This window comes from Bacillus sp. FH (genome assembly GCF_052216825.1).
Taxonomy (GTDB): Bacteria; Bacillota; Bacilli; order Bacillales; family Bacillaceae_G; genus Bacillus_A; species Bacillus_A paranthracis.
Map to the genome: position 1 here is coordinate 633,689 of NZ_JBQOUU010000001.1, position 57,671 is coordinate 691,359.

The window sequence follows — 57,671 nt, forward strand, 5'->3', positions numbered from 1 at the left end:
TGAACAACATTTTCTGTCGTAAATCCAAATAGATTCATGACTTCCGCACCAGTTCCTGAAGCTCCAAATGTTTCAATTGATAGTACTTTTCCTTCTTGTCCTACATAACGCTCCCACCCGAGAGATACACCCATCTCAAGAGATACTCGTTTCGTTACAGAAGACGGAAGAACGGATTCTTTATATTCATTCGATTGACGATCGAATAACTCCCAGCTTGGCATTGCAATGATGCGAACAGAGACATTGTCTTCTTCTAATTTCGCTTTCGCACTAGCAGCTAAGGATACTTCAGAACCTGTCGCAATTAAAATTACATCCGGATTTTCATTCGTTTGTGTTAATACGTAAGCCCCTTTAGAAAGATTCTCTATGTTTGCTTTCGTTTCATGAAACACCGGTAAATTTTGACGGCTCAGTACTAAAACGACTGGACCATCCGTTTGCTGTAAAGCATACGCCCACGCACTTGCTGTTTCATTTGCATCTGACGGACGGATAACTGTTAAACCAGGAATTGCCCGAAGAGCTGCTAAATGTTCAATAGGTTCATGCGTTGGACCATCTTCTCCTACAGCAATCGAATCATGTGTAAATACGTACGTAACAGGTAACTTTTGCAATGCAGCCAGTCGAATAGATGGACGAAGATAGTCATTAAATACAAAGAATGTACTCACGAACGGTTTTACTCCTCCATGAAGAGCCAGTCCATTCGCTGCTGCGCCCATTGCATGTTCACGTACACCGAAGTATATATTTCGACCAGCATACGATTCTACTGCATACACTGCTTCACCTTTTATATCTGTCATCGTAGAATGAGAAAGATCCGCACTTCCACCGAAAATAGAAGGAATCGATTTCACATAATGATTAATAGCTTCCCCACTTGCAACACGAGTTGAAATCGTTTTTTCAGTATCGAAGGATAAAATGTCTTTCGCTTCGATTAAAACTTCACCTGTAATCGCTTTTTCTAATTCATCTGCTAGTGCAGGGTTTGACTCTCTGTATAAGTTGAACTGCTCATTCCAGCCATTTTCTTTTTCAATACCTTTTTGTTTCAGTTCATTAAAATGAGCTGTTACTTCTTCAGGTACAAAGAAGTCTTCTTCATAATGCCAACCATACACTTGTTTTGTCGCTGTCGCTTCTTCTACTCCAAGCGGGTTACCATGTGCTTTGTTCGTTCCAGCAACTTTTGGACTTCCGTAACCTATAATGGTTCTAATTTCTATAAGAGTAGGTTGGTCCGTATTATCTTTCGCTAATTGAATCGCTTTTGTAATCGCATCAACATCGTTTCCATCTTCAACTCTTACATATTGCCAATGTGCAGATTCTACTCTTTTCTGCATATCTTCAGAGAAAGCAATGTTTAATTCACCATCAAGTGAAATTTCATTTGAATCATACAGCACAATTAACTTGCCAAGTTTCATATGTCCTGCCATTGACATCGCTTCATAAGCGACACCTTCCATTAAATCACCGTCTCCAACTAAAGCGTACGTATTGTGATCAATAATAGAGTGACCATCCTTATTGAACTTCGCCGCTAAATGCGCTTCTGCCATTGCCATTCCGACAGCATTCGCAATCCCTTGTCCTAACGGTCCTGTCGTCGCTTCAACTCCAGAAGTGTGACCAAACTCAGGATGACCTGGTGTTTTACTATTTAACTTTCTGAAGTTTTTCAAGTCATCAATTGAAACGTCATATCCAGCTAAATGAAGTAGGCTATATAATAAGCTAGATCCATGTCCCGCCGATAAAACGAAGCGATCACGGTTAAACCATTTTGGATGATTAGGATTATGATTTAAATGATTCGCCCATAATGCATAAGCCATTGGCGCTGCTCCCATCGGAAGACCTGGATGACCTGAATTTGCCGCATTAATAGCATCAATTGATAACGTACGAATTGTATTCACTGCTAATTGATTTATGTTTTGTGTCATAGTAATCGTCCCCCTACATGCTTTCATGAAAGAAAGTACTTATTTTTTCGTTTCTTGATCTAACCACCATTTAAATCCACTTTCTTGCAATAATTCATTAGATGCCTCTGGACCATATGAACCAGACTCATATTCATGAAGTGGTAATAAGTTTTCCTCGAATGCTTCAAGAATTGGTTGTACCCATTCCCATGACAATTCAACTTCTCTCCAATGTGCAAAGAATGTAGCGTCTCCACTCACAGCATCGTGAATGAGTCTTTCATACGCTTCAGGTACTCCCACATCCGCTTGCTCACAAGTAAAGTTAATACGGATCGGTTCAATTTCTCCATTTTTCAATGGATTTTTACTATTTAACTGTAATGAAACGTTCTCACCTGGGCTAATTTCAATTATTAACAAGTTAGGTGCTGCATTTGGATTACTATCTTGATATTGCTGTTTTAACGTATTTTTAAATTCGATTACAATACGAGTAGACTTTTCTTTCATTCGTTTGCCTGTTCGTATATAAAAGGGAACGCCAGTCCAAAATGGATTATCGATCCACAAGCGAGCAGCAACAAATGTGTCTATATTAGAAGAAGGATTTACTCCTGGCTCCTCTTTATATGCTACAACTTGCCCGCCATTTATCTCACCTGCACCATATTGTCCGCGAATGATATGGTTTTGAACGTCTTCTTTTTTCACTTTACGAAGCGCCTCCATTACCTTTCGCTTTTCCTCTCGAATTTCACATGCATTAACCTTTTCCGGCAAATTCATAGCAGTCATCATTAATATTTGTAACATATGATTTTGAACCATATCTCGAATGGCTCCTGCCTGATCATAATATCCTGCCCTTTCTTCAACCCCAACTGTTTCACTCGCTGTGATTTGTACATTCGCTATATGTTCTTTATTCCAAATCGATTGTAAAACAGGATTTGCAAACTCTAGTGCTTCAAGGTTTTGAATCATCGGCTTACCTAAATAATGATCAATACGATATATCTCGTCTTCTTCAAACGTGCGACTAAGCTTATCATTCAGCTCACGAGCAGATGTAAGGTCGTGCCCGAACGGTTTCTCAATCATTAGGCGTTTCCATCCATCCGTTTTATCAAGTCCGCTTTCCTTAATATTTAAAGCGATTGTCTCAAAAAATTCAGGAGCAACGGAAAGATAGAACATTCTATTCCCTTTTATATGTAGTTCTTCTTCCCTTTCACGAACGACTTGTAATAATCTCTCATAGTCTTCCGGCTTACTCACATCTAATGGACAATAGCGAAAATTATCTAAAAAACCTTCGAGTTCTGGAGTACCTTCTTCTCTATGACGAGAAAACGTCTCTATTGATTCTTTTATTCTTTTTTGAAAATCTACATGAGATACTTCACGTCTCCCAAGCCCGATAACGGATATTTGCTTTGGAAGCTTTTGATCTCTATATAAGTTATATAGTGCGGGGTAAATTTTGCGTTTCGCTAGGTCCCCTGTCGCTCCAAATAAAACAAAGGTCATTGATTCCAATTTCAGTCCCCCTCTTGTTGTATAATCCTGGTCAATATATTAAAAATGAATTGTACAGAAGCTCATGTTTTTATAAAAAACAAAGAGTTATCAAATTCCAATTCTTTTTATACCTTTCGCTTTCTAATTGTCCCCAATATTAATAGTGGCAATTCAAAGCGTTTCTACCACGACTTACTTATTTATAATACTTTACGAAATAACATATATTTAATTACTTTTAGTAATTAAATAATCTTATGTCTAGTATATTAACCACATATATTATTATCGTCAATAAAAATGTCTTAAATTACATACTACTTATTTCGTATTACTTTTCTAAGTTTATCCTTAGTTACCACTCATTTTCAAAGATAATGATCGATATAAAAAATATCAGTTTCATCAAAATCTTCAATTAATTTTTCGTTAAACTCGTGAGCAGACGTTACATGATGACCAAAAGGCTTCTCTATAATAAGACGGTTCAATCCTTTTGTAGCCCACAATCCAATTTCCTTAATATTTAAAGCAATGACATCAAATACTTCTGGTATAACAGATAGGTAAAACATGCGGTTTTCAGGAATGTTTAATTCTGTTTCACGTCTCTTTACAAGACTCAACAAATCTTTATAGTCCTCTATATTCGCTGTATTTAATTGACAATAACGAAATGTGCTAATAAATTCTTCTACTCCTAATTCGTCATCAGCAGATCTTCTAGAAAATGTAGCAAGGGATTGTTCTACCTTTGTTTGAAATTCCACATCTGACATTACCCTTCTACCAATACCGATAATAGAAATAGATTGCGGTATATTCCCATTACTAAATAATTTGTATAAAGCAGGGTAAATTTTGCGTTTCGCTAAATCCCCTGTCGCTCCAAATAAAAGAAATGTCATTGAATCCATTTGTTCTCTCCCTTTTAAAACAATTGCTAGAATAGAATATATAAACTCATTTGCTACTTAGCACAATACTGTCTCTAAAACCTCATACTTTACCAATGTTTCTTCAATACTATTTTGCCACGAGCACGCTCTGACTCACTTATGTGGTGTGCTTTTTTTACACCTTCTACATGTAAAGGCAACACATGCGTGACAACGGGTTTAATCTTCCCGCCCTCAATTAATTCTGTAATAAGAGAAAGTTCATATCCGTTAGGTTCAGTAAATATATGGTCACTCTCAATATTTTTCTCTCTTGATATCTCGGTTTGCGGAATTTCCATACCTTTCGGACCATAAATAGACGCTAACTTTCCATTTGGTGCAAGCACTTTATAACTATCCTTTAGTACATCTCCGCCTAACACATCAAAAACAATATTGTAATTATGCAAAAGCGAAGAAAAGTCTTCTGTTTTGTAATCGACGACAGTATCAGCGCCTAGATCCTTTACAAACTGCATGTTTTTCGTACTAGTCGTAGTTGCAACATGTGCACCGAAACTTTTCGCTAGCTGAATAGCAAACGTACCAATCCCGCCAGATCCAGCATGAATTAAAACCTTATTGCCTTTTTGAATATTTGCGAATTTTACTAAGCTTTGCCAACTTGTCAAACCTACAAGAGGGATTGATGCCGCCTCTTCAAAAGATAAATTCCTCGGTTTTTTCGCCACATATTTCTCATCTACAGCCACGTACTCTGCATAAGCACCGTTTCGTTCAATATCCGGACGACTATATACTTCATCCCCCACTTTACATGCTGTTACGTTTGGCCCTATAGCAGCAACTACACCTGCAACATCCCATCCTAAAACAAGCGGGAAGTCATAAGAAATTACGTCTTGCAGTAAACCTTCACGTATTTTCCAATCCACGGGATTTATACCAGCTGCATATACTTCAATTAGTACATCGGTGTCTCCTAATAGCGGTGTCTGCATTTCAATCTCTTGTAGTACGCTTTTATCTCCATATTGCATAAGTCCTATCGCTTTCATTCTTTTCACTCCTTTACAATGCTGGGAAATGAGGTAGTACTTCTTCTCCTAGCTCATCCAATACTTCGTCAGCTGGACGTTGACCATCAAATAGAGCAAGGAATAAATGATTCACACCAATACTTTTATATATATCAAGTAATTCAATTAGTGCCTTACGCCCTGTACGGTAACCTAAACGTATCGGTGTAGGACGTTCATTTGGATCTTCAGATAAGTCTAAATGCATCGGTTGGATAAATGGTTTAAATACATCTGGATGATAATCCTCTACTAGTTCTCTCCATTGTCCAATTGCTGCTGCCTGATGCACTGGACTACGTGGGTAGTACATCCATCCATCACCATGTTCAGCGAACCAATCCATATTTTGCTGACTAAAACCTGTAATAAAGGTTGGAACACGTTTAGACGGTTTTGGAACTAAATTTGCTCCATGCACTTCTCCTAGTGTCGACTGGATAGACGGGAAGTTTTTATACAAAATCTCTTCCAAGTAAGCAAACGCTTCTCTAAACTTTTCACCTCGTGTTTCATGACTAACACCTAGCGCTTTGAAATCGGCACGTCTGTCACCGGATGAAACGCCAAGCATAATTCTTTCTGGAAATAGTTGATCTAATGTAGCAATTTCTTTTGCTACACGCAATGGATGACGAAGTGACAATACGGTTGCCGACGTTCCAAATGCGATTTTCTCTGTTTTACTTGCTAAATACGTTAAATAAATCATCATATCGTAAATTTGACCTGTTGCAGGATCACCAAAGTCAGGGTCTTGCAGTAAAACATCGCGAAGCCATACACCTGTAAAACCATATTGTTCTGCTTTTTGTACTAACTCTACTTGTTTTTCCATCGTTGGAGCATGAAACTGATAATTTTCAATCGGAATGTGAACTCCTAATGTAAGCTGATCTTTCGCAAACATACGATTATATCCAAAATGATTCGCAAACTTTTCCATTTGTTTCACTCACTTTCCTTTATTCATATAAATCTATACTTTTCATATTTCTTCTCAAAATTCATAAGCAATACTGCAACACCACATTGTTGCCGATTGTCATCGTTATAACTTTCTTTGTGCTACGAGTGTTATTATAAATCGGCCATAACATGAATAACAGTACGTACTTTAAAGTGATGTAGGCACTTTAAAGTACCTATACTAAGTGAGTAGTAATAAACATAATGAATAAATCGTGCTGCAAAAATAACATCTATCCTTTCTTCAAAAAACTTTACAGTTGCTTTTGCAAGTACGTTACATGATCCCACGTACTTGCCTCTTCTTTATATAAAATGCTCACTAACCAAATTCAAAATATTATACTTATTTTTCGTACTTTGCTATGCTATAACCATAAACAGGAGGTATAAACTATGAAAGCACAAATTATCCATTCTTTTGGGGATTCATCTGTATTTCAATTAGAAGAAGTTTCAAAACCAAAACTTTTACCAGGTCATGTTCTAATCGATGTAAAAGCAACAAGTGTAAATCCAATCGATACGAAAATGCGTAGTGGTGCCGTTTCAGCAGTCGCTCCTGAGTTTCCAGCTATATTACATGGCGATGTAGCTGGTATTGTTATTGAAGTAGGAGAAGGTGTTTCGAAATTCAAAGCTGGCGATGAAGTATACGGATGTGCCGGAGGTTTTAAAGAAACTGGTGGTGCACTTGCAGAGTTTATGCTTGCTGATACGCGATTAATTGCTCACAAACCTAACAATATAACAATGGAAGAAGCAGCTGCTCTACCATTAGTGGCAATTACAGCTTGGGAATCTTTATTTGATCGTGCAAATATTAAACCTGGTCAAAATGTTCTCATTCATGGAGCTACTGGTGGCGTAGGACACGTAGCCATTCAACTAGCTAAATGGGCTGGTGCTAAAGTTTTTACAACCGCTTCTCAGCAAAGCAAAATAGAAATAGCCCATCGTCTCGGAGCTGACGTAGCTATTAACTATAAAGAAGAATCTGTTCAAGAATATGTGCAAAAACATACGAATGGCAACGGATTTGAAGTTATATTTGATACAGTAGGTGGCAAAAATCTCGATAACTCTTTCGAAGCTGCTGCAATCAACGGAACTGTCGTAACAATTGCAGCTCGTTCAACCCATGACCTCTCTCCTTTACACGCAAAAGGACTCTCTCTGCACGTTACTTTTATGGCGTTAAAAATATTACATACAGATAAACGTGACGCTTGTGGGGAAATTTTAAATAAACTAACGCAAATAGTAGAAGAAGGAAAACTTCGCCCATTGCTAGATTCGAAAACTTTTACGTTTGATGAAATTGCACAAGCACATGAATATTTGGAATCAAATAAAGCAATAGGGAAAATAGTGTTGAAAAACGTTTGGTAACTTTCACTAAATAATACAAATAACAGCAGGATCACTTCGCCTTATCTTTGTCTTAAGAGGCGTGCCACAACCTTAAAAGCTTCCCATCCTTTACAACAAATAAAAAAATAACAGCCGAATTTTTCTTATAGTAGAAAATCCGGCTGTTTTCATATCACAATTTGCTTTATATATATTTCTGTTAATAAGTAAAATACAACTCATTTGCCTTACCATCTTTACCTTCAACAGCATATTATATTGTTTTAAATTTATTAAAATACACTACGTACTAATCCCCCGTCTATTCGCAACGCGGAACCATTAATCGCTGAAGATAGTGGGCTGCTTAAGAAAGTGACAAGATTGGCAATTTCTTCTGGTCGAATAAGTCTTTGAATAATAGAGGTTGGTCGATTTTCTTTCATAAATCGCTTCTCAGCTTCTTCTATTGTCAATTGCTCATTAGGATAAAGACTATTTAACATAGTCTCCACTCCTTCCGTTAAAGTCGAACCAGGCATGATAGTATTAACAGTCACATTCGTTCCTGTCGTCAGCTCAGCTAAACTACGAGAAAGTGAGAGTTGCATCGTTTTAGTCGCACTATAATGAGCCATTTCTTGAGATGGCATAATAGCTGCTTCGCTAGCAATAAATATAACTCTTCCTTCTTTTCTTTCAATCATTTTTTTCAAGTACGAGCGAGTAAGTCGAACACCACTCATAATATTGACTTCAAACAATTTAAACCAATCTTCATCACGGATATCAAAATATTCTACAGGTTCAAAAATTCCTAAGTTGTTAATAAGAATGTCTACTTCAGGGTACTTTTCAATCACATTTTGGCACCCTTGTTCTGTTCCTAAATCAGCTACTACAGGTTGAAGAATGGCATCAGGATACTGCGCTCGAATTTCGTTTATCGTTTGATTAACATTTTCTTCACGGCGTCCATTAATAAGTACAGTAGCTCCTTCCGCTACTAATGAAGTGGCAATTGCTTTTCCAATGCCTGCCGTAGATCCAGTAACCAGTGCTGTTTTCCCTTTTAATTGCATATGCATATAGATCCCTCCAAATTCATGTGCTACATGATTGACTTACGTTGGAATAAATAATTACGTTTATATTGTGGTTCATTTCTCTTATCTTTAACAGAAAATAAGCTGATCCACCCTTTTTTCAAAAGAGTATAAACGAAAATTATGTAGCTATTGCACTCTGTACGGAATTAAAAAATCACATCAAAAGCAGAGTAAAGCTAAAACCAACTAGTAAATACCATTATGATATATATTAACGATAAAGAAAATTACGCACTTTAAAGTTCCATAGGAACAAAAAAGTGCCCTATAAACTATAATTTCTAACTCTTTATATTTACTAACGTAGTATCCTTTTCTATCATAGAAAAGAGTGTAAAATTATATATTCTTACATACAGTTATAGGATTATTTTTATCCTAATTAACTACAAATTATATAACACATCTATAAGATAACGTTCAAAAAACCTCGCAGAAAAATTCGAGGCCACTGAAAAATCTCCATCTCTAACAACTTTTCTTAATAATTGTAAATTTTGTATATTAATTAGATATAATACGGAAAAAACTTCACATTATAAAAAAATATTATTAAAATAGAAACACGCAGATTGCTTTCCCCCGCTAATTATTTATAATTCCCTACATAAATAACGGAATTATCCTATTTGTTTGATATAATTTATATGGTTACAATACATATATAGAAACACACAATTACAATTTATTGGCACGGAGGTGTGAGAAATGAATAATCAACGAGACATAGAACCTAAAATAGAAAGAAGCTTTGAATTAATAGGAAAAAGATGGACGGGATTAATTATTTATGTACTAATGAGTGGTCCTAAACGTTTTAGCGAGATTCATACAATAATTCCAGATTTAAGTAAACGTATGCTCACAGAAAGAATGAAAGAACTTGAGGATAACGATATAGTGGTAAGACATGTACTCGCAGAACGCCCTGTAAGAATAGAATATTCACTTACCAAAAAAGGCGCAGCATTAGGGGAAATTCTGGGACCAATTAGTCAATGGGCAGAAAGCTGGATGAAAGAATAAATGTAGATCTCCTTTCATATTCACAAGCGAAATAACTCTCAAACAAAGACAAATTATAATTCACTAAAAATTATACTTAATAAGTTCAATAAATGGACAATTTATCTTATAAAATTTACACTGTTTAATATTCAAGTAATAACTGACCTCATTTTAGAAAGGCTGGAATAAATATATGGCAAATCTTCTTTATATTACAGCCCATCCATTTGATGATACTCAATCATACAGTATGGCGGTTGGAAAAGAATTTATTAAATCTTATAAAAAACTAAACCCTAATGATGAAATCGTTCATCTTGATTTATATAAGGCTGATATTCCATATCTGGATGCTGATGTCTTTAACGGATGGAATAAACTTAGATCCGGGACCCCATTGAACGAATTAAAACCTATTGAAATTTCAAAAGTCGGACGTCTAGCTGAATTAGGTGGGCAGTTTGTCTTAGCTGATAAATATGTATTTGTTACTCCTATGTGGAATTTCTCCATCCCTGCCATTTTAAAAACATATCTAGATGCTGTAGCTGTATCTGGAAAAACATTCAAATATACAAAAGAAGGATCAGTTGGATTATTAACAGGTAAAAAAGCATTGCACATTCAAGCGAGTGGCGATATTTATATTGACGGACCAGAAGCATCAAAAGAAATGGGGCACCGCTATTTAAAAGTTATGATGGAGTTTTTTGGAACTTCATCTTTTGAGGGTATCTTTATCGAGGGGCATAACAAGTTTCCTGAAAAAGCATTAGAAATTAAGGAAAATGCTATTCTTAAAGCGAAAGAAATTGCTAAATATTTTTAAATACGAAACTCTAAAGAATAAGGTAATTTCAAAATCAGATCCTTGCAGTCTACAATTAGCTGCTGATTCAAATAATATGTACTCGCTATTTTGCACTATAGATAAACATAAAAAAGCTATCAATTCCTGATAGCTTTTTTATGTTTATTTAATTCCGATAACCTAACTATCTCGTGCAACTTGGGATATCTTCAGCATTTAGAAAAAACACGATACGCAAAAAAAATAGCCCCCACAAAAGAGGGTATTTGAAGTGAAATCCGAAAGTGGCAGTTAATATGCTGTGTACAAAATTTCTTTGTACGTTCCATTATGTATTGAAATTTATATAAGTAAATCACCCCATATTACCCTAGTTGTCGGATAATGTAATCAGCCGTACGAATAGACAATGCAATTGTAGTTAGAGTAGGATTAGCTGCTCCAATGGAGGGAAGTACACTATTATCAGCTACATAAAGACCCGGAATGCCATGAATTTGACCAAATTGATTGGTTGCAGAAGTTAAAGGATCATCACCCATACGGCATGTACCTGACTCATGATAATCATTTCCAGGAGACATTAGAGAGATTGGAGGCCTATTCTCTTGTGAAGTCAAGGATAATTTCATTGCTGAGGTAGCTTGTATCTTAGCTTGTGCCATTTGTTGGATGATCATATTGTCTCTTTCACTGTAGGAAAAACTGACTTGAATCTGTGGTATACCATATTCATCACGTTCGGTAGGGTCTAAGTAAACACTATTTTCAAATCGGGATTCTACTTTACCGAAGGTATTTAACGCAATTTTCACTTCCTCAAGAAATGGTTTTTCCTCAAAAGGCTGATAAGCATAGTATTTTTCCGATCCGAGCATTTGAATTTGAAAAGGAGATTGTTTTGTTTGAGGGATATTTATTACTAAGTTTCCTAGTTCCTCTGAAAAGTTTCTACGGTTTATTTGCCCTATAGCTCTAAGAAGGGAATGATTCGTCAAATAATGGCCAATTGCTGGTCCTTGAATTCCTGAGTAAAGCAAAATTCGAGGTGTTTCTAGAGCACCCGTTGATAATACAACTGTTTTTGCTCTAATGAAATAGGACTTTTTATCAGGAGAAATCACGTGAACTCCGACTGTTCTTCCTTGATCGATTACTACTTGAACGACACGAGAATTGACTGCTAAATCAAAAGCCCTCCAATTCAAGGCATAGGCTAAAAAATGGATTGAGCTAAAAAAAACATCGGAACCAATTTGTCCTTGTTGTGTTCCTTTAAGATTAACAGCCATTGGTAAGTCTATAGCTTCCGGAAATCCATTTTTCTTAAGACGCTCTAACATGATGTTTTGCATAGATGATCCTCGGGCGAAAAACGGAGTGACATTCATTACTTTTTCTGCGATAACATAATAGAATTTCATCTCGTTTGCTGTCACAGGCCATTTTTCCATTTCAAAAGTAGGCATTCGGGGAGATGCCGTACTCCAAAACAAGGTTCTACCTCCAAGAGCAAAAACCAGTGTTGCTTCCGAATATTGAGGCAACCGCTTCCCAATAGGTGTTGCGACTTTAGGAAAATAATTGTTTAAAAGCCGATCAATATTCATTGTGGGAAGATTTTGCCCATGAGTTGGTAAAAGCAAATCCCCTGCTTCCAGAAGACCAATTTGTTTTTTTTTATTTTTCCATTGTTCACATAATCTCCATAGAACCGCCCCGCCTCCTGCTCCACTGCCAACAATCAAAACGTCATATTCTTTATTAGTCATTTGCTCCAACGGTATAACCGAAATCCATTCGTTTGGATGTGATTGCACAGTCTCACTTCCTTTAGAATTTTTACGCATTTATATAACTGTATTACTTTTCTCTTTTATTTATCTTGAATTGAGAATTTTTTTTACTGGGAAGTATATTTAAATCATTCAAAAATTGAAATTCGTAATAAGCAAGTCCATTTTATTAGACTTGCTTATTACGAATTTTTTTATTTACCCTTTTAAAATCGAAAATTAATTCTTGACATAAAATTATTGTGTAGTTATTATTGGTTACATAAAGTAACCTGTTAACAAAAATATATTTAATATAAATTAATTTTAAAACATATTTTTAAATAGGTGCTTATTTTTAATAAAAGGGGGACGTAATTAGATACCAAACAAACTAAGCTTGCTGTCTCTTATATGAATTCAGCTAAATAAATATGTTTTAGGAAGGTTAAAAAATGGATATTTTATTAGCGATTTTACCAGCATTATTTTGGGGAAGTATTGTACTCTTCAACGTTAAACTAGGTGGTGGCCCCTACAGTCAAATACTAGGAACTACCCTTGGCGCTCTAGTTTTTTCTATCGGTGTTTATATTTTTATGAAGCCCGTTTTGACGCCAATGGTTATAATCATCGGGATTATTTCAGGCCTATTTTGGGCAGTAGGACAAGCCAATCAATTGAAAAGTGTTGATTTAATAGGGGTTTCTAAAACAATGCCTATTTCAACAGGAATGCAATTAGTGTCAGCTACTTTATTTGGAGTAATCGTATTTCATGAATGGTCCACAACAACGTCTGTTGTATTAGGTGTTCTGGCACTTATTTGTATCATTGTTGGAATCGTTCTCACATCTCTTCAAAGCAACGAGGAGAAAAACGAAGAACAAACAGGAAATTTCAAAAAAGGGATTGTGATGTTATTCATCTCAACTCTTGGTTACTTAGTGTATGTAGTAATTATCCGCTTATTCGATATAGACGGATGGTCGGCGTTATTGCCGCAAGCGATCGGCATGGTGTTAGGTGGACTGATGCTAACATTTAAGCATCAACCATTTAATAAATATGCCATTCGCAATATTATTCCTGGCTTAATTTGGGCAGCCGGAAATATGTTTTTATTTATTTCACAGCCACGTGTAGGGGTAGCTACAAGCTTCTCCCTTTCCCAAATGGGGATTGTAATCTCAACTTTAGGTGGCATTTTTATATTAGGTGAAAAGAAAACAAAACGTCAGTTTAATGCGATTATCATTGGGATTATCTTTATTGTCGCAGCTGGAGTTATGTTAGGAATTGCAAAAGGATAAAGAGGAGGAAAAAATTATGTATACAGATTTAAAAGGAAAAGTAGTTGTTATTACAGGTGGTGCAACTGGTCTTGGAAGAGCGATGGCAATTCGTTTTGGAGAAGAACAAGCGAAAGTTGTAATTAATTATTATTCAAACGAATCAGAGGCAAATGAAGTAGTACAAGCAGTTAAGCAAGCTGGTGGAGAGGCCATTGCTGTACAAGGAGATGTCAGAGTTGAATCAGATATGATTAATCTAATTCAATCTGCTGTGAAAGAATTTGGTACGCTGAATGTAATGATTAATAATGCAGGTATCGAAAATCCGGTACCTTCACATGAAATGCCATTAAGTGATTGGAATAGAGTAATTGATACGAATTTAACAGGCGCTTTCTTAGGAAGCCGCGAAGCAATTAAATATTTTGTAGAGAACGATATTAAAGGATCAGTTATTAACATGTCAAGCGTTCACGAGCAAATTCCATGGCCATTATTTGTTCACTATGCAGCAAGTAAAGGTGGTGTTAAGCTAATGACAGAAACATTAGCACTAGAATATGCACCAAAAGGAATTCGTGTAAACAATATTGGACCAGGTGCTATCAATACGCCAATTAATGCTGAGAAATTTGCAGATCCAGAAAAACGTGCCGATGTTGAAAGTATGGTTCCAATGGGATATATCGGAGAACCAAAAGAAATTGCAGCGGTAGCAGCATGGCTTGCTTCTTCACAAGCGAGTTATGTAACAGGTATTACACTGTTTGCTGATGGCGGCATGACTCTATATCCATCCTTCCAAGCTGGACGTGGTTGATTAATCAATAATTGAGTTGTTTGGTTTTAATAAGTTTAAATGAAGCAGTTAGCCTTCGCTAACTGCTTTTGTATTGAATAATTTTTTAAATACATGGTAATACTATAGATACACCAAGGTCGAATACGAATAACCATTGTGTTCTTCTTATTCACGAAGCAGTTAGCTTTTACTAACTGCTTTTCCTTTAAAAAAATAAATGAATTTTTATTAGATTCATTTCCGTATAACATTTTCATTCTCATTACACTATAACTGTAGCTTTATGTTCCACCTCTATTACAGGCAGGGCCTAATTTTCGTTTTTATAAACATATACTCTAATGAAATTAGGTATTTATTAGCGATTTATGCATCTTCTTAATCAAAGCCTCAGTAAATCACATGTATACTACAAATACTTCTGAAAACTGACACGAACATAAATTATTAATGGTATTTACACTTTAGCTTCTAATGTCGAAGTACTTAACCTCCCCCATGTAATCTTTTACAAATCATAACTCTGAATTCCTTAACAATAGTTATTACCTTCCAACCTTGTTCTTTTGGAATATGTTTAGTAATTGCTTTTTCCTTTGTTCAATCATCTACGTAAGTACGCTAGCGCAAGGTGTCATTACTGATGCCGTTCTCTTCTATTTTTTCAATTCTCTTTGAGATTAAAATAACGTTTTTATTCATGTTTTCTCTATTCATTTACTTCACGATTAAACCATTTATCTCTAGTTAACTTATCGAGAAGAAAATAATAATTCTCCGCTGTTACAAGCTCATAATTATTATTTTCCCAATAAATTTCTTTTAAATTATCTTCTGTAACCATTTCAACTAAATCCCCAGCTCATCGGGTTCTAATGCAAGATGCCCATATTATACAGAAACAAGCTCCTTAAAAGTAAAAAAACATAAAATATATAGATTCTTTATAAAGGAGCTGATAATTCAATGTACCCTTCCCATTATGTACCTTGGGGACAATGGCATCAACACCACCCTCATCAAACATGGCAACAATGGCATCATACAATGTGGCCACATTATATGAATTGGAATCAATGGCATCAACATTATCCTCATCAAACATGGCAACAATGGCATCAACAATTTCCAATACCTTACCATCGTTAAAAATAAAAACTATAAAACAAAGGGTACCCTCTAATTGGATGCCCTTTTGTTTTAATATAAGAATTTTATATAAAAATTAATCCATATTTTTCGCATGATTTTTTATATGAGATTCATTATATCCGTCACTCTGAAAGATATTCCTAAAGTAAAAAATCACTTTAAAGACTGATTCTATAATCTCTGAAAAAATCCTGTTATACAATTACTCATCCGCGTCCAGCTTGGAAGGATGGATATAGAGTCATGCCGCCATCAGCAAACAGTGTAATACCTGTTACATAACTCGCTTGCGAAGAAGCAAGCCATACCGCTACAGCTGCAATTTCTTTTGGTTCTCCGATATATCCCATTGGAACCATACTTTCAACATCCGCACGTTTTTCTGGATCTGCAAATTTCTCAGCATTAATTGGCGTATTGATAGCACCCGGTCCAATATTATTTACACGAATTCCTTTTGGTGCATACTCTAGTGCTAATGTTTCTGTCATTAGCTTAATACCACCTTTACTTGCTGCATAGTGAACAAATAATGGCCATGGAATTTGCTCGTGAACGCTTGACATATTAATAACTGACCCTTTAATATCGTTCTCTACGAAATATTTAATTGCTTCGCGGCTTCCTAAGAAAGCGCCTGTTAAATTCGTATTAATTACTCTATTCCAATCACTTAATGGCATTTCATGTGAAGGTACCGGATTTTCGATACCTGCATTATTAATCATGACATCTAGTGTACCAAATTCTTTCACTGCTGACTGCACGAGATTGATAACATCCGATTCGACTGTTACATCTCCTTTTATCGCAATAGCTTCCCCCTACTTTTTTAATCTCGTCTACTAATTCTTTCGCTTCCGATTCATCAGATCGATAATTTACTACAACCTTTGCTTGTTCTTCTCCAAAACGAACTGCCATTGCTCTTCCAAGACCTTTTGCAGCACCTGTAATAACAACTACTTTTCCTTTTAAATCTGTATACATAATTTTTTCCTCCTCTTTATCCTTTTGCAATTCCTAACATAACTCCAGCTGCGACAATAAAGATAATCCCAATGATAATCGCATTAAACTGACGTTTTGTTTTCTTTTCACCTAATATAAAAATGCCACCTAAAGTTGAGATTACAATCCCCATTTGGGAAAGGGAGAAGCTTGTAGCTACCCCTACACGCGGCTGTGATATAAATAAAAACATATTTCCGGCTGCCCAAATTAAGCCAGGAATAATATTACGAATGGCATATTTATTGAATGGTCGATGCTTAAATGTTAGCAGGATTCCACCTAACACCATGCCGATTGCTTGCGGCAATAATGCTGACCATCCGTCTATATTAAATAATCGTATTACGACTACATAAACTAAATAGCCAAAAGTAGATACCAATAAAATTAAAATCCCTCTTTTTAAGTTCCCTGCTTGTGCTTGTTGTTTCTCTTCTGAATTTGGGAGTGATGTAAGAACGATTCCGATTATGATACAAATAAGTGCCAGAACACCTAATATAACAGACGTTGTTGTGGACCATTCATGAAATACGATTACTCCAAATAAAGTAGCTGACACTAATTGCATCCCGGTTGAAATAGGCATTGTTTTAGAAACTCCAATTAAATCAATACTTTTTAATTGATTAGCTTGTCCCAATGCCCAAAATAACCCTGATACAATTCCTACTCCAATTACCATTGGCGTTAACACTGGTTTTACAAAAATATAAATACCTATTGAGAAAAGAAGTGCACCAAAAGTTGTTCCAAGTACTTGACTATAGGGTCCTCCGCCCAATTTAACGTTAAAGAGTACAATACTCCCCCAAAATAACGCTGGTAAAATCGCTAATAAAATATCCATTTTTTCATCACCCCTATCCCTCCTACATAGTTACTATTACACCCCGTCCCCAAAAATTATTGTTTCTCTCCTATATAAAATATATACATCTTAAAGAATTACTAATTAATTTATAAATACGAATATTTTCCTATTACCTAAAAAAGAATCCATTTTGAAAATGGATTCTTTTTCACAAAAATATTTGTATGTATCCTAATTAGGATATGAATTTTAAATTATCCTTTAGAGAACAGTTAATTATTTATGAAATTTCACACGCTCTTCAAGCGGTTGGAATTCTTTTTCTCCTGGTGCAGCTGTTGGATTACCAAATGGCATTTGTGCAATGAGTTTCCAATTAGAAGGAACATTCCATTCTTGTTTTACCTCATCGTCGATTAATGGATTATAATGTTGTAAAGATGCCCCTAATCCCTCTGCTTCTAAACCTGTCCACACGACTAGTTGGTGCATACCTGATGCTTGGTGTGACCAAATTGGGAAGTTTTCAGCATATGCAGCAAATTTTTCTTGAAGCGATTTCACTATTGCCTCATCTTCAAAGAATAGTACTGTTCCATAACCAGCTTTAAACGAATCCATTTTTTGTTGCGTTCCTGAAAAATCTCCATCTCCTACTACTTTTCTTAATGTTTCAGTTGTAATATCCCATAGTTTATCATGAGCTTCACCAAATAATACAACTAATCGCGCAGTTTGAGAATTGAAAGCAGATGGAGTATATTTCACAGCAAACTCCACGATTTCTTTAATTTTTTCATCCGATACTTTTACCTCTTTATTAATCCCATAGTAAGTACGTCTTTCTTTCAGTGCAGTATAGAAATCTTTTGTCATAATTCAATTCCTCCTGAGTTTTAATATTCTTCAAAATCATACATCTCATAGATAATATGCGTTTAAAAGAGTTCATTTTTAAATCATTGAACTTCTTAACACCCATTGCCAGTCATTCTAAATCTAAACACACTGCTTTCTTCAGTTTCCCTAAAAAGCCTTATAACATTATTCGGTACTATTTTACCCATTCTCCATTCAGATATTCTACGTGTTTCATATTTACACAAATATGAAAATAACCTTAAATTGATAGTCAAAAAAGCCAGGTAACACGAATAACGCATTACCTAGCTTTTTACATTTTCAAATTCAATTCAAATAACCATACTTAATGAATAGTTGTAAAAATTATACTCATTACTTATTTAATAATTAACATCTCATAAGGATGTTGTTCCATAAATCTGTTCTCCCATGGAATATCTAATGACGTCCAATTTGAACCGCCATCTACCGACTTATAAACCCCTTTATTACTAAATAAATAGAACGTTCCATCACTTGTTGCCTTTAATACTGGTATGATTGTGCCTTTAGGAGTTGGTAAACCTGCATTCATTTCTGCCCAAGGCTGATCTTTTTCTTTCTTATAAATAAATGATTCACAATTTCCATTATTGTAATCATGCGCTACGTGTGGATTTGAAGATGTCGCGATAATAATATTTTCTGGATCATTTGGGTTAACTGCCATTTGATATGCGTAATGATGTTTTAGCCCACTACACATATAGTTCCAAGTCTTACCTCCATCATTACTCTCCGCATACTCGTGACCTGATTCTTTCAAGAATGAATCACCTAACACCCCGTATAAGCGATTCGGTGCATTGCGATGTGATGTAAGAATGTGAATATCTTGAGGATAGTTCCCCTCTTTTTCCTCAGTCCATGTCATACCGCCATCTACACTTTTAATTAATCCCCCAACCTCAATCGTTGTATATATAGTTTCTGGATTATTAGCATCAATTTCAATATGTTTTACGTGGTGCGTATATGTTCGTTGAGGAAAGAACCATGATGAATACGATGGCATTTGTCGATAATCCGTTAGCAGTTCAAAACTGTCTCCTCCATTTTTAGATACAAACATGGCGCTCGGTTCAGTTCCTACATATACGATACCGTTACCGTCATCACCCTTCACTGAAGATACAGAAACCGCTGTAATAGCTCTCATATGAATAGCATTAGCTGGGAACACTTCACCAAAAGAAGGTAAAGTTCCAATCGCTTCCCATGAACTTCCTCCATCTTTACTTCTCCATAATCCCCTATCAAAAGTACCACAATACATTCTTTCTGAATCGTATGGATCTAAAGCTAACGCAACTGGATTCGCACCTACAAACTGTGATTGGACACTCCATGTTGAGTCTTTTTTTTCTGCAATTACAAGCTCTCTATCAAACGCTAATATAAATTTTTCCATAACTAAAATCTCCTCGTTTCATAATATATCTACTGTATTATTTAAATTTTCGCCATTACAATTTAAGAGGCGAATTTTATATGCTATAGCATATAAAAGATAAAATTTATAATCAATATGTGATTAAAAACTTACATTATATATTTTGTTAATTTCACATCAGTGCGATGAACAAGATACCCTGTTCACTCATATAAGTCCATATGCCACCTCCAAATAGCTTGCAATATACATGCTATAGCATACATATTATAGAATGCATGATTACATGTCAAACTTTAATACTGTCTTAGAGTAAGTTCTCTACATAGCCAAAAGCAATTCAACAGCCATAATATAAACGCTAATCAAATAAACAGAAACATTTTATTGAATAGAAAATAAAAAAGAGTGCAACTTTGCACTCTTTTTACTCATTCTTTAATCTTAGAAATCAAAGTTATCAGGGTCTGGACCAACGCGGTGATTTTGGTTTAACGCATCGATTTTTTCCATATCTTCTTTCGTTAATTCAAAGTTAAATACATCAGCGTTTGCAATAATACGGTGTTCTTTCGTTGATTTTGGAATTGTAATTACTCCATTTTGAAGATCCCAACGTAAAATCACTTGTGCTGTTGTTTTACCGTATTTCTCAGCAATTGCCTGTAATGTTTCATTATCTAATAATTGACCTTGCATTAGTGGTGACCATGCTTCCATTTGAATACCTTGTTCTTTACAGAAAGCTTGTAATTCTTTTTGTGTTAAACGAGGATGGTATTCTACTTGGTTGATCATTGGCTTAATTTCTGCATCTTTTATTACATCTTGCAGGTGATGAATTTGGAAGTTACTTACGCCAATTGCACGTACACGCTTTTCTTTATAAAGCGTTTCTAACGCTCTCCACGTATCTTTATATTTCCCTTCTACAGGCCAGTGAACAAGATATAAATCTAAATAATCTAGTTGTAATTTTTTTAAACTCTCTTCATATGCAGCAATTGTTTCTTCGTATCCTTGGTCTGCGTTCCATACTTTTGAAGTGATAAATAATTCTTCTCTTGAAATTCCAGTCGCTTCAATACCAGCGCGAATTCCTTCACCTACAGCTGCTTCATTTCCATAAATCGCAGCTGTATCGATGCTACGGTATCCTGCCTTAATTGCTGATTTAATTGCTTCTACAAGCTCTGGTCCTTCTTCTACTTTAAATACACCTAAACCAAACCAAGGCATTTCTACACCGTTATGCAATGTTGTTGTACTTTGTAAGTTTTTCATTATATTTTCTCTCCTTTTATTTTACTTGATCTCGTTTTTCTAATGACATGCTCCATGCTGTTAAAATAACAGCACCTACTACCATAATGCCGCCTACCCAAGCAGTATGAATTAACCCTAACGAATTCGTTACAATACCACCTAAATAAGCACCAAGAGCAATCCCGGCGTTAAACGCCGCAATATTAATTGCCGATGCAACATCGACAGCACTCGGTACAAATCGTTCAGCTAACATTACGACATATACTTGTAACCCTGGAACATTCATAAATGCGAATAGTCCCATAAAAATAATTGTGATTAACCCCGCTACCTTAAATGGTGCTGTAAATGTTAAAACAAATAATATAATCGCTTGAATAAAGAACATGTAAAATAGCGCTCGAATCGGATTATGATTCGATAATTTCCCGCCAATCACATTCCCTATTGCAATGGCGATTCCATACACTAATAAAATGATAGTAACCGTATTAGCTTTAAATCCTGTTACTTCTTGTAATAACGGAGATAAATACGTAAATGTTACGAATGTTCCCCCATATCCTAATGCAGTAATGATGAAAACTAGTAACAGTCTTCCGTTTGTAATTAATTTAAACTGATCGCGGAATGATACAGACGCACCTTTTTTCATATTAGATGGAATGAGAATACTATTTGCGATTAAGGCAATAATTCCAATTACTACAATTGCTAAAAATGATGTTCTCCAGCCAAATTGTTGACCAATAAATGTTCCAATTGGTGCTCCTGTAATAGTTGCAACTGTTACACCAGTAAACATAATGGCAATGGCGCTAGCACGTTTATTTTCTGGTACAAGTGCCGCAGCAATCGTTGAACCAATTGACATAAACACACCATGCGAAAGTGCAGAAACAATTCGCGCAATAAGTAATACAGTGAAACTTGTTGCGACAGCTGCAATTCCATTACCAATAATGAAAATAATCATAATCCACATTAATAACGTTTTTCGTGACATATTAGCTGTTAACGACGTTAATACCGGAGCACCAAATGCTACGCCTAACGCATATAAAGAAACTGTTAAACCAGCTGTTGTCACCGACACATGTAAATCTTCCGAAATAGATGGTAATAAACCGACACTAACAAATTCAGTTGTCCCAATCCCGAACGCACTAATTGCTAGCGCTAATAACGCAAATATACTTCTTCGATTCGTCTGAACTTCTGAAGACGATGCTGTATATGAATTCAATTGATTTCCCCTCTTCCCTATAATTCCTATCATAATAGTGCGATAAAAAGGCCTTTTTATCTTTCAAAACATATATTTAATCTCTACAAACGCTATTATGAATGGTTTCATTCTCTTTTTAAAGAACGCACTTTAAAGTACTATAGATACTTTTTAGTACCGTAAAGCTTGTCTCTCTCCTACATGTACTATTATGAAATATATTTAACATAATGAATAGTACGCACTTTAAAGTGCTGTAGGTACTAAAAAGTAACATAGTTAATTACTAGTACCATAAAGCTTGTTTCCCTCTCACATGTGCTATTATGAATGATATTTAACATAATAAAAAGTACGTACTTTAAAGTACTATAGGTACTAAAAAGTAACATTTATATAACCTAGCTTATTTTGCTCCAAAATTAACATCTACATTCAACGAAGAAAGGTTTCATATGGAGAAATACTCTCTTCCTAGAGAGGCGACTTTAGAGGATATTACTTGAAAATGTAAAGGATCATATTCATTATCACAAACAAATAATAAAAAAGGCAAAAACGAACAGAAATATGTTCATTTTTGCCTTTTTATTAATTCATTAAAATGTACGACTTTTGGAAAGGAAATCTTTATCGGCTCCCGTTACACCACTTTGCCCCCAGTTTCCTGGAATCATTTCACGAATAAGAATTAGCACTTTATCCAAAGGTGCATGCGTATATTTAGATGTTACTTGTGTAAGTTCGTTTACCCACTTATCCTTTGTTTCTTGATCAAATGTATTCCATATGTCAATCTTAATAATAGCCATTCCATCAACGTTACCAGACGATGTATCGTAGGACTCTTTTGTCTCCCAATTGGACACCCTACTTTTCTCAGCAAAGGTAGCATCACTTGCTACAGCTCCGGCTTTCCCCCAATTTTCTTTCTCAAGTTCCGTAATCAACACTTGAATTTTGTCAGGGACAATTTTTAATCGTTTTATTGTAAGTTCCGTTACATTATAAATGAATTCCTTCTTTTCTTCTGTTGACATCGTTGGCCAAGTATTTAGTTCAATTAACGGCATAGTATTGCCCCCTAAAATTAATTATCTATTCACTAACTACAGCTATTGATTCAAATGATTTTTAACTGCCCTTACTACCAATTCGTGATCTTCTTCTGGTGGTAATCCTGATACTGTTATCATTCCAATAACCCCTACGTTTTTTATTCTGATAGGAAAACATCCACCAAATGCAGCATATTCCGAAGTATCTAAAAGATATTTTTCATTATATGAGATTCCAGTTATTTCACTTTGTATCTGCATATAATACGAGCTACGATCATGCAGGGAAACGACTCGCTTTTTACGCTCAATCCATTTCGTATTTTCCGCATTTGTCCCTGTCATCTTGAAATGAAATAATTGCACACCGTTTTTCGTTATATCAACAGCAATCAATTTTCCTTCTCGCTTTGCTGTTTCCACGATAAATAAACCTAGTTGCAAGGCATCTTCATTTGTAAAAGAGGTAAATTGAAGTGTTTCCTCCTCTTTTAAAATTTGTTTACTTATTTCATTTAAATTTGAAGAACTCATATCTTTAACCTCCATAATTGTTTTATGCCACTGCGGCATTTTTTGAAATTATTAGGCCACATAGTACAACCTTTCAATCAATTTGATTCTAAATAAAATGCTGTAACATCGGTGGTAACTAGTACCGAAAAGCTTGTTTTCTTCTTACTGGTGCTATTATGAATGATATTCAAAATTATAAAAAGTACGCACTTTAAAGTGCTATAGGTACTTTAAAGTACTATTTTACTTATCCCTATCTTACAGAGACTATTATGAAATATATTTAACATCTTAAAAATGTATGTACTAAAGAATAATATTTTTCATATCAAACTTTTTTGCTCAATGGCTGTAATGCAAGCCCATCAAATTTTTGTATAAAAACAAACGAAAAAGAAAAGAATCTAGCCGATACTAGATTCTTTTCTTATCTACAAAATACTCTTATATTTCTTTTGAGTTGTTAAAAACGAATTAGAATAGAACTTCAACTAAAGGCCCATTTTAATTACAGTAAAAGATTGGTGAAACGATACATTACACCACCTAAAAATAGGAGGTAACAAAAATGAGTGAAAAAACAGCAGGCTTTTCACAAGTAAATCACGTCGGAATTACAGTAAGCAATTTAGAAAAATCTATCGTTTTTTATGAAGCATTAACAGGTAAGAAAGTATCAAACATCGATGAAATTGGCGGGAAACGAATGGCGCAAACACAAGGACTTGAAGATACTCGTATTAAATATGCCAATCTACACTTAGACAATTTGAACATCGACATTCTAGAATACGTTGTCCCTAAATCAGATAAAGCATCTTACTCAAATGATCAAATTAGTGCGATGCATCTTTGTTTTGAAGTAGAAGATATTGATGCCGCTGTAGAACGTCTAAAAGCAATTGGGGTAGAACCAGATGGAGAGCCAATTATCTTCCAAGAAGAAGACGGCTTGAAATCTGGATTTGGTACAGGCGTTGCCTACTTCCGTGATCCAGATGGTACTAATTTAGAGCTCATTGCTCCAAAAGGCCCATTTAGACGTGAATAGTAAAAATAAATTAATACCGAAACAGCCACCTTATCTCTGAAAAGGTGGCTGTTTGTTGATAGATTAAATAAAAAGGACAAACTCTCCAACGTGAGAAGTTTGTCCCAAAATAGATATTTCATATTCGACTACTTTGACACTAAAATCAAAAATCGTGAATTAGAATAATGACTTAATACTTGCTAAAACAGTAAGTACACCTACAATAATAACAAATACGTTACTCATTTTCCCTTTGTACTTAGCTAATACCGGTACTTTTTGAATCGCATACATCGGTAATAGACATAAGATAGCAGCAACTAATGGACCGCTTAGAGAATCAATAAGTCCAAGAATACTTGGATTTGTATAAGCAACAAACCAGCATGATAATACAACAAAAGTAAGGATTATTGTCTTAATTGTTTTTTCTTCAATATCTTTTCCACGTGATTTACCAAACTTAATAATCATGTCACGCATTACTTCAAATGCTCCGATATAATGGCCAAGGAATGACTTTGTAATAGCCACAAAAGCAATAATTGGAGCTGCAATCGTGATTACAGGCGAATTAAGCTCATTCGCAAGATATGAAAGAATTGATAAGTTTTGTTCTTTTGCCATTTTTATATCCTCTGGAGTCAAGCTCAATGCGCTACTCCAAACGAAGAACATAACAACAGCGAATGTCATGATATAACAAACCTTTTGTATTTGCGCACATTTCGCATCAGTGGCTTCGATTCCATACGTAGCTCTCTGTTTCACAACAAATGATGAAATCATAGGTGAATGATTAAATGAGAATACGATGATTGGTAGAATCATCAATATCGTCCCAAAATAGCCTGTTCCTGTTGAAGCAGTTGAAACAGCTGAAAAACTAAGCATTGACGTATTCCACTGTGGAATTAAAGATATTGCGATAAACAGTAGAGAAACGATGAAAGGATACACTAACATACTCATTACCTTTACAGTAATATCTTGACCAAAATTTAGTATAGCGATAAGACCAAGAACTAATACAAGTGATAAAATTGCTCTTGGAGGTTCTGGCATGTGCAATTGATGCACGATAAAACTACTTGCAGTGTTTGTAAGCGCAACCGAATACATTAGTACGATTGTATAAATTGAACCGAAATATACGATGTTAAAAATGATACTCGCTTTATTTCCAAAATACTCTCTAATTGTACCTGTGATCCCCTCATCAGCAGAATTAGAAGCGTATATCATTTTAGCAAGCGCCCTATGTGAGTAGTACATAACTGGATATGCAAGCAATGTAATTAGCAGTAAAGATAATAAACCACCTGAACCTGCATTAATCGGTAAAAAGAGCACCCCTGCTCCAATTGCAGTTCCAAATAGACTGAGTGCCCATGTAGTATCCTGCTTATGCCACTTTTTCGGATCTGCATATTGCTCATTGTTTAGTGCGGTATTTTCAGCTTGAACTTCTATTTTCTTTGCAGTATTCCCGTTCATATAATAACTCCCCCTTGTATCTATTCCTGCATCTCTCTTTGCATCTAACAAATATTCCCTTTCCGGAAAATGAATTCCTTACAAGTTGCCCCACATTGTATGTCCTTCATCATAATGAATCCAAATTGAAACATTCGCTAATTAGCGTCCTAATATAATTGTTAGCGTTCACAAAAAAGTTTACTCGTAATATCCGCTCTTTATATAAAGACCCCTTAAGAGAACAATATAGAATAGACTTCATAAATACGTTGCAACATTTCTAATAACAGTGTATTACTTCATGGTTTCTCTTTTTTACTTTTAACAGTAATTTTAGCTAAACCGGCCTCTCTTCATTTGCGAGGCATTTCTTTCTCAATTCTATACATTAACTTTCATAACTTCGGTAGCACTGATAATATTGCTTACACAAGCCACTGAAGCACATTACATTCATTTCGCCTCTAATCACACACCTTTCTTACTAATAATCGCATTTTTTATATTTTCTCCAGAGATAATAAAATTTCTCTCGACGCCCTCATTATAACGTGTATATTTATAAAATTAATATTTTTATATTTTCAGAAATATTAATTGGATATAATTTTACATAGATAACATTTTACAGTTCGCATGCAACCCTTGTTCCTATCGCTTAAAACTGAATGAATTAGCATAAAACACAGTCACATATTATTTATCCAAGTTACTTATTATAAAGATACTTATATTCTTCTTTGTCAAAAAAATTTATTTTAATTTAAAAAGATATTCTAATAAATAATTAATGTGGTTAAAAAGAAATATCTTTTTGAATATACCAACCAATTTTCAGGATATATATTATCGACATTGCATTCATATACATTTTTAGGAAGCTACCTTTTACTTGATGGCAATAAGAGGACCGCTAACATTTTACAAAAACCTACGCTAAACGCAAAAATACAATAAGCTGCCCATATCGGGCAGCTTATTTACATAACAATTGTTATCAGAGGTATGCAAACAACTGAATGCAATGTAATCTTAATTCGAGTTTTTTCAACTCTTCTTCAGGAATATTTCTATATTTATAATGAATCGTTTTTATATCATTTCCTTAGAGATGATATTATTGATTATTGCACGATTCAACCTATTAAAAGCAAATCATGTAATCTTTAAAATCCTTCGTTAACTAGCTCTTTTATTGAGTTTAATTTTGAAGAAAGCTCGATAAACCATTCTTCGTCTCCTGTTAATAATGCAAGGTCTATCAGATAAAGAATTTGCTCCTTATTGATTACCTTTGATTCAGGAAGTTTGTTAACATGTTTACTAAAGAGTAAAATCGCTTCGTTTATTGTGTACTTGTCGTCACGTTTCACAATACTAACTGTAACTATATCTTCCGCTTCATCAAGTGATACAATGTAACCAACTATGAATTCGCCCTCATTTGATATTCCACGAACCCAATCTCCTACTTTTACAACTTGATTATTATTTGACATCATACTTTTTCACCTTCTTATAAATATTTTTTGTGACGATAAAAACGAAATTAAACTGTAATATTTTCCATTACATTTCAATGGTAAGAACTTACGGCTCTATATAACAAGTAAGCCACTTAACGTTCTTGATTGATAAGATCAACAACTTCTTTCATTGTGTAATTCTTTAAGTATTCACCTAGATGTTCTTCCGCACCTAAGAAAATAGTGAACAGCACTTTTCGCATGTTTGAACCTACAATACACTGATCATTTGATTCTGGGCACTTAGGCTGCAATGCACCTTCAGAGGTTATTTGATAAATATGCCAAAGATTAACTTCATCTAAATCTCGGGCGAAAATAAAACCGCCACCAGTCCCCTCTTTCGATTGTATAAACTTATGTTTTTTTAACAAACTTAGCACTTTGCGAATGCGTACTGGGTGAACCCCCGCACTTTCTGAAATAGCATTACTTGTTGACATCCTGTCTGGCTGTAAAGCTAAATAAGTTAAACTGTGTATGGCCAAAGTAAAGTCGCTGCTCATTGTTTTCCTCCTACGATCAAAAATATTATTTCTCCTATATTAACATACTGTAGCCATAAATATTACAGATAGGTTAGCCAGACGTTAAAATATATAAGAACCACTCTTAGCATAAAGAAATAGATTCCATAACTCCCTTTAGCTTTTTAAGTTAAACATACATTTAAAGACTCCATTGTTTCTTCACTTGCTCTTCTGCCAACTGTTTAATTTTTGTCCATATCGTATCTTTGCTTACAATAACATTTGTTTGATAATTTCTATCGTTATAATTGACTGTAACACATACTTCTATCATTTCCTGCTTCCTCCTTTCAAACAAATTTCTTATCTATATTTAAGTCCTGAAAAGTCTTGGGTTTATTTAAAGCCTCTAACTTGTAACTTCACTTTTTAAATAATCCAATTTAAAAGCCCCACTGCTTTTTGACTTGTTCTTCTGCCAATTGTTTAATTTTTGTCCATATCGTACCTTTACTTACAATAACATTTGTTTGATAATTTCTATCGTTATAATTGACTGTAACACATACTTCTATCATTTCCTGCTTTCTCCTTTCAAAAAACTTTTCCTAAAAATTATTACTTATTAATTAGCCAATTTTTGCAGTTCAATATTTAAAAATGTTCGAACGCTACGTGGTAAAAATTTACGAATTTCTTCGTCATTAAAACCAATCTGTAATCTTTTCTCGTCCAGCATAATTGGGCGACGCAACATTAGCGGATGCTCAATTATTAATTGATAAAATTCATTCAGCGAAAGCTCATCTATATTTATATTTAAGTCTTGAAAAGTTTTGGATCTAGTTGAAATAATTTCAGTAGCACCCTCTTCAGTTAAACGAAGAATGGATTTAAGTTCATCCACTGTCATAGAATTGGATACGATATTTTTTTCAGTATAATCAATTTGATTCTCCTCCAGCCATGCTTTCGCTTTTCGGCATGAACCGCAGCTTGCTGTTGTATATAAAACCACCATATTTCACTCACTCCTTTAATATTCTTTATGAAACTTCAATTTTAAATATCGGTCATTTAAATGTATTAAAAAAAATTACAGTTCAGAATCAAATTCACGTAATGTTATTTATTCGGCAATGTTTTATTTATCTCTATTATTCATGCTATATTTTACAGACGATAACAACTCACTTTTAAAAATCTTACTGTAATTTTAAACTTTACAGTTCAATTAATCAACTGTTAAGTCTTGGATTCATTTTAATAACAGAACAAATTGTTCTCATGTAAAATTGCCCATAGCATGGTAGCTCCTTCAAAGCACATTTCACGCATTTCTTGCTTACAAGTGCTATTATGGATTATATTCAGCATAATAAAAAGTACGTACTTTAAAGTGTTATAGGTACTAAAAAGTAACGTATGCATTTTCAAGTGCCGTTCTGCTTATTTCTCTCTTACATCGGTTATTATGAACGATATTTCGCACAATAAATAGTGCGCACTTTAAAGTGTTATAGGCACTAAAAAGAAATAATTTTATTATTAAAGCGTATGTAAGTCCAAAACTGTAATCTACATTCATCAAAGGAGTTTTTTTATGAAGACATACAATATTCCTGTAGAAGCGACTTTAGAAGTTATTGGCGGAAAGTGGAAGGTTGTTATTCTTTGCCATTTAAAAAAAGGAACAAAAAGAACGAGTGAATTAAAACGTTTAATGCCTGGTATTACACAAAAAATGTTAACACAACAATTACGGGAACTAGAAGAAGATGGTGTAATCCAAAGGAAGGTATATGACCAAGTGCCACCGAAAGTAGAGTACTCTTTAACGGATTACGGTTCGTCTTTAGGAGCCATACTTGATTCCCTCTGCACTTGGGGAGAAGTTCATCTTGAAAAAAACGGGAATACTTCCATGCTGATTACAGCAGATGAATAATAGCTGTTCCTACTATATTGAAAACAGAAAATAGGTTGAGGCAATACGTGCCCCAACCTATTTTTTATACCTCTTTATAACTTTTTGCAGTAATAACTGTTTCGAATTCAAAGGTTTCCGGCAAATGATTGGCGTAAGAGTATTCAAAAGTGCGTCCATCCGTTAAGTAGGCCACCTGTTCCACTCTCATTAGGAAATCTTGATTTGTTAAGTTCATAAACTGCTTTTCTTTATCATCCGGGCGAATTCCTTTAACCCTAACAACGGATGTTCCCACTTGAAGACCTAGTTTATTTTGAATGTGGGAGTAGATTGATTCCTCTAAAACAGAAACATCAACACCTGGAATGACCGAAATCGGCATCCATGTATGCTCCATAATCGTTGGAATACTGTGAATGATGCGGAGGCGGATGATTTTATATACAAAATCCCCTACTGAAATACCCAATTTTTCAGCAATGACTTCATCGGCACCGACAATCGTAAACTCAATAATTTTACTTTCTACCTCACTGCCATAAACAGCTTTCGTACCTGTTAAAGTTTGAATCATTCGCGCCTTTTCTTGCTGACGCCAATCTTGAACGACCGTTCCACTTCCGCGCCGGCGAATGATGTAGCCGTCTCTAACTAACAGATCCAGCGCCTTTTTTATAGTAAGGACAGAAACATCAAATTCTTCAGCAAGGACGGGGCTACTTGGAATTTTTTCGTTAATCTTATATTCGCCGTCTAAAATTTGCTGTTTCATTTTTTGATAAATGCCGAGGTATTTTACTTGTGTGGATCCGCTTGCCATTTCCATACCTCCTTTATGCTGTATTCCCTCTTCTATTCATTTAAGTTTAAAGCCTCAAGTTTGTAAACGGAAGGTGATGGCGCAGCAAATCCGTTTTCTAAGATTTCAATATTCGTTACCGCTTCTTCGTCTTTCACAAGCTTTGGTGCACCATTTACAATTGTTTCATACGCTGCATCATAAAAACGACCGTAATCACCAAGTGGCGTTTTAATTTGTTTTTCAATCCAATCACCGTTTGCGTTGCGATATTTCGCAATTCCATAGTACATCGGTGAATCTTCACCAAATCCTGCACTCTCAGGCATAATACCCGCTTTCAAATCATTTTCCTGCTGATCTTCACCATATTTAATAAACGATCCATTTGTTCCATGAACGATAAAGCGCGGATAATCTTTCGCTACAACATGGTTCGTTTTCAGTTTAATTTTCAACTTATTTCCGTAATGTAGACCAACATCGAAATAATTATCAACCGCACCTTCCACTTCATTATTACGAATATCGTATGTCACCGTATCTGGACGGCCAAACAGTGAAATCATACGGTCCATCGTATGAATACCTAAACTGTAAAATGAACCTTCTTCTTTCGGACCTTCGTGAGTGATTGAACCAGGACGGAAATAATCAATATGTGATTCAACCTCAACAATATCACCAAGGAATCCTTGTTCCACAACTTGCTTCACTGCTAAGAAATCACCATCAAAACGGCGGTTTTGATAAGGCATAACTACTACACCTTTTTCTCGTCCTAAAGCTAATAATTCTTTCGCATGTTCCACTGTATCGCAAAATGGTTTTTCAACGATAACTGATTTTCCAGCAAGTATAACTTTTTTCGCTAATTCGTAATGCGTATGTGCTGGCGTACAGATTGTCACTACTTGGATTTCTTTATCATTCAACAATTCGTTCAAATTAGTAGTGAAACTAACACCTTTTTCCTTATATGGAGCCGCTAATTCTTCATTAATTTGGCGAGCAAAAATCGTTTTTACTTTTATATTTTTACGTATATTCACATACGGTAAGTGATAGCGGTTAGCTGATTTTCCAAATCCAATAAAGCCCATTGTTAATGTCATATTCTTCAACTTCCTTGCTCATAAATTTTTGATTCTATATTTATTATATATTTTTATCATTAAAAGTATATAGTTTTGTTTTTAAAATTATATATAAAAAAGTCGAGATGGAAATCATTTTCTGATTCCGATCTCGACTTTAAGTTATAGACTTATGTCCTACCATCATTTTATTTACACTCGATGAGTAGTTAAAGAGCTGCTTCATTACATGCTCTTATTCATACATATAAGAACGTGTCATCGGAATTGTATCGTTAATACCTTTTGTAAATACAAATTGATGTAAATCAATATTACCTGTAAAGAACGAAGCTGCACATGCATTTAAATATAAGCGCCACATACGAATGAATCGCTCATCTTTCGTTTTGCGAACTTCCTCCAGTACATTTTCAAAATTTCGAGCCCAATGCTGTAATGTTTTCCCGTAATGTCTACGTAAGCTTTCCACATCAACAATGTAAAATTGTTCGTTTGTCATGTTCGTGATTAATTCGTTAACAGCAGGAACATATCCGCCAGGGAATATATATTTTTCAATCCAACCATTCGTAGCACCACCATTGGCCGGGGAAGTAATACAATGAAGTAGAGAAATCCCACCATCATTTAGTAGTGCATTCACTGTCTCAAAGTATTGTGTAATGTTGTCTTTTCCTACATGTTCAATCATACCTACACTAACAATTTTATCAAATTTACGATTCTTAATATCGCGGTAATCAAGTAAAGATACTTCAACTAAATCCGTAAGTCCCTCTTGTTTAATTCGCTCGGAAGTCTTAGCATATTGTTCCTCACTTAACGTTACCCCCATCGCTTTCACACCGTACTGCTTAGCGGCAGCTGTAATGAGCTCACCCCACCCGCAACCAATATCTAATAGCGTATCACCTTTTTGAAGGTTCAACTTTTTCAAAATATGATTCACTTTATTATGCTGAGCTGTCGTTAAAGAATCTTGCTCATTTTGGAAATACGCACAAGAATACGTCATTGTTTCATCTAGCCATAATTTATAGAAATCGTTCCCAATATCATAATGATGAGCAATATCATCTTTATTTTTTTGTTTTGAGAAATTCCATTTACTTTTGAAATATTGCAACTTACTATCACCTAAAAAGCTATCCTGCCTTTTATAAATTGATTGAATTGCTTTTTCAAGATTCCCTTCTATTTCAAGATCTCCATTCATATATGCTTCACCGAATGCGATAGAAGGATCCTTAGCAATCTCTTTTTTTGAAAGCGGCTTATGGAATGTTACATGAAATTGAGGTTCCCCTTCTCCATATTGTATTGTTTCTCCATTCCAAAGTGTAATTTGAACTGGATCTGAAAAAAGATTTTTAAGTATTTTTTTATAAAAAAGTTCTTCAACCATATAAACATCTCCTACTAAAGAAATTGAACAAAAAACTATACTAGTTAATAAGTCTTTTTGAACATAGCTTAAAACCGTTATGATTTCTTGCTACGAGTGTCATTATAAAACGGTTATATTATGAAGCATAGTACGTACTTTAAAGTGATGAAGGCACTTTTAAGTACCTATGAAAACTTTAATCCATTATTCATCACGACTAAAACAACTGCTATTCTGGTATAGATCCCTACTTTTCACCGTAGTAACTTTCTAAAGTTTTATACTGAAAAAACACCACCTCATCAATAGGTGGCGTTTCAATATTACATATATAGATTTCACTTAACTTTACTATTTTTTCTATCTATGCATCGTTCTCCCCATACGGTCAATTGATTTAATACATTTTGCAAAGACCACCCATAATCAGTTAAGGAGTATTCTACTCGGGGTGGAATTTCTTTATAGATTTCACGTGTAATCACACCATCATCTTCGAGCTCACGTAATTGTTGCGTCAACATTCTAACAGAAATTTCAGGAATTAGACGCTGCAACTCGCTCGTTCGCTTCGTTCCTTTCGTTAAGTGACATAAAATGACGACTTTCCACTTTCCCCCGATAATTTCTAAAGTTGCTTCTATCGGTATATTGTATTGTTTCACACGATCTCCCTCCTTTTTTCTAAATTTCTTCTCTATTGTTACGTAAAAACAAATAATTTTCTATACGGCACATTTTAGTTCCTACAGCACAAAAAAGTACCTATATTACCAAAAAGTAATTATGCCGTTTAAAAATATTTCTATATACAAAAAGAAAAACGAACGTATTCTCGTTCGTTTTTTTCTTGTTTATTCTGCTGTAATAAGCATAGACGTGTTGCCATTCTTTTCAAGATGATGTTCTCCCCAGTTACAAAGAGAATCGAGTATAGCATCTAAAGAATGACCGTATTCCGTTAACGAATACTCTACTTTTGGCGGCACTTGGTTATACACTTTTCTCTCGATTACACCATCTTCTTCTAATTCACGTAATTGTTGCGTTAACATCTTTTGTGTAATACCAGACATTAATTGTTTTAATTCGCACGTTCTCTTTTTATCTTTCTTTAAATGACAAAGGATCACTACTTTCCACTTCCCACCGATAACCTGTAAAGTCGCCTCTACAGGAATATTGTATGTTTTCATATAAAAATCTCCTTTAATAATGTGATAAGGCAAGTAAGCTAAAGATTTAAATATTACTTTTAAGTATCTATAGCACCTTAAAGTACGTACTTTTTATCCTATTAAACATGTTTCATAATAGCATACGTAAACAGCAGATGAGTAGTACGGTACTAAAAAGTACCTGTATTACTTTTTAGTATCTATATCACTTTAAAGTACGTACTTTTCATTATGTAAAATACATTTCATAATAGCATTTGTAAGAGTTGAGTGAGTCATGCAGTATTAGAAATTACATTCTTGTCCCGGTACTTTAAAGTGAGTATTTTTATCATACATTTTGTCCGACGATGAAATGACATATTTTCATTTTCACATCCATTCACAATGATGAATTAATTTTTAAATACATTTTAGGAGGATATTAATAATGAGTAAATTACTAAAAGAAAAAATTGGTTTTGGTACAGCACCACTAGGAAATATGTACCGTAATATTCCAGAAGAAGAAGCAATCGCTACAGTGGATGCTGCTTGGGATAATGGCGTTCGTTACTTTGATACAGCTCCACTTTATGGATCTGGTTTAGCAGAAATTCGTCTTGGCGAAGCACTATCAAAAAGAAATCGTGATGATTACTTTTTAAGCACAAAAGTCGGTCGAACGATTTCAGATGAACTAGAAGATCCATCTGCACGTGATTTAGGTGAAAAAGGCGGACTTTTCGAATTTGGCCGCAAAAATAAAATGATCAATGACTATAGTGCAGATGCAACACTTCGTTCTATCGAGCAAAGTTTGAAACGTTTAAAAACAGATCGTCTAGACTTTGTTTTCATTCATGATTTAGCACAAGACTTTTATGGTGATGAGTGGATTTCACAATTTGAAACAGCTCGAACAAGAGCATTCCGTGCACTAACACGTTTACGTGAAGAAGGCGTTATTAAAGGCTGGGGACTTGGAGTAAACAAAGTAGAATCAATTGAACTGATGCTTGATTTAGAAGAAGCGCAGCCAAATATATCCTTACTAGCTGGTCGTTATTCATTACTAGACCACGAGCGTGCATTACAACGAGTAATGCCTGCGGCTGTTAAGCATAATATGGATATTGTTGTTGGTGGCCCATATAGCTCAGGTATTCTTGCTGGAGGTGCTCACTTCGAATATCAAAAAGCCTCACCAGAAATCATTGCAAAAGTTGAGAAAATCAAAGCTCTTGCAGATCGTCACGAAATCAGTATCAAAGCTGCTGCATTACAATTTTCACTAGCGAATCCAGCAGTTGCTGCCGTTGTTCCTGGTGCAAGTAAACCGGAACGAATTGTAGAAGACCAAAACGCCTTAAATACAGTAATTCCAGCAGCATTCTGGGAAGAAATGCGCGAACAAAAACTAGTAGCACCTAATGCACCACTACCAATCAACGTAAAATAAATTGAAACCTTAATCAGTGGGGCAATCCCCACTGATTATTTACCCGCAAATACCGGGATGAAAAGGAGCGTAATGAACATGGCACAGACTACTACATCTATGGAAATTTTCGGTTCACCTGAACAAGTATGGCAATTAATCGGAGGTTTCAACTCCCTTCCAGACTGGTTACCTTATATACCTAACAGTAAATTAACGGAAGGCGGTCGTGTACGTCACCTAGCTAATCCAGATGGTGACACGATTATAGAACGATTAGAAGTATTCAATGAGAAAGAACGATACTACACGTATTCAATCATGAATGCACCATTCCCAGTCACTAATTATTTATCTACAATCCAGGTGAAAGAAGGTACTGAAAGTAACACATCGGTAGTAGAGTGGTCTGGTACGTTCACTCCTGTTGAAGTTAGTGATGAAGAGGCAATAAACCTTTTTCATAGTATTTACAGTGATGGACTGAAAGCATTGCAACAAGCATTTCTAGATTGAGCTATTAAAAACAATGAAAAGCAAAGCGATATCGCTTTGCTTTTTTATAAAATCCCTTTTAACTTTTCACCAATTAACTTCGCTACATACTCATAGCCTTCTGGTCCAAAGTGTAGCCCATCTCTTTCATCATTTTCTACAAACCTTTTATAATTCCGTTCTTGAATCATTTCAGCATACAAATTTAGAAAATAGCTTCCTGTTTCTTTCGCCACTTCCTCTACCACGTCTGCATACTGACCGAGTACTTCATTTGTTCTATTATGCTGTCTTTCTTCATCAACTGGGGCAGGACTAATAAGCAGTACTTTACCTGAAGAAATATGGTTCACAATCTTCTCTAAATTTTCTTTGTATGCTTGTAATGACCCTTGCGAAAAAGAGACTGCATCATTCGTGCCAAGAAAAACTGTTACGAAATCTGGTTTATGTGATAATACATCTTCTTTAATCCTTTTTAACGCATCAAACGTATTATCACCTGGAACACCTGCATTCACTACGTTCCAATTCGGAAACATCTCTCGCAAACGTGGTGTTAACCTCGGCGTTCCATTGAAAAACACTTCATCAGCTGTAATACTATCCCCAAAGCATACTAACGTTTTCATAAAACTAACTCTCCTTTTACGTATGAAACAACTTTCCTTCTACCGCCTTAATATATCTTTCAGCAGAACGTTCCACTGCCTCATTTGCATGTTCTTTTACTACTCGATGAAAAGCGTTGTATAACCGATTAAACTGTAACGGCTTCACTCGATTCACCATTTCTTCCACTTTTCTCGCTGGTAATGGAATTAAGTTTGGATAGCTGTACATAAAGCTTACCCATCGTTCATCCGCTACAACTTGAATAATATCACCTGTTAACAAAATTCCTTTCCCATCATTACCTTCTTCCCAATGTAAGACAGATCCACCTTTAAAATGACCACCTAAACGATGAATAACCAATCCATCCGCTAATTGTAAAGACTCACCAGACCAATAAATAATACGACTACTCGGGCGCATCACCCACTCTTTATCATCTTCGTGTATATAAATTGGTACATCAAATGTCTCTGCCCATTCTACTTGTGTTGAATAATAATGAGGATGAGACAAGGCAATTGCATCTAGTCCACCAAGCTCTTTTATTTTCGCAATTGTCGTTTCATCTAAATAAGTAATACAGTCCCATAGTAAACGATATGATTCTGTTTTCACTACATATGCCGTTTGACCAATCGCAAATCCTGGTTTTGTTGTAATACTAAAAAGCCCATTTTCCTCTTCGATTATTTCATTTTTATATGTATCACTTGTTTGTAAGCTTTCTAGCGTCGTCCAAGACTGCCCTTTCGGATTCACATATTGTCTCTCTTCATCACAAATATGACAACTCACTGGTTCTTCTACACCCGCTGCATACTGCACGCCACACGTTGTACAAACGAAATTTTTCATCATAATTTCCCCTATCCCTCTATTTTTATTAAGCTGATTTTTGTTGATAATGATCTGCTTTTTTATTTTCAATTAATAAACTGATAAAAGTAAGTAAATAAACACCTGTAACAGATAATGGAATGACAGTAAATCCTTTTTCTGCAAAAAGAATCCCGCAAACTGACGTTACGAATACAGTCCCTACGGATAATAAACCATAACTTTTGCTTTCATAAATCCATACGTACGGGATAAAATGAACACCTATTAACATCGCTACTACAAAAGGTAACCATTCTGGAAATTGAAAATAGGCAAGTAATACAAGCGGAATATTCAATACATTTATCCCACCAATTAATCCTGCCAAAACCCCTAACGGGTTTCCTTTCGCAAACATATCAATTTTCAATATAGCAGCTATCATTAATCCAAAAGGAAACACACATCCCATACCGATTAAATATACCCACACCACTTGTTTTTCAGAAAGAACAAAGCCCATTATACTCATAACTATCCAAAATAAAACACCAGCTAATATAATCGGTAATCCTCGCTTCGTTTTGATTGCTAAATCCTTTTTCGCTTCTGAAACATTCATTTCACGATCCCCCCAAAAATATTTGTACTATAAAGTCACCTCAACCTCATCCATCCAATAACGCCAAGCTGCTAAATAATCTTCTAAATCTTTCGGGTGGTGCCGTAAACATGTATCTATACGCAAATATAATCCTATGACTATCTCTTCATATAAATCACGGTCATTTTTATGAAATACACATTGTTTCATCGCATAACCAATCGTTTCTTTTGTTAAATCTTCTGGAGTTGAACAGAACGCATAAATTAAATCGTATATAGGATCTCCTAACACTGGTAGGGGATCAATTACACCATGCAACTCATTTCCTTGAAATATAAAATTATGAAATCCAAGATCACCATGTAATAAAAATGGCTGATTTATTCCAGCATCCCTATTCGCTAACTTAAGAACTTTTCTATACTCTTCCTCACTTATGTACGGTCTTACATTTTTATGAGCTTCCACCACATTTGTCGTTAAAAATTCATTCCAAGATTGAACCGGACTTTCTTTCCATCCCCAGCCATCTATACGTGAAACTATTTCATACTTATTAATAACTTCTTTTACAAGGGTACTAAGCGTAATTCTTTTTTGTCCTCGTCCGCACGAAGTACTACCTTCAAGGAAAGAATACACAATATATGTATGTAAAGGTTCCTTATACAAAAGATTTGCAAACAAAGTATTCCTTTCATAAAAAGAAAGAAAAATAGCTTCTTCACGTATTACTTCCGCTTCATTAAGTTTTACAACGTATTTTTCATCCAACAAATATACAGTACTTGTCGTTCCCCCGTTCAGCACTTTTACGCTAGTTGGATAATGTGAAATCACTTTCTCCTTAACTAGTTGTGCAGCGATTGTTGAAATGTCCATTCCCTCACCCTTTAATCCCGAAGATTTCTTCAATTCAAAAGACAACTTTACTATTATTTGACAAACACAAGGGAATTCCTCCTAAAAATCTTAATATAACAAAAAATAATTTTATTTCATTGCAACTGCTTCCTTCAATATTTCATCAAATAATTCATTCCATTTATGATAATGTGATACAATTTCTTCACTCCAAATGATCTTCATTTAATCTAGTAATTTCTATTAAATTATCTCTTTCTTTTAACTTACGAGCTAAACTTTCTACACCAAAAACTTCTGTAAATGTGTGGCTACCTACTATTAAGTTAATGCCTTTAAATTTCGCATGTTGCACTGTGTATAATGTTTTTTCTCCAGTTATATACGTGTCACACCCTTTTTCTAATGCACGTTCAATCAAATTTGTATTGTTCCCTGCACCAGTTAAAATCGCAATTCGTTTTACTGGTTTATCATGGTTTCTCCAGCTCTTCACTTTCTCTTCCATTTTTTCTTCAAGTCTTTCAACCAAGTTTAAAAATGCAATCGGTGCTTTAAATTCTCCTATTCCAGGTAATTCCTCTTCCTCATACGTAGAGTATTCTAAAATTGTATCTATCGCAATTTCATTAAATAATGATGTACACGTACCAAATTCAATAAAATCTAACGGCAAATGAATCCAAAAATGATTCATTTCATATTGTTTTAATTTCTCAATACAAGCCTCTTCCATTCCAAATAAAAAACTCCACGGTGCATGATGTGTAACTATCATGTCGATTCCATTTTTATACCCTTCTTCAATCGTCTCTAACGTCAAATTTGTTGTGTAACCAATTTTGTGAAATTCATCTTTACTTATATGAGTAAATCCATATTCACCATCACCGTATTTATGAAGATGCTCTCCAAATAATGATGTTATATATTCATTAAACTGCGTTATATTCATTTTTATTTCTCCTTTCATTTACTTTTATATTTCAAAAATAAGGAAATACTAACAACAACGTTACATACATATAGGAGGACAATATGAAACCTGAATTTTTAAAAGCTGTACATGATGCCATCGGAAATGTCGAACACATTCATATAGAGGAAAGCGGTGCTGACAGCTTACTCATCCATCATGATGATGCACAGCAGTTACAACAAGTCGCTAAAACGTTAGAAAATAACAATTTCCGCTCTGCTTTAAGAACAACTGGAGATGCTTCGTATATTGAAGTATTGAACAGATAGTGAAAGTCCGGATGTATGCTGGGCTTTCTTTTTTATCCCGCATTAACGGGCAGTAAGACCCTCACCTCAAAATTCAACGGAAGCAAAGAAGTTAGGTGGGGGATCAACTGCCCGTAAAAGCCCGATTGGTTCAACTAATAATCAGTGGGGATGCCCCACCCACTGATTAAAGTTTCACTTTATATTAAAACTTCAAACTCTTTCACATATACCGCTGTTCCAGCAATATCTATTTGTAACTTCTCATTTTCTACATCTTTCGTTACATATACCGTTACACGACCATCTTTATGTATTTCTTGCCCTTGTTCAACGATTAACTCCATTTCATGGTCAACATCTTTCTCCACATACGTCGCATAATATGCTCCCATTACACCTGAAGCTGTTCCTGTCACGGGATCTTCAATCGTTCCAGCATAAGCTGATGAGAAATGACGCCCATGCATATGTACCTTTTCGTCATAAGTTTCTAGACAAATTGGGTGAATAGAAGCATTAGGTATTTCTTTTAATACCGATGGAAACACCTCATTGTTAGGTTTCATTCTCTCACATACATCTAGATTTTTAACCGGTACAATTACGGTCCAGTTCCCCGTACTTCCATATACAATCGGTAAACTTACATCTAAATCATTTACTTCTAAACCGATACTATGAGCTAATTTTTCTTTTGAACCTGTAAATTCTTTAAACTGAGGTGCTGCCTGCCTCATTTTAATAAAGGTTTCTCCATTTTCATTTACACCTATTTGTATCGGTAAAATCCCGGCCTTCGTTTCAATCGTAAGGCTTGCTTTCTCTTCTAATAAACCTCTTTCACGCAAGGCAAATATTGTCCCAACTGTCCCATGACCACATAAATCCATTTCAAAACCAGGTGTAAAGTAGCGCATTCTTATATCTCCTACTTCTGAGGAAAGAACAAAAGTTGTTTCGTTAAATCCAACTTTTTCAGCAATACGCTGCATTTCCTCTTCTGTTAATCCATCTGCATCTAATACAATACCTGCTGGATTACCCATATTCGGTTTATTCGTAAATGCGTCATAATGAAATACGTTTATAGTCTTCATCTTCTTTTCTCCTAACCTTCTTTAAAAATTTTATAATAAAGCTCTATCTCCGTTTTCAACGAACAATTATTTCTCCAAAATATTCTCTGCATCTTTTCATTTGAAGTATGTGCGCTTCCGATGTAATAAGTAGCCCCTATTTCCTTTAACATATGTAAAGATTGAAGATGCAGCCGGGAAGCAATTCCTTTCCCACGATAACAAGGCATTACCCCAAAATAAAATAATCGTCCTTCACTTTCTGTTCCAGTTTCTATATGCGGTATGGACATACCAATCAGCTCATTTTTATCATAAAAAACAATACATGACTTTTCCCAACCCTTACCTAACTCTGTTTGTACAGAATAAAAATGTTCATCGATAGTTAAAATTGAAGTTTGATTCCCTGAACCCGACATACATTGTTCCCAAATATATTTAAATTCTTTTTCCGATAACGTTCCTTCTGCTATTGATCGATATGTATATTGTCTTTCAAGTTCTTCTATATTGTTCAATTCTCTACATACTTCTACCTTTGCTGCGTGCAAAGAAAAACCTGCATCAAGTAACACCCTCACACTTGAGTTATAACTACTAAACCTTTTGTTTAATACAATACTCGCTCTTTTTAACTCCCAATTAAAACAAACCTCTTCAAATCTACTTATCTTTTCTTTATATGTTTGTACGTTATACAAAACATCTTCTTCTATTTCTTCAATCGTTACTGCATGTGGTAAGCCATTTAATACTTTTTTAGAAGGGCCAAACAAATTCTGAATGATTGCAAGATCGTATATCACCACTTTAATTCACCTACACCTGGCTCAATAAACTTCCCTGAAACATCCTCATTTGAATCTATTATCCAATCATATATATTTTTTGCTCCTTCAGCCGGGGTCATATTCGCATCAAAAGCACCAATTTCAGTCTTTAATTTTCCAGGGTGAATAGCAGTTACACGAATTCCTTTATCCTCAAACTCTTGTTGTAAACAGAGCGTTAACATGTTTTGTGCAGCTTTAGCAATTCGATATGAATATGAGAAATGGCCTTGCGGAAACTCTTTGTTGGCCATTTTATGCAATGAACCTAACCGAGAGGACACATTTATGATTCTCGGATGATCCGATTTAGCTAAAGCCACATATGTACCTTTTACAGCTCGAATTACACCTAAGCAATGAATATTAAATAAGTCCGTTAACTCTTCTGAATTCGTATGTAAAACCTCAGTCTCCTTTCCAGTAATTCCTGCGTTATTTATAACTAGATCAATATACTCTGTATATTCCTCAAGCTGTTTCTTAATTTGTTCTGTACTTTCATCAGCCGATAAGTCTGCTAATATAGGAAAACATCTGCAACTAAACATTTTCTTCAATTGTGTTAACGCAACCTCAGTTCTAACTAACGGATAAACGATATGTCCATTTTCATGAAACACTTTTACTAACTGTAACCCTAATCCGCGATTTCCACCTGTAATTAGAACTCTCATATATTCATCTCCTTATTTTTAAAATAAATAAGAAAATCCATCCACTTACCATTCTCTAATGAAAACGCCTCTCTCTTGCATTCAAAAGAAAAACCGGCTCTTTCCGCAAGACGAACGGATGGCTCATTATCAACACGTATATGTAATTCGATTCTATGAAAATGAAGACGATTAAAAAATAACGATACTGCAGCTTTCACACTTTCCATGCCATATCCGTTTTTCCAGTATTGATTATGTATGGAATATCCCATCATCGCCCATTGATAGTCCATACGTAAAATTTTAATCAGCTCTAGCTTACCAATATTAGCTCCGTCTTCTTTACGAAAAATACCTAATACGTACATCTCATCTCGATGTGCTGCTTCATCAAAGCCTCTAATCCATTCCGTGAACCATTCTTTCGTTGATGATGCCATAACTTGATAACCATCGTCATATTTATACTGCGATGGTAACCTCTTATGAAATCCATCTAACCAACTTTCATAATCATCATTTTGGAACGGACGGATCATCAGTCTCTCTGTCTCTACCTGTAATAGCGGCAGCTTCATTTACATCTCTTCCCTTGATTAATATTTGAATATTCTTTATTATCTTACACAAAATACAAAATCTAGTAAATTATTATGTTTTGATAGACAAAAACCCAGTCATGCTTTATACATAACTGGGTTCTTCATCGTTTAATAACATTTTTATTTCACAAGAACTACATCCCTTAATTCCCTCTTCAACACTTTCCCTAAAGCGTTTTTCGGTAATTCTTCTACGAATACCACTTCTGGAATTTTGTAACTTGCTAACTTCTCCTTACAATACTGAATAATACTTTCTTCTGTTACTGTTGTTTCGCCATCCTTCACAATGTAAGCTCTTGGAACCTCTCCCCAAAATTCATCTGGAACTCCAACTACTGCCACTTCTAAAACACCATGTATTTCATGAATAACATCTTCTACTTGGTCTGGATATACATTGTCACCACCGCGTATAATAACGTCTTTATATCTTCCCATAATATGCAAGAATCCGTCGTCATCTATCATGCCAGCATCGCCCATGTTAAACCAATTATCTTTTACTACCTTCTTTGTCGCCTTTTCATTATTCCAATACCCTTTAAACATGTATGGACTTCTTACATGAATCTCTCCAACTTCATTTGCTTTAAGTTCATGTCCTGTTTCTGGATGAACAATTTTCACCTCTACATTTTTCAAGGCTTTTCCTACAGAAGACATCTTTTCTTTTCCCATCATTGGATGCCATGAAGTTACAACCCAACCTTCTGTACTACCATAGCCTTGCACCATATAGATTCCTTTTTCCATATATTTTTGAATGAGCGTTTCTGGCACTTTTGTTCCACCGCTTTGTGCTACTTTAAAGGTTGAAATGTTCCGTTCTTTTTTATTTAGTTCATCAAGCATATAGCTATAAACAGCCGGGAATGCAAGCATCGTAGTAATTTTCTCTTCTTCAATCTTATCCCAAATAAGAGTAGGATTCGAATCAGCTAAGAAGATCATCGTAACACCATGATAAATACAATTTAAAATAGAAAGCACGCCACTCATATGAAATAATGGATGCACGGATAAAAAGCGTTCACCTGCTGGAATTTCTCTTTGTCCTGCAATCTCTGCAAAATAATGATGTAAGTTTTTATGTCCAATTACGCATGCTTTTGCCTGTCCAGTCGTTCCTGAAGTAAATAAGTAAATGGCATCATCTTCTTCATGAACTTCTACGTTCGGTTCTGTCATTGGCTGTTTTTGCAACTCTAATTCAAATGAACCAAAGCCTTCTTTTGTCGTTTGAATTACATAAGGAATTTCTTTAACAGCATCAACATTTAATAACACTTCACTAAATTCTTCATCAATAACTAACACTTTTAATTTCGCTTCTTTTACAATCGTTTCTAATTCATATACAGTAAGCTGATGATTTAGCGGAATACATACCGCTCCAATTTTTAAACTTGCCATCATAACGCTTGGAAATGGGTGATTATTTTTGCATAGTATTCCTATACGATCTCCTCTTTGCACACCATTATGTAATAAATAATATGCAAGCTGATTTACTCGTTCATTATATTGCTGAAACGAATATCTTTTCTCCCCCCCTACAAGCGCTTCCAAATTTGGTGATTGCATTGCTCTTTTTTGTAATAATTTTTGCATCGTTCTCAAGTAAAACTCCCCTTTATATATGTTAGGTTTTTTATTTTACCAGATTAACTATTAATTTACTAAAGATTACACTTAGTGAATATAACAAGAATATAAAATAGCCATTTACTTCACAAGTAAATGGCTATTTCCTCTTATATATTAGAATACTTCTTGTTCATTACATATTGCACATACTCAGGTGCACTTTTATCAATCTCTTCATCACTTAATTTATATTCGGCACCATATAAATAAAATGAAGGTATAAATTTCATGTCTGTATATAAGCATGTAGCTTGGAATGGTTTCGTCAACTCATCCATCGTAATTCCGCTATTTTCATAATCTTTTTCTAATCCACCTATAGAAACTGCTACACCAAACTCTTTTCCCTTCACTTTATCCCCTTTTGATCCGTATGCAAATCCATATGTTAATACATCATCAAACCATTTTTTTAATAATGGCGGTGTGCTGTACCAGTAAAGCGGAAATTGGAATATATATCTGTCATGTTCTACTAATAACTTTTGCTCTTCTTCAATATTAAACTCCCAGTTTGGTGCCACTTTATATAATTCATGCACCGTAATTTCATCTGAATGTTTCTCAAGTTCTTCTATCCATCTTTTATTAATTTTTGATTTTTCAATATGAGGGTGTGCTACAATTACAAGTGTTCTCATCATTTTCCATCCCCTTTATAAATGAATCAATCCTTTACATATTAGTATGAATGCATTACATATAATTGAAAAGTACGTACTTTCAGGTGCTATAGGAACCTTGAGGTACCTTTGGAGGTGTTATATGCATCAAAATGATAACTGTCCAATTGCAACGACGCTCGATGTAATCGGTGGAAAATGGAAAGTTCATATTTTATGTGTTTTGATGGATGGAAAAATGCGAACAAATGAAATCCGACGAGAAATCCCAAACATTACGCAAAAAGTTCTGACTCAACAACTTCGGCAACTTGAAGCTGATGGGATTATCCATCGTACTGTATATCAAGAAGTACCACCAAAGGTTGAGTACACAATAAGCGAATACGGGAAATCTTTAATGCAAATTATGAATGAACTATTTGAATGGGGAAAAGATCATCAGCTCAAAAGATTACATGACTAAAAAGGCACTATATACTTTGTTTAATCCTCAATGTTTATATTTTGTGTTTTTATAAATTTTATTTTTATCGTTTTTGGGCTAACTTGTTTTCTTAGATTGATGGACGTGACCCCACATCCATCAATCTAAAAAGATATAATTAGAAAAATGAGATTTCTATACAATTTCGCATATAAACACTACTTCTACCTCATTAAACACTTGCCCGACTTTTTCTAATCTCAATTGTACGTAAACTATAAAGGAGCACACCTAAACCGAGAATTTTTTCGTTATTAGACGCATTAGAACCTAAGGTAATAGTAGGTACATTTAAACCCATAAACCTTTCACTCCATTCTATAGGCATATATCCCTGCTTACCAATTACTAATGTACGTCCATCTATTGTACGGAGAGTACTTTGAATAAAATCAAACTCAACTTCTACATCTGACAATTTTGTGGCTTTATCTGTCATCAAAGTACCTCGTATCATAGTAAATCCTTGTATCATTTTTTCTTTAAACATACCAATCTGATTATAATTTGAATCATAGACTACCCAATCATATCCGTCCACTTCAGTATGAAAATAAGCTAGAATTTCCCCGCTACTCGTTTCTAATCCGTAAACATCTTTATTATGTAAAAAGGGTATTACTGAAAAAAGAATATTTGATGAAACCATCTTTGTTCCTGCTATATACTTACCATCAGGATGATATAGACCAAATTGCTTGTTTCGTTTTGGTAATTCTAATACAACCAAAGTATCAACATCCCAAAATGTTGCATTACTTTTTATCATATTCTTTTGTATCAACTTTCCTTTTCTTAACTGCCAAAATCCAATCCCAAAAAAGATAGAAGCAGCGATAACAAAAAAGATAAACTGCCCCCAATTAATATGTCCCCAATCTTCATATACAGCGCATAAAGCAAGAATAAAAATACCCGTCCCAATTAACAGTTTCAACTTTCCTTTTCGTTTATAGTAATCAAATAATTCCATTTCTATATCTTCACCCCTTATTTGTGGTTCCTAACTATTAATATATCAAAAACATATAATTCCCTCTATTCAAAAATATAAGTTCTTCCACTGTCCACTGCATTGGAAACAAAGTGATAGTCGGCCTTTTGAGCTCAAACTCCTGAGAAAGAATAAAAGCGAAATCAATATTTTTTTATTTTAGAGATAATACCATATCACCATCAAGCTAATAAAAAGATACTCCTTAAAAATAAAAAACGCTATTCTCTCTGTAAAATCATAGAAAAGAATAGCGTTTCTTATTTTGAAATAGAAGTCAGCATTTAAACTAAACATGCTAATATTGATTTTGTGCGATTGTCAGTTACTTCATAATAAATTTCTAATCCTTTCCGAGTACCTGTAACCATTTTAGCAGCCTTTAGTTTAGATAAATGTTGACTAATTGTACTTTGAGGCATTTCCAAATCCCCATACATTGTTGTTACATTAGTAGGACCTTTTGCAAGCATTATTTTTACTAATGATAAACGAACAGGATGCGCCAATACCTTTAGTACTTCAGAGATTTCTTCAAACATTTCTTTTTGTTCTTTCATCTTATTGCTCCCCTTTTATATACATATTTATGTTATCCATATATATAATTCGAAGGTATATACAATTTTATGTCCGTCATTTTAAAAAAATATAAAAAAACTTTTTCTCGAAACTAAAGGAGTATCTTCACATAATGTCTCACTATTAGAACTCTTATAGATACAGATGTATGTACTCTACACTCAGCTCACTAAAATTAATAAAAAAGAGAGCAGATAACCTGCTCTCTTAAGATGCCTCCTTATGTTCCGTGGAATGTTTTACACTTCCTATTCTCTTTAGCTTATTCCAACCTACCGCTACTCCTCGAATCGATGAGAATATAGATTTAACGACAACATAAGTCATAAATTGACGATAAATAAAGCGTTGTAAAATTAACCATACTAATGGTTTCGGATTCTCTTCCTCTAATTTAAATGCAAATAGAGATGCGAGAAGATCCATTAAAAAGAATACAAAATAAAATCCTAAAACTTTTAGCGGATCACTACTAAATAACCCCATAATCATTAATATATCTGCAAAAGGAGCAATGAATTGCAAAACATATTGGAATAACCACATGTTAGGCAATGCAATAAATCCTAACGTTTTATGCTTTGAATTACATAACGCTTTTCGATGTTTCCAAAGACATTGGAGTGTACCATATGACCAACGATATCGCTGTTTAATGAGACTTTTCACATCTTCAGGTGACTCCGTAAAAGCATACGCTTTTTCTTCATATACAATTCTATGTCCTTGACGTAAAAATGTAATAGTAAGATCTGTATCTTCTGCTAATGTATCTTCGCTTAAATATCCCGATTCAACTACATTCTTCTTACGCCACGCCCCAATAGCCCCTGGAACTACTGTAATACAATTTAATTCATCAAAAGCTCTACGTTCTAAATTAAATCCTGTTATATATTCAACATGTTGCCAAGTAGTTAACAAGTTTCGTCTATTCCCCACTTTAACATTACCTGAAACTGCTGCTACATTTTGATCTTCAAAGTGTCTAACCATGAGAGAAATGGCGTCTTGCGCAATAATAGTATCCGCATCTAAAGTGACAATAATCTCTCCTCGCGATTGTTGAAACCCTAAGTTCATTGCCGATGATTTCCCGCCGTTTTCTTTCTGAATGAAACGAACTTTAGAGTGTTTATAAAATGTTTCTTGCATTACTTTTGACGTACCATCTGTCGATCCGTCATCCACAACAATAACTTCAAATTCTCCATACTTACTATCCAAAATTGAGCGAATCGTCTTAGCTATCACCTTTTCTTCATTATATGCTGCTATGACAACACTAACAAAAGGTTGATAGGACGAATGAATAGTGTGAGGTAGCGTTTTTCTTTTCTGCTTCCATGCAAAATAAATTAAGAATAAGAATCGAAAAATCCCTAATCCAATAGCGATATAAAAAATAGTTGTTAATATATGTTTAAAGTATCCCGCCCCTGAAAAGACAGCTTTATTGTAAAGTAAATATTGCTTCCCCTCAGAAGAAACAGGAGGCATAATTTCATCACGTTCTTTATTCATTAAATCTGAAATTGTTACAAAACTATATCCATGCTTTTTTAAGTCTTTAATAATGATCGGCAACGCCTCTACCGTATGGGTACGATTCCCTCCCGCATCATGGAGAAGAATAATATTTCCCTCTCCCTTATAAACGGGATTAAGAGCACGCTTTACTAATTCATTTGTTGATGGTGTTGCCCAGTCCTCAGGATCCACTTTTTCTGCTACCATTGTATAGTTCATATTTTGTGCCCGTAAAATAGGCAATATTTCATTTGAGGAATCCGGGTTAGCATCCGCTTCGTATGGTGGCCTAAACAAAACTGTAGAATGCCCAGTTATTTCCTGGATCAGACGTTGCGTCGTATTAAGTTCTACTTTGGTTCGTAGTAAAGACGTATCAGCTACGTTAGGATGCTTGAAAGTATGATTGCCAATTTCATGCCCTTCATCGTATATTCTTTTCACAATACTAGTATTTAGTTGTGCGTTTTCACCAAGTACAAAAAAAGCAGCTTTGATCTTATTCTCTTTTAATATATCTAAGATTTCCGGCGTATATTTCGGGTCTGGTCCATCATCAAATGTTAGTACTACTTGTTTCCCTTTCGGTTTTCCATATCGTTGCACTTCGTATGCAGATGGTAAGGATTGATATACTTCATCTGTAAGATAACCATCTTTACCTACTTTAAAATCTCTCAATCCATTTTGCTTTTCATTCTCAATCTGTAAAATTTCACCTTGTCCAGAATAATTCACTTCATCTAAACTAGTGATTTTATGTAATACATCAGGATTTTTTTGTGCCTCAATCGGATTTTTTAAAACTTTCCATATTGTAGGATCTTCTGCTCCTAATCTCCATAACGCAAACCCCTTTGCTTTGTTGTCCATTGCGATTTTCACTTGATTATAGAGAGTAACGCCGTCTAAGAACCAAGCAGTATGTTCTTTATCTCCTGTTTTATATCTAAAATAAGGATTTCCACTCATCTTATCCCATTGAATATTCATATCTGAATTATGAGCCATTACCATAACTTCTGAAAAAGTTAAAGATTTCGCCGGTTCCTTACTATTTACTTTCCAATCATATCCATAGTTACCGAAAGCAACTATAAGTTTATTAGACGGAATATTCAGTTCTTTCAATGTGTGTTGAAACCATTTATTTGAAGCAATTGGTCCTGGCTCTCCTGCTCCATAGTGCTCATCGTACATCATTACAATCATTCGATCTATTATTTTTGCTAACGCACTATAATCAAAAGCCTTATCATTAGCTGGAACATCTTGTGTAACGAGCAAATCATGTTTATGAAAGACCGTAGTAAGTTCTTTCATAAAATTTGTTAAGTTTTCTCTATCACTTTCAGGTACGGCCTCAAAGTCAATATTAATACCCGCAAATCGATTCTTTTCAACTTGCTTTACTAAATCATTTATAAACTTTGTCTTTACATCATTTGAGGAATTCAGCAACTTATGAATTAGCCCACTATCCGGACCAGAAGCTTCCTCAGTATAGTTAGTTAGTAAAGGCATAATTTTCACTTGATTTTTTTCTGCTAACTTTACTATCTCAGGTTTTAGCTCACTTCTAATCGTTAAATCTGCTTTTAAATGATACCACTCTGGTACTAGCGTGGTTAATGAATCGATATTTTCTTTTAAAGAAGCGGTACTATTTTCATCCCAGTTTACATAAAAACCATACACTTCTTTACGTTGTTTACTATCCTTCGGCGAATTCACCAAATTTTTATTATCCTTCGTTTCGGTATTTGGTTTAAACTCTTCCTTCTTTAACTGCTGATCACTAAGTTTTTGATTAATTGGTACAAGTTTATTATCTTGTTGTACAGCTGTATTCATATTTGGAATTTCTGGTGTTGAAAAAATACTTTGAAAGAAAAAATAAAATACAATACTTACGCTAACTATTGAAATACATAGAAACGAAATAAAAGCTATGTTTCTTCGTCCTTTCGGATCATAAAAAACAGGTTTTACTTTATCTTTCTCTTGTTGAATGTTTTTCTCCATTATATTTTTCACATACTCCTTCTTAATAGAACGATAGAATAATAAAGTGCAACTTTAAGCAGCCTAACTCCCACCTAACTTCTTTGCCCTAGCCAAATTTTGAGATGGGAGTTTTACTGCCCGCAATAGTGAGATAACTCCTTTTCACTTTAAAATGAATCTCCCACTTCTATATTTCTATTGATTCTTCTTTTCATTCCCTTGCTGGTGGCCTCTATTCTCTTGTTGAGATCCCCTACCATTATTTCCTTGCTCGTTTCCAACATTTTCTTTTTGGGATCCTCTTCCATTGTCACCTTGCTGGTTCCCATTATCTCCTTGTTGAGATCCCCTACCATTGTCACCTTGTTGATTCCCATTATTTCCTTGGGACCCTCTTCCGTTGTTTCCTTGCTGATTCCCATTATTTCCTTGGGACCCTCTCCCGTTATTTCCTTGCTGATTCCCATTATTTCCTTGGGACCCTCTCCCGTTATTTCCTTGGGACCCTCTCCCGTTATTTCCTTGCTGATTCCCATTATTTCCTTGGGACCCTCTCCCATTATTTCCTTGCTGATTCCCATTATTTCCTTGGGACCCTCTTCCGTTGTTTCCTTGCTGATTTCCATTATTTCCTTGTTGAGATTCTCGACCGTTGTTTCCTTGCTGATTCCCATTATTTCCTTGTTGGGATTCCCTACCGTTATTCTCCTGCTTATTCCCTCTATTTTCTTGCTGAGATCCTCTACCATTGTTTTCTTTTATTTGCTTCGTTGGCTGTTCCTCTATTTTCTTTTGTTCTTTATGCTCTGGCTTCTCATATTTTTTGTCTTTTACAGAAGACAAATCTGGCGATACATCAGGAGATGACTCCGGCTGTGATTGCACCTCTTCTTCGTTTTCCACCGGATTAGACGGCGTGGCAGGCGGCGTAACCGATTTGTTCTTCTCATTCTCTTGCATTATATAGACACCTGTACCAATTCCAGCTTTTCTAGCATTCTCTCGTACTTGCATCGTGCTACTTTGATATTCGACTGTAATATGTTTTAGCTCATATTCTTTCTTTAATTCTTTCATTACCTTTTCCAACTTCGGTTCTAGCAACTTATCCTTTGCAATAGCGGTTAGCATAACTTGCTTATCATTCGTTAAATACTTATCCTCTTGACTCTGCTTTATAATTGTACGTATTACTTCTTGCAATTGTTTATTTTCCCATTGCTTTAATTCTTTTAAAATACGCCTTCCATCATCATTACAAGCTTGTAAATCTATAACGCGAAGATCCTTCGTTACGCTCACTTCTAAACTTGGATTTATATCAACTGAGACGTAAGCGAATACTTTTTCTTCCGGTTGGTTGTAGAAAAATAACAGCGCACATAGAAAACAAGCAACAAGTAATGATGCCGGCTTTAAGAAATAAGGGATTGAAAAACGCGATGCTTTTTGTTCTTGCTCATCAAATGAAATTTCCTCTCCAATCATGCAAGAATCCCCTTTTCTTTTACACGTAATAAACTCTCCATTTGGCGTTAAAACAACTACGCTATGTTTTTTTATATCCATCACAATTCCTTTATTCATCATGCTTCCCTCCCCTTATATAATCAAGAATGTATGTATAGTTGTTTGCGAAGATAATACACATTGCAATGATATATTTTCTATGCCGTTCCAACGTTTTACGACTTACCCTAACACGCGGTTCAATATGTTTAAGCGGTAACTTTTTCTTCCGGAACAGCTCCTCCATCATTTCCTCTTCTTTTATAATCATCTTTACAATTTCTATTAAGTGTTCACGCGTATCACGATGCTTAGGAGATTCTTTAGCAAGCTCTGAAAATGTGATTTTAAACTCAGCTAACACACTTTGAAAATGGAGAATTTCTTCCTTACGGTTACTATTATCCATCTCTTTCATATACTCCGTAAGCGACACTTGCATTTCTAACATTTCCTCTTGCTCATCTTCTTTTAAAAAGACACGATTATGCTTAGACTCCTTGCGTATATAGTCAATTACATCTCTTTTTATAAGAAGATCAGCAAACGCTAGAAAAGATTTCCCTTTTTTATATGAATACTGTTCAATTGCTTCGTTAAACGCAAACAATCCAATACTATATTCATCATCCTGTTCTGTAATATATCGGCGGCAGACAGACGAGATTGATTTTCTAATAAACGGCTGATACTGTACGATAAATGCTTCTTTATCTTCTTCGTTATTTTGTATGTTACATACGATATCTTCTATTTTCGGTTTTCTTAAGATCTTCATTACTAAACTCAACACGGGTAATCTCTCTCCCTCCTTCTGCTTGAAATAGAAGAATGGTCACTAAACAAGTGACCATTCAACCACATTTTCTTTAGGCTTGTCTTCTTGTTGTTCATATTTTTCAAAGCCAACTTTTCTATCGTTCTTACAGTTAGGCTTACATTTCACTCTACTTTCTTATTTTCTTCCGCTTGTTTTGCTTGCTCTGTTTCTATTTTATCTGCAATCCTTGCATAACTCTTCTCTATATCATTGGTAATTTCACCCTTTTATTTCGGATGCCCCACTTAATCTAGTAATTTTATTAACACATCAATATTCTTTCATAATCAATTTTCTTCACTATACATATTCGGAGGAATACAAAGTTTTATGGGGGTCAAAAAATATTTTTTATAAAAAATACATATTTATTTCAAAAATAAAAACCATTGATTTGAAAAAGGACTAATCAAATTGATGGTTTTCTTATCATATCTATTAAATTAAGTTAGGCTCTCATTATGTATAAAAAAATCTGCTGTTCTCCCTATTTCCTGCCGCTTTTCTCCATCGTTATCTTTCTTGATTATCATAATATGTCTTATCTGCATATTTTTGATCATTTCCTTTTAGATAAGCTAATATTACTTTTGGATTTTTAAGTAAAGCCCAGTCTCCATATGTATCAAATCTTCTGCATGAAGTTATCATGCCATTTTTAATGGTACCAAATTTCTTATTATTTCGTTTTCCCCATTCTTTTAAGCGTTTCGCGAAATCTGCATCCTCTGCCATAAGCATGTTTTCATTAAATCCGTTAATTGCCATAAAATCTTTTCTATAACACCAAAAAATCCCCACGGATATAGCTCCGTACTTAAAAAGTAAGGGAATTATAATTAGAATTGCAGAAAAGAATATTCCAAAAGACATTCTTTCGAACTTCCCATTCACCCCACCACCAATATATTTACCTGAAGATAAATATTTATCTACATTAGATAACAAAGACTCTGTCATTATCGTATCAGCATCTATAGTAACGATTATTTCTCCACTAGCTATTTCTGCCCCTGCATTTCGGATTTTAGATAAGTTTTTATCTTCATTTTTTAATGTAATACAATCATAAGATTTTGCTATTTCCTCTGTTTTATCTGTGCAACGATTTAAAACAACTATAACTTCCGTTTGCTCTTTATATGCCACTGATGCTTTTGCAATTGAATCCAAACATTTTCTAATGTACTTTTCTTCATTATGTGCAGGGATTATAATAGAAAACTTCACATCTTTTTGTAAATCGCTTCCTGAAGATTCGTTTATTTCAGTCATAATATTCCCCCTTATTTTAGATAAATATATGTTATACATAACATATATTAAAATTGATTAAGTTTTATTATAAAAAAGTACTTAAAACAATATAGACATATTATTTTAATTGTAATAGGGCTACTATTAAGCTAACAAAAATTGACGTTGCATAAGCTTAGCTTAATAGGGACGTGTTGGGGCCTCTATATAAAAAACCACAGTTTACACCCAAACTGTGGTTTTTTGACGTACAATGATTTATCAACTTCTGTTTTTAGTCTTAAAATCTGCAACAGAACCAGGATCCCTCCTGAAAGTATAAATTCCAAGGAGGGAATCCGTTTTTTTATTTACTTATATACGTACAGCTGTACCACTTACAGCAACCATTAACATTCCATCACGAACAACTTCGTAATCTACGTCAATACCAACGATAGCGTTCGCACCTTTTTGTTTTGCAAGTTCTTTCATTTCGTCCATTGCAATATCACGAGCTTCTTTTAGCTTACTTTCATAAGAACCAGCACGACCACCGACAACATCACGAACAGAAGCGAATAAATCGCGTACAATGTTGGCCCCCATAATAGCTTCACCATTTACAATATCAATATAGTCAATAATTTCTTTACCTTGAATTCCAGACGTTGTTGTTACAATCATGTTTGACACCCTCCTAATTTTTTATAATATTCAATTGCATGTGTCTCTCTATGACATATGTAATTAAAAAATAGCATTAAAATTGTTTAACATATGTATCGCTATAACATATGCAAGGGATCTATTAGAAATAAGATAAGCCGCAGTAAGCATCACCGTGCCAGGTAAATATATAGCAAGATCCGAAAGTTGATTTGAATGAAGACCTGCAAAAATTATAATCGAAACGATGGATGCAATAGCAGTACCAACATATTCCGAAAAACGATTTACTAATATATGACGAAATATAATTTCTTCAATTATTGGTCCTATAATCCCAAATAGAAGTACTGTGAATATAATAGGCACCTCTGGGCCCTTTGAAAGGACCTGTTCTTGGTTCTCTGGCTGACCTGTATTTAGAAAATGCATAATAGAATTTTCCACAATTACCATAAGTAAAACCACCATAGGAACGCTTACTATTTTCAAAATTGTTTTCTCTTTAAAATAAGTAAAACTTTCAATAATTTCTTTCCTAAAGAAAATGATTCCTACAATAGCAGGTACAGTCAAACCGATGGCACTAAGAGCAAATTCTGATTCAACTAAGTTGCTGTTAGTTAAAAGGGATATGCCAAATAATATGAACAAGCCAATTTGAAGTAGTGCAAACAGTATATAAACTATTAGCATAATAAGTTCTTTTGTATTCGTTTTTATAAAGCTCACTTTATTACCTCCATAATGAAATTACTTAGAATCTTTGATTTTTCTTTCTGCATAACGTTCTCCTTCTAAATATACTTATATAAATCCCAAACCGGACGGTTCGGTCCGAAAACTAATGATACTATAAGTTTCTAGTTTTTTAAACCCCCTTTATAAATTATTTACAAAATCAAAACGGTACAAAGCAATAAATTTATATTTCAGCTTCTGATTTACAATCAAATTCCAGTACTCATTCATTATTAACAATTAATCTTTTATAGTATGAAGTGATACGGCTTTTAACCGCAAGATCTCCTAATTAAACGAAGTGAAAATGAGAGTAGTTCAAACATTTTAGCTAAACATATTAATTAAAATTATATATAATACTCATATGTCGATACGGTAAAATTAGTTGCATGATATGACTGAATTAACCAACTGGTCATATTGTTTTTGACAGAAAATTCATTCGAATAGTATGGATAATACAGTTTGAGGTTTCCATCAGATAGGAATTGATAAGATATTTTTTGTTCCAAACTTATTTATACTCACAAAAAATCAAGAAAATAGAGGGTAAACATTACCTGGAATATTAAGCTCGTTTTTATTAGGAGGACTATAAAGCATGACTAAAGTTGATAAGGTAAAAGAAAAAATTATTGAAACATCTTTATATTTATTTAATACTAATGGGATAACTCGCACATCCATTCAGGATATAATGACAGCCACTGAACTACCGAAAGGATCTATTTATCGTAGATTCAAAAATAAAGAAGAAATTGTTCTTGCTGCC

Annotated in this window: 59 protein-coding genes and 1 pseudogene (2 of these 60 running past the window's edge); 12 read left to right on the top strand and 48 right to left on the bottom strand. The window is 34.6% G+C overall.

The annotated features are described in order from the left end of the window. The 6 genes from tkt to ACTT1L_RS03495 form a co-directional block, all read right to left on the bottom strand. Nucleotides 1-1,967, bottom strand: the 5' portion of a protein-coding gene (tkt, locus tag ACTT1L_RS03470; protein ID WP_442821798.1) for a transketolase. 28 nt of this gene lie to the left of the window's left edge; only the first 1,967 of its 1,995 coding nucleotides appear in the window; it begins with the start codon at nt 1,965-1,967; the stop codon falls past the left edge of the window. Nucleotides 1,968-2,006: 39 nt separating this feature from the next. Further along, complete coding sequence (gene zwf / locus ACTT1L_RS03475; RefSeq protein WP_000445343.1) at nt 2,007-3,491, bottom strand: glucose-6-phosphate dehydrogenase; 1,485 nt, start codon at nt 3,489-3,491, stop codon at nt 2,007-2,009. A gap of 350 nt (nt 3,492-3,841) precedes the next feature. Then, nucleotides 3,842-4,390 carry a glucose-6-phosphate dehydrogenase gene (locus ACTT1L_RS03480; RefSeq protein ID WP_074542242.1) on the bottom strand — a complete coding sequence of 183 codons (549 nt, stop codon included), beginning with the start codon at nt 4,388-4,390 and terminating at the stop codon, nt 3,842-3,844. A gap of 89 nt (nt 4,391-4,479) precedes the next feature. Continuing rightward, nucleotides 4,480-5,433, bottom strand: a complete 954-nt coding sequence (locus ACTT1L_RS03485; protein ID WP_074543599.1) for an NADP-dependent oxidoreductase — start codon at nt 5,431-5,433, stop codon at nt 4,480-4,482. 13 nt (nt 5,434-5,446) lie between these two features. Continuing rightward, nucleotides 5,447-6,400 carry an LLM class oxidoreductase gene (locus ACTT1L_RS03490; RefSeq protein WP_071743316.1) on the bottom strand — a complete coding sequence of 318 codons (954 nt, stop codon included), beginning with the start codon at nt 6,398-6,400 and terminating at the stop codon, nt 5,447-5,449. A gap of 134 nt (nt 6,401-6,534) precedes the next feature. Then, nucleotides 6,535-6,714, bottom strand: a complete 180-nt coding sequence (locus ACTT1L_RS03495; protein ID WP_000534222.1) for a hypothetical protein — start codon at nt 6,712-6,714, stop codon at nt 6,535-6,537. 105 nt (nt 6,715-6,819) lie between these two features. Between ACTT1L_RS03495 and ACTT1L_RS03500 the strand changes: the two genes are divergently transcribed. Then, nucleotides 6,820-7,815 (top strand): zinc-dependent alcohol dehydrogenase family protein, encoded by a 996-nt coding sequence (locus ACTT1L_RS03500; RefSeq protein WP_000647245.1) that lies wholly within the window; start codon nt 6,820-6,822, stop codon nt 7,813-7,815. Between the two features lie 254 nt (nt 7,816-8,069). Here the strand turns inward: ACTT1L_RS03500 and ACTT1L_RS03505 are convergent, their stop codons facing one another. Next, nucleotides 8,070-8,864: an SDR family NAD(P)-dependent oxidoreductase gene (locus tag ACTT1L_RS03505; RefSeq protein WP_000551093.1), complete on the bottom strand. Its 795-nt coding sequence runs from the start codon at nt 8,862-8,864 to the stop codon at nt 8,070-8,072. Nucleotides 8,865-9,593: 729 nt separating this feature from the next. Between ACTT1L_RS03505 and ACTT1L_RS03510 the strand changes: the two genes are divergently transcribed. After that, nucleotides 9,594-9,911, top strand: coding sequence for a winged helix-turn-helix transcriptional regulator (locus ACTT1L_RS03510; protein ID WP_001064754.1), 318 nt, complete (start codon nt 9,594-9,596; stop codon nt 9,909-9,911). A 175-nt stretch (nt 9,912-10,086) separates the two neighbouring features. Further along, nucleotides 10,087-10,722 (top strand): FMN-dependent NADH-azoreductase, encoded by a 636-nt coding sequence (locus ACTT1L_RS03515; protein ID WP_000002013.1) that lies wholly within the window; start codon nt 10,087-10,089, stop codon nt 10,720-10,722. A gap of 347 nt (nt 10,723-11,069) precedes the next feature. Here the strand turns inward: ACTT1L_RS03515 and ACTT1L_RS03520 are convergent, their stop codons facing one another. Beyond that, nucleotides 11,070-12,524 (bottom strand): GMC oxidoreductase, encoded by a 1,455-nt coding sequence (locus tag ACTT1L_RS03520; protein ID WP_001190592.1) that lies wholly within the window; start codon nt 12,522-12,524, stop codon nt 11,070-11,072. Nucleotides 12,525-12,934: 410 nt separating this feature from the next. Between ACTT1L_RS03520 and ACTT1L_RS03525 the strand changes: the two genes are divergently transcribed. Both ACTT1L_RS03525 and gdh (ACTT1L_RS03530) read left to right on the top strand, forming a co-directional pair. After that, complete coding sequence (locus ACTT1L_RS03525; RefSeq protein ID WP_000353538.1) at nt 12,935-13,792, top strand: GRP family sugar transporter; 858 nt, start codon at nt 12,935-12,937, stop codon at nt 13,790-13,792. 16 nt (nt 13,793-13,808) lie between these two features. After that, entirely contained in the window at nt 13,809-14,594 is a 786-nt protein-coding gene (gene gdh, locus ACTT1L_RS03530) for a glucose 1-dehydrogenase (protein ID WP_000287802.1), read from the top strand. A gap of 691 nt (nt 14,595-15,285) precedes the next feature. Here gdh (ACTT1L_RS03530) and ACTT1L_RS03535 read toward each other — a convergent pair. The 10 genes and pseudogenes from ACTT1L_RS03535 to ACTT1L_RS03580 form a co-directional block, all read right to left on the bottom strand. Beyond that, on the bottom strand, nt 15,286-15,420 hold the full coding sequence (locus ACTT1L_RS03535; RefSeq protein ID WP_002163576.1) for a hypothetical protein: 135 nt from the start codon (nt 15,418-15,420) through the stop codon (nt 15,286-15,288). A 66-nt stretch (nt 15,421-15,486) separates the two neighbouring features. Continuing rightward, a complete protein-coding gene (locus ACTT1L_RS03540) occupies nt 15,487-15,708 on the bottom strand; it encodes a hypothetical protein (RefSeq protein ID WP_000407000.1) in 222 nt (73 codons plus the stop codon). A 226-nt stretch (nt 15,709-15,934) separates the two neighbouring features. Further along, nucleotides 15,935-16,718: pseudogene (gene gdh / locus ACTT1L_RS03545) on the bottom strand (glucose 1-dehydrogenase). Between the two features lie 16 nt (nt 16,719-16,734). Continuing rightward, on the bottom strand, nt 16,735-17,592 hold the full coding sequence (locus ACTT1L_RS03550; RefSeq protein WP_000353541.1) for a RhaT/GlcU family sugar-proton symporter: 858 nt from the start codon (nt 17,590-17,592) through the stop codon (nt 16,735-16,737). Between the two features lie 240 nt (nt 17,593-17,832). Beyond that, the gene (locus ACTT1L_RS03555; RefSeq protein WP_000158931.1) at nt 17,833-18,432 is read right to left on the bottom strand and encodes a nitroreductase family protein; all 600 of its coding nucleotides are present in this window, start codon (nt 18,430-18,432) and stop codon (nt 17,833-17,835) included. 364 nt (nt 18,433-18,796) lie between these two features. Next, nucleotides 18,797-19,870 carry a WD40/YVTN/BNR-like repeat-containing protein gene (locus ACTT1L_RS03560; protein WP_442821799.1) on the bottom strand — a complete coding sequence of 358 codons (1,074 nt, stop codon included), beginning with the start codon at nt 19,868-19,870 and terminating at the stop codon, nt 18,797-18,799. A gap of 426 nt (nt 19,871-20,296) precedes the next feature. Next, nucleotides 20,297-21,136 carry an aldo/keto reductase gene (locus tag ACTT1L_RS03565; protein WP_000793586.1) on the bottom strand — a complete coding sequence of 280 codons (840 nt, stop codon included), beginning with the start codon at nt 21,134-21,136 and terminating at the stop codon, nt 20,297-20,299. A gap of 16 nt (nt 21,137-21,152) precedes the next feature. Further along, nucleotides 21,153-22,367: an MFS transporter gene (locus ACTT1L_RS03570; RefSeq protein ID WP_001089895.1), complete on the bottom strand. Its 1,215-nt coding sequence runs from the start codon at nt 22,365-22,367 to the stop codon at nt 21,153-21,155. A 581-nt stretch (nt 22,368-22,948) separates the two neighbouring features. Further along, the gene (locus ACTT1L_RS03575; RefSeq protein WP_001128303.1) at nt 22,949-23,422 is read right to left on the bottom strand and encodes a tautomerase family protein; all 474 of its coding nucleotides are present in this window, start codon (nt 23,420-23,422) and stop codon (nt 22,949-22,951) included. Between the two features lie 42 nt (nt 23,423-23,464). Then, a complete protein-coding gene (locus ACTT1L_RS03580) occupies nt 23,465-23,980 on the bottom strand; it encodes a heme-degrading domain-containing protein (RefSeq protein ID WP_003267145.1) in 516 nt (171 codons plus the stop codon). 511 nt (nt 23,981-24,491) lie between these two features. On the opposite strand from ACTT1L_RS03580, the gene ACTT1L_RS03585 reads away from it, so the two are divergent. Beyond that, nucleotides 24,492-24,974, top strand: coding sequence for a VOC family protein (locus ACTT1L_RS03585; protein ID WP_061129150.1), 483 nt, complete (start codon nt 24,492-24,494; stop codon nt 24,972-24,974). A 159-nt stretch (nt 24,975-25,133) separates the two neighbouring features. Here the strand turns inward: ACTT1L_RS03585 and ACTT1L_RS03590 are convergent, their stop codons facing one another. The 6 genes from ACTT1L_RS03590 to spxA all read right to left on the bottom strand — a co-directional run bounded on the left by ACTT1L_RS03590 (nt 25,134) and on the right by spxA (nt 29,452). Continuing rightward, nucleotides 25,134-26,453, bottom strand: coding sequence for an aromatic amino acid transport family protein (locus ACTT1L_RS03590; protein ID WP_001014180.1), 1,320 nt, complete (start codon nt 26,451-26,453; stop codon nt 25,134-25,136). A gap of 1,148 nt (nt 26,454-27,601) precedes the next feature. After that, complete coding sequence (locus ACTT1L_RS03595) at nt 27,602-27,937, bottom strand: IDEAL domain-containing protein (RefSeq protein ID WP_000987477.1); 336 nt, start codon at nt 27,935-27,937, stop codon at nt 27,602-27,604. Between the two features lie 116 nt (nt 27,938-28,053). Then, nucleotides 28,054-28,467, bottom strand: coding sequence for an Rrf2-family transcriptional regulator SaiR (gene saiR / locus ACTT1L_RS03600; RefSeq protein ID WP_000093217.1), 414 nt, complete (start codon nt 28,465-28,467; stop codon nt 28,054-28,056). Nucleotides 28,468-28,630: 163 nt separating this feature from the next. Then, nucleotides 28,631-28,765, bottom strand: coding sequence for a BA3454 family stress response protein (locus ACTT1L_RS03605; protein ID WP_000573531.1), 135 nt, complete (start codon nt 28,763-28,765; stop codon nt 28,631-28,633). 109 nt (nt 28,766-28,874) lie between these two features. Continuing rightward, nucleotides 28,875-29,009: a BA3454 family stress response protein gene (locus tag ACTT1L_RS03610; protein ID WP_000573537.1), complete on the bottom strand. Its 135-nt coding sequence runs from the start codon at nt 29,007-29,009 to the stop codon at nt 28,875-28,877. A 47-nt stretch (nt 29,010-29,056) separates the two neighbouring features. Next, on the bottom strand, nt 29,057-29,452 hold the full coding sequence (gene spxA / locus ACTT1L_RS03615; RefSeq protein ID WP_000261183.1) for a transcriptional regulator SpxA: 396 nt from the start codon (nt 29,450-29,452) through the stop codon (nt 29,057-29,059). Between the two features lie 582 nt (nt 29,453-30,034). On the opposite strand from spxA, the gene ACTT1L_RS03620 reads away from it, so the two are divergent. Continuing rightward, the gene (locus tag ACTT1L_RS03620) at nt 30,035-30,379 is read left to right on the top strand and encodes a winged helix-turn-helix transcriptional regulator (RefSeq protein WP_071743325.1); all 345 of its coding nucleotides are present in this window, start codon (nt 30,035-30,037) and stop codon (nt 30,377-30,379) included. A gap of 64 nt (nt 30,380-30,443) precedes the next feature. Here the strand turns inward: ACTT1L_RS03620 and ACTT1L_RS03625 are convergent, their stop codons facing one another. From ACTT1L_RS03625 to ACTT1L_RS03645, 5 genes are all read right to left on the bottom strand, one after another. After that, complete coding sequence (locus ACTT1L_RS03625; RefSeq protein WP_071743327.1) at nt 30,444-31,181, bottom strand: GntR family transcriptional regulator; 738 nt, start codon at nt 31,179-31,181, stop codon at nt 30,444-30,446. Nucleotides 31,182-31,213: 32 nt separating this feature from the next. Beyond that, the gene (locus ACTT1L_RS03630) at nt 31,214-32,275 is read right to left on the bottom strand and encodes an oxidoreductase (RefSeq protein ID WP_000176611.1); all 1,062 of its coding nucleotides are present in this window, start codon (nt 32,273-32,275) and stop codon (nt 31,214-31,216) included. A 217-nt stretch (nt 32,276-32,492) separates the two neighbouring features. Continuing rightward, entirely contained in the window at nt 32,493-33,665 is a 1,173-nt protein-coding gene (locus ACTT1L_RS03635; protein ID WP_000229046.1) for a cyclopropane-fatty-acyl-phospholipid synthase, read from the bottom strand. A 320-nt stretch (nt 33,666-33,985) separates the two neighbouring features. Beyond that, nucleotides 33,986-34,312: a winged helix-turn-helix transcriptional regulator gene (locus tag ACTT1L_RS03640; RefSeq protein WP_000816333.1), complete on the bottom strand. Its 327-nt coding sequence runs from the start codon at nt 34,310-34,312 to the stop codon at nt 33,986-33,988. A gap of 189 nt (nt 34,313-34,501) precedes the next feature. After that, entirely contained in the window at nt 34,502-34,843 is a 342-nt protein-coding gene (locus tag ACTT1L_RS03645; protein WP_000860838.1) for a winged helix-turn-helix transcriptional regulator, read from the bottom strand. A 412-nt stretch (nt 34,844-35,255) separates the two neighbouring features. Between ACTT1L_RS03645 and ACTT1L_RS03650 the strand changes: the two genes are divergently transcribed. Next, nucleotides 35,256-36,266, top strand: a complete 1,011-nt coding sequence (locus tag ACTT1L_RS03650) for an aldo/keto reductase (protein WP_442821800.1) — start codon at nt 35,256-35,258, stop codon at nt 36,264-36,266. 78 nt (nt 36,267-36,344) lie between these two features. Then, nucleotides 36,345-36,761 (top strand): SRPBCC family protein, encoded by a 417-nt coding sequence (locus ACTT1L_RS03655; RefSeq protein ID WP_000079489.1) that lies wholly within the window; start codon nt 36,345-36,347, stop codon nt 36,759-36,761. Nucleotides 36,762-36,805: 44 nt separating this feature from the next. On the opposite strand, the gene ACTT1L_RS03660 is transcribed toward ACTT1L_RS03655, so the two are convergent. The 5 genes from ACTT1L_RS03660 to ACTT1L_RS03680 form a co-directional block, all read right to left on the bottom strand. Then, nucleotides 36,806-37,372, bottom strand: a complete 567-nt coding sequence (locus ACTT1L_RS03660; protein ID WP_000855219.1) for an SGNH/GDSL hydrolase family protein — start codon at nt 37,370-37,372, stop codon at nt 36,806-36,808. Between the two features lie 16 nt (nt 37,373-37,388). Then, nucleotides 37,389-38,216 carry an MBL fold metallo-hydrolase gene (locus ACTT1L_RS03665; RefSeq protein ID WP_001992904.1) on the bottom strand — a complete coding sequence of 276 codons (828 nt, stop codon included), beginning with the start codon at nt 38,214-38,216 and terminating at the stop codon, nt 37,389-37,391. Between the two features lie 25 nt (nt 38,217-38,241). After that, nucleotides 38,242-38,799, bottom strand: coding sequence for a DUF7010 family protein (locus tag ACTT1L_RS03670; RefSeq protein WP_001102937.1), 558 nt, complete (start codon nt 38,797-38,799; stop codon nt 38,242-38,244). A 27-nt stretch (nt 38,800-38,826) separates the two neighbouring features. Beyond that, nucleotides 38,827-39,666 (bottom strand): aminoglycoside phosphotransferase family protein, encoded by an 840-nt coding sequence (locus ACTT1L_RS03675; protein ID WP_071743340.1) that lies wholly within the window; start codon nt 39,664-39,666, stop codon nt 38,827-38,829. A 187-nt stretch (nt 39,667-39,853) separates the two neighbouring features. Beyond that, on the bottom strand, nt 39,854-40,603 hold the full coding sequence (locus ACTT1L_RS03680; protein WP_048557280.1) for a Nif3-like dinuclear metal center hexameric protein: 750 nt from the start codon (nt 40,601-40,603) through the stop codon (nt 39,854-39,856). An 83-nt stretch (nt 40,604-40,686) separates the two neighbouring features. On the opposite strand from ACTT1L_RS03680, the gene ACTT1L_RS03685 reads away from it, so the two are divergent. Beyond that, complete coding sequence (locus ACTT1L_RS03685; protein WP_000801653.1) at nt 40,687-40,896, top strand: hypothetical protein; 210 nt, start codon at nt 40,687-40,689, stop codon at nt 40,894-40,896. Between the two features lie 179 nt (nt 40,897-41,075). Here ACTT1L_RS03685 and ACTT1L_RS03690 read toward each other — a convergent pair whose 3' ends face one another. From ACTT1L_RS03690 to ACTT1L_RS03715, 6 genes are all read right to left on the bottom strand, one after another. Continuing rightward, entirely contained in the window at nt 41,076-41,975 is a 900-nt protein-coding gene (locus ACTT1L_RS03690) for a PhzF family phenazine biosynthesis isomerase (RefSeq protein WP_071743331.1), read from the bottom strand. Between the two features lie 11 nt (nt 41,976-41,986). After that, on the bottom strand, nt 41,987-42,763 hold the full coding sequence (locus ACTT1L_RS03695; protein WP_000638674.1) for a GNAT family N-acetyltransferase: 777 nt from the start codon (nt 42,761-42,763) through the stop codon (nt 41,987-41,989). After that, nucleotides 42,760-43,464, bottom strand: coding sequence for an SDR family NAD(P)-dependent oxidoreductase (locus ACTT1L_RS03700; RefSeq protein ID WP_001264490.1), 705 nt, complete (start codon nt 43,462-43,464; stop codon nt 42,760-42,762). The genes ACTT1L_RS03695 and ACTT1L_RS03700 overlap by 4 nt, the downstream gene beginning before the upstream one ends. Then, nucleotides 43,461-44,024: a GNAT family N-acetyltransferase gene (locus tag ACTT1L_RS03705; RefSeq protein WP_071743333.1), complete on the bottom strand. Its 564-nt coding sequence runs from the start codon at nt 44,022-44,024 to the stop codon at nt 43,461-43,463. Before ACTT1L_RS03705 ends, ACTT1L_RS03700 begins: the two co-directional genes overlap by 4 nt. A 144-nt stretch (nt 44,025-44,168) precedes the next feature. Then, the gene (locus ACTT1L_RS03710; RefSeq protein ID WP_084638403.1) at nt 44,169-45,662 is read right to left on the bottom strand and encodes a class I adenylate-forming enzyme family protein; all 1,494 of its coding nucleotides are present in this window, start codon (nt 45,660-45,662) and stop codon (nt 44,169-44,171) included. 143 nt (nt 45,663-45,805) lie between these two features. Continuing rightward, nucleotides 45,806-46,339 carry an NAD(P)H-dependent oxidoreductase gene (locus ACTT1L_RS03715; RefSeq protein ID WP_002170196.1) on the bottom strand — a complete coding sequence of 178 codons (534 nt, stop codon included), beginning with the start codon at nt 46,337-46,339 and terminating at the stop codon, nt 45,806-45,808. Between the two features lie 124 nt (nt 46,340-46,463). Here ACTT1L_RS03715 and ACTT1L_RS03720 point away from each other — a divergent pair, with 124 nt between their 5' ends. Beyond that, nucleotides 46,464-46,787, top strand: coding sequence for a winged helix-turn-helix transcriptional regulator (locus ACTT1L_RS03720; protein ID WP_000554057.1), 324 nt, complete (start codon nt 46,464-46,466; stop codon nt 46,785-46,787). Between the two features lie 193 nt (nt 46,788-46,980). Here the strand turns inward: ACTT1L_RS03720 and ACTT1L_RS03725 are convergent, their stop codons facing one another. From ACTT1L_RS03725 to ACTT1L_RS03760, 8 genes are all read right to left on the bottom strand, one after another. Further along, on the bottom strand, nt 46,981-47,781 hold the full coding sequence (locus ACTT1L_RS03725; protein ID WP_000418468.1) for a hypothetical protein: 801 nt from the start codon (nt 47,779-47,781) through the stop codon (nt 46,981-46,983). 305 nt (nt 47,782-48,086) lie between these two features. Then, nucleotides 48,087-48,362 (bottom strand): ArsR/SmtB family transcription factor, encoded by a 276-nt coding sequence (locus tag ACTT1L_RS03730; RefSeq protein ID WP_000662957.1) that lies wholly within the window; start codon nt 48,360-48,362, stop codon nt 48,087-48,089. 229 nt (nt 48,363-48,591) lie between these two features. Further along, a complete protein-coding gene (locus tag ACTT1L_RS03735; RefSeq protein ID WP_442821960.1) occupies nt 48,592-51,939 on the bottom strand; it encodes a glycosyltransferase in 3,348 nt (1,115 codons plus the stop codon). 177 nt (nt 51,940-52,116) lie between these two features. Further along, nucleotides 52,117-53,511, bottom strand: a complete 1,395-nt coding sequence (rsgI, locus tag ACTT1L_RS03740; protein WP_442821801.1) for an anti-sigma-I factor RsgI — start codon at nt 53,509-53,511, stop codon at nt 52,117-52,119. Next, on the bottom strand, nt 53,501-54,223 hold the full coding sequence (sigI, locus tag ACTT1L_RS03745; protein WP_000950302.1) for an RNA polymerase sigma factor SigI: 723 nt from the start codon (nt 54,221-54,223) through the stop codon (nt 53,501-53,503). Before sigI ends, rsgI begins: the two co-directional genes overlap by 11 nt. A 540-nt stretch (nt 54,224-54,763) precedes the next feature. After that, nucleotides 54,764-55,525 (bottom strand): glycosyltransferase, encoded by a 762-nt coding sequence (locus ACTT1L_RS03750; RefSeq protein ID WP_000136100.1) that lies wholly within the window; start codon nt 55,523-55,525, stop codon nt 54,764-54,766. Between the two features lie 336 nt (nt 55,526-55,861). Further along, a complete protein-coding gene (locus tag ACTT1L_RS03755) occupies nt 55,862-56,173 on the bottom strand; it encodes a YbjQ family protein (protein ID WP_000637502.1) in 312 nt (103 codons plus the stop codon). Between the two features lie 63 nt (nt 56,174-56,236). Further along, complete coding sequence (locus ACTT1L_RS03760) at nt 56,237-56,887, bottom strand: CPBP family glutamic-type intramembrane protease (protein ID WP_073541270.1); 651 nt, start codon at nt 56,885-56,887, stop codon at nt 56,237-56,239. Between the two features lie 613 nt (nt 56,888-57,500). Between ACTT1L_RS03760 and ACTT1L_RS03765 the strand changes: the two genes are divergently transcribed. Further along, nucleotides 57,501-57,671 carry the 5' end (the start) of a TetR/AcrR family transcriptional regulator gene (locus ACTT1L_RS03765; RefSeq protein ID WP_147806896.1) on the top strand. 420 nt of this gene lie beyond the right edge of the window, so the window shows 171 of its 591 coding nt (coding positions 1-171); the start codon lies at nt 57,501-57,503; its stop codon lies off the right edge, out of view.

What these genes read in the sequence shown, in the direction of transcription:
- ACTT1L_RS03480 (WP_074542242.1), bottom strand. Translation starts at nt 4,390, where the DNA reads ATGGATTCAATGACATTTCTTTTATTTGGAGCGACAGGGGATTTAGCG.
- ACTT1L_RS03485 (WP_074543599.1), bottom strand. Translation starts at nt 5,433, where the DNA reads ATGAAAGCGATAGGACTTATGCAATATGGAGATAAAAGCGTACTACAA.
- ACTT1L_RS03490 (WP_071743316.1), bottom strand. Translation starts at nt 6,400, where the DNA reads ATGGAAAAGTTTGCGAATCATTTTGGATATAATCGTATGTTTGCGAAA.
- ACTT1L_RS03500 (WP_000647245.1), top strand. Translation starts at nt 6,820, where the DNA reads ATGAAAGCACAAATTATCCATTCTTTTGGGGATTCATCTGTATTTCAA.
- ACTT1L_RS03505 (WP_000551093.1), bottom strand. Translation starts at nt 8,864, where the DNA reads ATGCATATGCAATTAAAAGGGAAAACAGCACTGGTTACTGGATCTACG.
- ACTT1L_RS03510 (WP_001064754.1), top strand. Translation starts at nt 9,594, where the DNA reads ATGAATAATCAACGAGACATAGAACCTAAAATAGAAAGAAGCTTTGAA.
- ACTT1L_RS03515 (WP_000002013.1), top strand. Translation starts at nt 10,087, where the DNA reads ATGGCAAATCTTCTTTATATTACAGCCCATCCATTTGATGATACTCAA.
- ACTT1L_RS03525 (WP_000353538.1), top strand. Translation starts at nt 12,935, where the DNA reads ATGGATATTTTATTAGCGATTTTACCAGCATTATTTTGGGGAAGTATT.
- gdh (WP_000287802.1), top strand. Translation starts at nt 13,809, where the DNA reads ATGTATACAGATTTAAAAGGAAAAGTAGTTGTTATTACAGGTGGTGCA.
- ACTT1L_RS03535 (WP_002163576.1), bottom strand. Translation starts at nt 15,420, where the DNA reads ATGGTTACAGAAGATAATTTAAAAGAAATTTATTGGGAAAATAATAAT.
- ACTT1L_RS03550 (WP_000353541.1), bottom strand. Translation starts at nt 17,592, where the DNA reads ATGGATATTTTATTAGCGATTTTACCAGCGTTATTTTGGGGGAGTATT.
- ACTT1L_RS03555 (WP_000158931.1), bottom strand. Translation starts at nt 18,432, where the DNA reads ATGACAAAAGATTTCTATACTGCACTGAAAGAAAGACGTACTTACTAT.
- ACTT1L_RS03560 (WP_442821799.1), bottom strand. Translation starts at nt 19,870, where the DNA reads ATGGAAAAATTTATATTAGCGTTTGATAGAGAGCTTGTAATTGCAGAA.
- ACTT1L_RS03565 (WP_000793586.1), bottom strand. Translation starts at nt 21,136, where the DNA reads ATGAAAAACTTACAAAGTACAACAACATTGCATAACGGTGTAGAAATG.
- ACTT1L_RS03575 (WP_001128303.1), bottom strand. Translation starts at nt 23,422, where the DNA reads ATGCCGTTAATTGAACTAAATACTTGGCCAACGATGTCAACAGAAGAA.
- ACTT1L_RS03580 (WP_003267145.1), bottom strand. Translation starts at nt 23,980, where the DNA reads ATGCCGCAGTGGCATAAAACAATTATGGAGGTTAAAGATATGAGTTCT.
- ACTT1L_RS03585 (WP_061129150.1), top strand. Translation starts at nt 24,492, where the DNA reads ATGAGTGAAAAAACAGCAGGCTTTTCACAAGTAAATCACGTCGGAATT.
- ACTT1L_RS03590 (WP_001014180.1), bottom strand. Translation starts at nt 26,453, where the DNA reads ATGAACGGGAATACTGCAAAGAAAATAGAAGTTCAAGCTGAAAATACC.
- ACTT1L_RS03595 (WP_000987477.1), bottom strand. Translation starts at nt 27,937, where the DNA reads ATGATGTCAAATAATAATCAAGTTGTAAAAGTAGGAGATTGGGTTCGT.
- saiR (WP_000093217.1), bottom strand. Translation starts at nt 28,467, where the DNA reads ATGAGCAGCGACTTTACTTTGGCCATACACAGTTTAACTTATTTAGCT.
- ACTT1L_RS03605 (WP_000573531.1), bottom strand. Translation starts at nt 28,765, where the DNA reads ATGATAGAAGTATGTGTTACAGTCAATTATAACGATAGAAATTATCAA.
- ACTT1L_RS03610 (WP_000573537.1), bottom strand. Translation starts at nt 29,009, where the DNA reads ATGATAGAAGTATGTGTTACAGTCAATTATAACGATAGAAATTATCAA.
- spxA (WP_000261183.1), bottom strand. Translation starts at nt 29,452, where the DNA reads ATGGTGGTTTTATATACAACAGCAAGCTGCGGTTCATGCCGAAAAGCG.
- ACTT1L_RS03620 (WP_071743325.1), top strand. Translation starts at nt 30,035, where the DNA reads ATGAAGACATACAATATTCCTGTAGAAGCGACTTTAGAAGTTATTGGC.
- ACTT1L_RS03625 (WP_071743327.1), bottom strand. Translation starts at nt 31,181, where the DNA reads ATGGCAAGCGGATCCACACAAGTAAAATACCTCGGCATTTATCAAAAA.
- ACTT1L_RS03630 (WP_000176611.1), bottom strand. Translation starts at nt 32,275, where the DNA reads ATGACATTAACAATGGGCTTTATTGGATTTGGAAAATCAGCTAACCGC.
- ACTT1L_RS03635 (WP_000229046.1), bottom strand. Translation starts at nt 33,665, where the DNA reads ATGGTTGAAGAACTTTTTTATAAAAAAATACTTAAAAATCTTTTTTCA.
- ACTT1L_RS03645 (WP_000860838.1), bottom strand. Translation starts at nt 34,843, where the DNA reads ATGAAAACATACAATATTCCTGTAGAGGCGACTTTACAGGTTATCGGT.
- ACTT1L_RS03650 (WP_442821800.1), top strand. Translation starts at nt 35,256, where the DNA reads ATGAGTAAATTACTAAAAGAAAAAATTGGTTTTGGTACAGCACCACTA.
- ACTT1L_RS03655 (WP_000079489.1), top strand. Translation starts at nt 36,345, where the DNA reads ATGGCACAGACTACTACATCTATGGAAATTTTCGGTTCACCTGAACAA.
- ACTT1L_RS03660 (WP_000855219.1), bottom strand. Translation starts at nt 37,372, where the DNA reads ATGAAAACGTTAGTATGCTTTGGGGATAGTATTACAGCTGATGAAGTG.
- ACTT1L_RS03665 (WP_001992904.1), bottom strand. Translation starts at nt 38,216, where the DNA reads ATGATGAAAAATTTCGTTTGTACAACGTGTGGCGTGCAGTATGCAGCG.
- ACTT1L_RS03670 (WP_001102937.1), bottom strand. Translation starts at nt 38,799, where the DNA reads ATGAATGTTTCAGAAGCGAAAAAGGATTTAGCAATCAAAACGAAGCGA.
- ACTT1L_RS03675 (WP_071743340.1), bottom strand. Translation starts at nt 39,666, where the DNA reads ATGGACATTTCAACAATCGCTGCACAACTAGTTAAGGAGAAAGTGATT.
- ACTT1L_RS03680 (WP_048557280.1), bottom strand. Translation starts at nt 40,603, where the DNA reads ATGAATATAACGCAGTTTAATGAATATATAACATCATTATTTGGAGAG.
- ACTT1L_RS03685 (WP_000801653.1), top strand. Translation starts at nt 40,687, where the DNA reads ATGAAACCTGAATTTTTAAAAGCTGTACATGATGCCATCGGAAATGTC.
- ACTT1L_RS03690 (WP_071743331.1), bottom strand. Translation starts at nt 41,975, where the DNA reads ATGAAGACTATAAACGTATTTCATTATGACGCATTTACGAATAAACCG.
- ACTT1L_RS03700 (WP_001264490.1), bottom strand. Translation starts at nt 43,464, where the DNA reads ATGAGAGTTCTAATTACAGGTGGAAATCGCGGATTAGGGTTACAGTTA.
- ACTT1L_RS03705 (WP_071743333.1), bottom strand. Translation starts at nt 44,024, where the DNA reads ATGAAGCTGCCGCTATTACAGGTAGAGACAGAGAGACTGATGATCCGT.
- ACTT1L_RS03710 (WP_084638403.1), bottom strand. Translation starts at nt 45,662, where the DNA reads ATGCAAAAATTATTACAAAAAAGAGCAATGCAATCACCAAATTTGGAA.
- ACTT1L_RS03715 (WP_002170196.1), bottom strand. Translation starts at nt 46,339, where the DNA reads ATGAGAACACTTGTAATTGTAGCACACCCTCATATTGAAAAATCAAAA.
- ACTT1L_RS03720 (WP_000554057.1), top strand. Translation starts at nt 46,464, where the DNA reads ATGCATCAAAATGATAACTGTCCAATTGCAACGACGCTCGATGTAATC.
- ACTT1L_RS03725 (WP_000418468.1), bottom strand. Translation starts at nt 47,781, where the DNA reads ATGGAATTATTTGATTACTATAAACGAAAAGGAAAGTTGAAACTGTTA.
- ACTT1L_RS03730 (WP_000662957.1), bottom strand. Translation starts at nt 48,362, where the DNA reads ATGAAAGAACAAAAAGAAATGTTTGAAGAAATCTCTGAAGTACTAAAG.
- ACTT1L_RS03735 (WP_442821960.1), bottom strand. Translation starts at nt 51,939, where the DNA reads ATGGAGAAAAACATTCAACAAGAGAAAGATAAAGTAAAACCTGTTTTT.
- rsgI (WP_442821801.1), bottom strand. Translation starts at nt 53,511, where the DNA reads ATGATGAATAAAGGAATTGTGATGGATATAAAAAAACATAGCGTAGTT.
- ACTT1L_RS03750 (WP_000136100.1), bottom strand. Translation starts at nt 55,525, where the DNA reads ATGACTGAAATAAACGAATCTTCAGGAAGCGATTTACAAAAAGATGTG.
- ACTT1L_RS03755 (WP_000637502.1), bottom strand. Translation starts at nt 56,173, where the DNA reads ATGATTGTAACAACAACGTCTGGAATTCAAGGTAAAGAAATTATTGAC.